Source organism: Oceanobacillus neutriphilus (assembly GCF_014645515.1).
Taxonomy (GTDB): Bacteria; Bacillota; Bacilli; order Bacillales; family Amphibacillaceae; genus Oceanobacillus; species Oceanobacillus neutriphilus.
The window spans coordinates 1-47421 of sequence record NZ_BMLW01000024.1 but is presented as its reverse complement, the minus strand read 5'-3'; the positions used below and the strand labels follow the sequence as shown (position 1 = coordinate 47421).

Annotated in this window: 37 protein-coding genes; 32 read left to right on the top strand and 5 right to left on the bottom strand. The window is 37.6% G+C overall.

From position 1 onward, the window contains the following. The first annotated feature begins 367 nt into the window (after positions 1–367). From IEX29_RS25595 to IEX29_RS25505, 19 genes are all read left to right on the top strand, one after another. A complete protein-coding gene (locus IEX29_RS25595; RefSeq protein WP_188738563.1) occupies positions 368–1363 on the top strand; it encodes a glutaminase in 996 nt (331 codons plus the stop codon). A 193-nt stretch (positions 1364–1556) separates the two neighbouring features. Continuing rightward, positions 1557–2024, top strand: a complete 468-nt coding sequence (locus IEX29_RS25590) for a low molecular weight protein-tyrosine-phosphatase (protein WP_308423675.1) — start codon at positions 1557–1559, stop codon at positions 2022–2024. Between the two features lie 13 nt (positions 2025–2037). Then, positions 2038–2334: a YtxH domain-containing protein gene (locus IEX29_RS25585; protein WP_188738559.1), complete on the top strand. Its 297-nt coding sequence runs from the start codon at positions 2038–2040 to the stop codon at positions 2332–2334. A gap of 164 nt (positions 2335–2498) precedes the next feature. Next, a complete protein-coding gene (locus tag IEX29_RS25580; protein ID WP_188738572.1) occupies positions 2499–3314 on the top strand; it encodes a YihY/virulence factor BrkB family protein in 816 nt (271 codons plus the stop codon). A 190-nt stretch (positions 3315–3504) separates the two neighbouring features. After that, on the top strand, positions 3505–4368 hold the full coding sequence (locus IEX29_RS25575) for a transporter substrate-binding domain-containing protein (protein WP_229720396.1): 864 nt from the start codon (positions 3505–3507) through the stop codon (positions 4366–4368). A gap of 9 nt (positions 4369–4377) precedes the next feature. Then, on the top strand, positions 4378–5064 hold the full coding sequence (locus IEX29_RS25570) for an amino acid ABC transporter permease (RefSeq protein ID WP_188738557.1): 687 nt from the start codon (positions 4378–4380) through the stop codon (positions 5062–5064). A 196-nt stretch (positions 5065–5260) separates the two neighbouring features. After that, complete coding sequence (locus IEX29_RS25565) at positions 5261–6001, top strand: YfkD famly protein (protein WP_229720397.1); 741 nt, start codon at positions 5261–5263, stop codon at positions 5999–6001. Positions 6002–6302: 301 nt separating this feature from the next. Then, entirely contained in the window at positions 6303–7610 is a 1308-nt protein-coding gene (locus IEX29_RS25560) for a Na+/H+ antiporter family protein (RefSeq protein WP_188738553.1), read from the top strand. A gap of 60 nt (positions 7611–7670) precedes the next feature. Further along, entirely contained in the window at positions 7671–8453 is a 783-nt protein-coding gene (gene pdaA / locus IEX29_RS25555; protein WP_188738551.1) for a delta-lactam-biosynthetic de-N-acetylase, read from the top strand. Between the two features lie 399 nt (positions 8454–8852). Continuing rightward, entirely contained in the window at positions 8853–10997 is a 2145-nt protein-coding gene (locus IEX29_RS25550; RefSeq protein WP_188738550.1) for an ATP-dependent Clp protease ATP-binding subunit, read from the top strand. Positions 10998–11741: 744 nt separating this feature from the next. Then, positions 11742–12740 carry a LytR/AlgR family response regulator transcription factor gene (locus tag IEX29_RS25545; protein ID WP_188738548.1) on the top strand — a complete coding sequence of 333 codons (999 nt, stop codon included), beginning with the start codon at positions 11742–11744 and terminating at the stop codon, positions 12738–12740. An 81-nt stretch (positions 12741–12821) separates the two neighbouring features. Beyond that, positions 12822–15854 (top strand): hybrid sensor histidine kinase/response regulator, encoded by a 3033-nt coding sequence (locus IEX29_RS25540; RefSeq protein WP_188738546.1) that lies wholly within the window; start codon positions 12822–12824, stop codon positions 15852–15854. 301 nt (positions 15855–16155) lie between these two features. Beyond that, positions 16156–16311, top strand: coding sequence for a hypothetical protein (locus IEX29_RS25535; protein ID WP_229720395.1), 156 nt, complete (start codon positions 16156–16158; stop codon positions 16309–16311). Positions 16312–16460: 149 nt separating this feature from the next. Beyond that, positions 16461–19568, top strand: a complete 3108-nt coding sequence (locus tag IEX29_RS25530) for a hybrid sensor histidine kinase/response regulator (RefSeq protein ID WP_188738542.1) — start codon at positions 16461–16463, stop codon at positions 19566–19568. A gap of 584 nt (positions 19569–20152) precedes the next feature. Further along, entirely contained in the window at positions 20153–27580 is a 7428-nt protein-coding gene (locus IEX29_RS25525; protein ID WP_188738540.1) for a Cna B-type domain-containing protein, read from the top strand. A 496-nt stretch (positions 27581–28076) separates the two neighbouring features. Further along, positions 28077–28277 (top strand): anti-repressor SinI family protein, encoded by a 201-nt coding sequence (locus tag IEX29_RS25520; protein ID WP_229720394.1) that lies wholly within the window; start codon positions 28077–28079, stop codon positions 28275–28277. Positions 28278–28504: 227 nt separating this feature from the next. Continuing rightward, positions 28505–29383 carry a ComEC/Rec2 family competence protein gene (locus IEX29_RS25515; RefSeq protein WP_229720393.1) on the top strand — a complete coding sequence of 293 codons (879 nt, stop codon included), beginning with the start codon at positions 28505–28507 and terminating at the stop codon, positions 29381–29383. 74 nt (positions 29384–29457) lie between these two features. Then, positions 29458–30303 carry an SPFH domain-containing protein gene (locus IEX29_RS25510; RefSeq protein ID WP_188738539.1) on the top strand — a complete coding sequence of 282 codons (846 nt, stop codon included), beginning with the start codon at positions 29458–29460 and terminating at the stop codon, positions 30301–30303. Between the two features lie 12 nt (positions 30304–30315). Beyond that, on the top strand, positions 30316–30495 hold the full coding sequence (locus IEX29_RS25505; RefSeq protein ID WP_188738537.1) for a type II toxin-antitoxin system antitoxin: 180 nt from the start codon (positions 30316–30318) through the stop codon (positions 30493–30495). 66 nt (positions 30496–30561) lie between these two features. Here the strand turns inward: IEX29_RS25505 and IEX29_RS25500 are convergent, their stop codons facing one another. Next, positions 30562–31125: a GNAT family N-acetyltransferase gene (locus tag IEX29_RS25500; protein WP_188738535.1), complete on the bottom strand. Its 564-nt coding sequence runs from the start codon at positions 31123–31125 to the stop codon at positions 30562–30564. A 656-nt stretch (positions 31126–31781) separates the two neighbouring features. Here IEX29_RS25500 and IEX29_RS25495 point away from each other — a divergent pair. Continuing rightward, positions 31782–32843 (top strand): Rpn family recombination-promoting nuclease/putative transposase, encoded by a 1062-nt coding sequence (locus IEX29_RS25495; RefSeq protein WP_229720392.1) that lies wholly within the window; start codon positions 31782–31784, stop codon positions 32841–32843. A gap of 84 nt (positions 32844–32927) precedes the next feature. On the opposite strand, the gene IEX29_RS25490 is transcribed toward IEX29_RS25495, so the two are convergent. Further along, positions 32928–33842 carry a TIGR01777 family oxidoreductase gene (locus IEX29_RS25490; RefSeq protein WP_188738531.1) on the bottom strand — a complete coding sequence of 305 codons (915 nt, stop codon included), beginning with the start codon at positions 33840–33842 and terminating at the stop codon, positions 32928–32930. Positions 33843–33924: 82 nt separating this feature from the next. Between IEX29_RS25490 and recX the strand changes: the two genes are divergently transcribed. Next, positions 33925–34746 carry a recombination regulator RecX gene (gene recX, locus IEX29_RS25485; protein WP_308423674.1) on the top strand — a complete coding sequence of 274 codons (822 nt, stop codon included), beginning with the start codon at positions 33925–33927 and terminating at the stop codon, positions 34744–34746. Positions 34747–34806: 60 nt separating this feature from the next. Next, positions 34807–35139, top strand: a complete 333-nt coding sequence (locus tag IEX29_RS25480) for a YfhH family protein (RefSeq protein ID WP_188738529.1) — start codon at positions 34807–34809, stop codon at positions 35137–35139. Between the two features lie 146 nt (positions 35140–35285). Here IEX29_RS25480 and IEX29_RS25475 read toward each other — a convergent pair whose 3' ends face one another. After that, entirely contained in the window at positions 35286–36275 is a 990-nt protein-coding gene (locus tag IEX29_RS25475) for a metal-dependent hydrolase (protein WP_188738527.1), read from the bottom strand. Between the two features lie 72 nt (positions 36276–36347). On the opposite strand from IEX29_RS25475, the gene mutY reads away from it, so the two are divergent. The 5 genes from mutY (at position 36348) to IEX29_RS25450 (ending at position 41177) form a co-directional block, all read left to right on the top strand. Continuing rightward, complete coding sequence (mutY, locus tag IEX29_RS25470) at positions 36348–37424, top strand: A/G-specific adenine glycosylase (protein WP_188738525.1); 1077 nt, start codon at positions 36348–36350, stop codon at positions 37422–37424. 176 nt (positions 37425–37600) lie between these two features. Further along, complete coding sequence (locus IEX29_RS25465; protein WP_147212383.1) at positions 37601–37777, top strand: gamma-type small acid-soluble spore protein; 177 nt, start codon at positions 37601–37603, stop codon at positions 37775–37777. A 370-nt stretch (positions 37778–38147) separates the two neighbouring features. Beyond that, positions 38148–38681, top strand: coding sequence for a nucleoside tri-diphosphate phosphatase (ntdP, locus tag IEX29_RS25460; RefSeq protein ID WP_188738524.1), 534 nt, complete (start codon positions 38148–38150; stop codon positions 38679–38681). Between the two features lie 177 nt (positions 38682–38858). Next, entirely contained in the window at positions 38859–40607 is a 1749-nt protein-coding gene (locus IEX29_RS25455; protein ID WP_188738521.1) for an ABC transporter ATP-binding protein, read from the top strand. A 54-nt stretch (positions 40608–40661) separates the two neighbouring features. Then, positions 40662–41177 carry a GNAT family N-acetyltransferase gene (locus tag IEX29_RS25450; protein WP_188738519.1) on the top strand — a complete coding sequence of 172 codons (516 nt, stop codon included), beginning with the start codon at positions 40662–40664 and terminating at the stop codon, positions 41175–41177. 77 nt (positions 41178–41254) lie between these two features. On the opposite strand, the gene IEX29_RS25445 is transcribed toward IEX29_RS25450, so the two are convergent. Then, on the bottom strand, positions 41255–42553 hold the full coding sequence (locus tag IEX29_RS25445) for a glutamate-1-semialdehyde 2,1-aminomutase (RefSeq protein ID WP_188738517.1): 1299 nt from the start codon (positions 42551–42553) through the stop codon (positions 41255–41257). A 352-nt stretch (positions 42554–42905) separates the two neighbouring features. Between IEX29_RS25445 and IEX29_RS25440 the strand changes: the two genes are divergently transcribed. The 4 genes from IEX29_RS25440 to perR all read left to right on the top strand — a co-directional run bounded on the left by IEX29_RS25440 (position 42906) and on the right by perR (position 45000). Beyond that, positions 42906–43340 (top strand): potassium channel family protein, encoded by a 435-nt coding sequence (locus tag IEX29_RS25440; RefSeq protein WP_188738515.1) that lies wholly within the window; start codon positions 42906–42908, stop codon positions 43338–43340. A gap of 62 nt (positions 43341–43402) precedes the next feature. Continuing rightward, positions 43403–43876 carry a thioredoxin-dependent thiol peroxidase gene (bcp, locus tag IEX29_RS25435; protein WP_188738513.1) on the top strand — a complete coding sequence of 158 codons (474 nt, stop codon included), beginning with the start codon at positions 43403–43405 and terminating at the stop codon, positions 43874–43876. 27 nt (positions 43877–43903) lie between these two features. Next, positions 43904–44461 (top strand): cob(I)yrinic acid a,c-diamide adenosyltransferase, encoded by a 558-nt coding sequence (locus tag IEX29_RS25430; protein WP_188738511.1) that lies wholly within the window; start codon positions 43904–43906, stop codon positions 44459–44461. A gap of 98 nt (positions 44462–44559) precedes the next feature. After that, on the top strand, positions 44560–45000 hold the full coding sequence (gene perR, locus IEX29_RS25425; protein WP_188738509.1) for a peroxide-responsive transcriptional repressor PerR: 441 nt from the start codon (positions 44560–44562) through the stop codon (positions 44998–45000). 245 nt (positions 45001–45245) lie between these two features. On the opposite strand, the gene IEX29_RS25420 is transcribed toward perR, so the two are convergent. Next, a complete protein-coding gene (locus IEX29_RS25420; RefSeq protein ID WP_188738506.1) occupies positions 45246–45617 on the bottom strand; it encodes a YgzB family protein in 372 nt (123 codons plus the stop codon). A gap of 246 nt (positions 45618–45863) precedes the next feature. On the opposite strand from IEX29_RS25420, the gene IEX29_RS25415 reads away from it, so the two are divergent. Continuing rightward, the gene (locus IEX29_RS25415; protein ID WP_188738504.1) at positions 45864–46745 is read left to right on the top strand and encodes a nucleotidyltransferase-like protein; all 882 of its coding nucleotides are present in this window, start codon (positions 45864–45866) and stop codon (positions 46743–46745) included. The last annotated feature ends 676 nt before the right edge of the window (positions 46746–47421 follow it).

Genomic DNA, 47421 nt, shown 5'->3' with positions numbered 1-47421 from the left:
GGGAACAGGGCGAGCTGAAGATCCACTTGAAAAGCGGGTTTCTTTTCAAGTTAGCTGAAGCCGTCCCCATGGAAAGCGGAGTGGTTGGCCGGAGCGGAAGCTATATACAATTTTCATTTCAATAGGAGGATGATTTAACAACATGCAGGCAGGATAATGAAGAACATGTTTATCTTGGAACAGGAAGGTATAGAAGCTTACTCTCACGTACGAAAGTTGGTTTTTAAATAGTATTATTTCTTTTTAAAACACAAATAATTAATATTAAGTATGTTAATGGGTAAATAATTGTTATACGGGGTATAGTTCATATAAGGATGTTCATGATTTTATCTGTACTATTATAATAGAAGCGGGGTGTCAATACATGGTACAAGGATATGTAAATTTAAATACAGAAAAAAATAAACAGTGGCTTCAGGAATATGTAGATAATTGGGTGGCTTTTTTTAAGAAACAGACAGACACGGGAAAAGTCGCTGATTACATACCGAAGTTAGAGGAAGCAGATCCAGATGCTTTAGGTATTACGATTATCGGTAAGGAAGGGATGCAAATCCGATCAGGAGACCTAGACTATTCCTTCTCCATTCAAAGTATATCCAAGGTTCTCAGCTTTATTGTTGCGTGTATTGACAGGGGGATAACCTATGTTTTGCAGCGTGTGGATGTAGAGCCGACTGGAGAAGCATTTAATTCTATTATGCATTTGCAGATTAATAATCCAAAACGCCCCTTTAATCCTTTGGTAAATTCTGGAGCGATTACAGTATCTTCTTTATTAAATGGGAATACATCAGATGAAAAGCTGGAGCCATTATTTAACTTAATGGAAAAAATAATTGGCTACAGACCAGAAATTGATGTAGATGTTTATGTGTCTGAGCGGGATACGTCGATGCGAAACCGGGCTATTGGTTACTACCTGCTGGAAGAAGGCTATTTGGAATCAGATTTGGGAGTAACGCTGGAAACTTATTTTAAACAATGCTCGATTAATATTACGACCGATGATTTGGCCCGCATCGGACTGGTACTTTCAAACGATGGGGTTCATCCTGATACTGAAGAAACGATTATCCCTAAGAATGTAGCTCGAATTGCCAAATCTTTGATGTTAACATGTGGTATGTACGACGCTTCCGGGAAATTTGCTTCCTATGTCGGTATTCCTGCAAAAAGTGGTGTTTCTGGAGGTATTTTAGCAGTCGTACCGCCAAGGGTTCGTGATAATGACTTGCCCTTTTTAGCTGGCTGCGGTATTGGTGTGTTTGGGCCGGCATTGGATAAGCAGGGAAATAGTGTTGCAGGAATTAAATTGCTTCGTCATATTGCGAACAGCTGGGATATGAGCGTGTTTTAAGGGCTGTATCTTTTCGACAAAAATGGAAGCAGGATAACAACTTTCTACAATTAACTCTTTGCTTATCGGGCTAAGTTGCTTATAATAGAGTTACAGCAAAACACCCTAAACTTATTATATACTGTTTAGGGTGTTAATTGGGAAGAGCTTATTTTTTAAGCCGACGCGAAACGAATGGGGTGAATAGCGATTGGTGCGTGTATTATTTGTTTGTTTAGGTAATATTTGCCGTTCCCCGATGGCAGAAGCGATATTTAGGGATCTTGTAAAGAAAGAGCAGCTGGAGGATAGTGTGCAGATTGATTCTTGCGGGACAGGAGATTGGCATCTCGGACAATCACCCCACCCGGGTACAAAGGAAATACTTGACCAGCAAGGCATTTCCTATGATGGAATGGAATCAAGACTGCTTACAGCAGATGATTTTAATCAGTTTGATTATCTGGTTGCAATGGATCAGAATAATTATAATACGCTTATCGGGTCTAACAATCGTGAAGGAACAGCGATTGTGAAATTAATGGAGTTTGTGGAAGACATAGAAGAAGACGATATTCCTGATCCATACTACACAGGAGATTTCGGACAGACGTACCGGTTAATTTCAGATGGCTGTCACGGATTACTTCAATTTTTAAAAGAAAAGCATCATTTAATTTAAAGGAGAGATACTAATGGGAAAACGTAAAATTATTTTAGGTGTCGTTGCAGGAGCAGTTATAGGAGGGGCAGCATCATTATTAGATAAAGAAGCACGCAGCTATGCCTGTGGAAAAGTAAAAGATATGAAAGCTGCATCATCTTATTATATCAGCAATCCCTCCGAAGCAGTTCAAGGCCTGCAAAAAACAGTGGATAAGGTGAATAATGTTTTTGAAAGCGGATCTTCTAATGCTATGAATGCTTTAGAGCAAGTGGAGCAAACATTAGATAAAGTTACGAATAAATATTCCGGTAAAGCAATAGATTAATACAGGATGTTCAAAACTAAGGGACACTGGAAGGATAAAAATGTAAAAAATAAAATGTTACCTTTATTCGTATGGAGGTAAGATTTTAGTTTCTCCCTTCTCCTTTTTTGAACAAGCTATTAAAAAAAGAAAGTTCAAAAAGTGAGAAGGGCAGGTGGATCAGCATTCGAAACCTTCAGATTATAGGCAAGGATTTTTGGAGACGTTATGGAGAAGTCGAGGTGTTTGGGTTAGCAGCTCAGCTTTCTTATTTCTTTATTTTGTCTTTGTTTCCATTTTTGATTTTCTTACTTAATTTAATTCCATACCTGCCGATTGATTTGGATTTAGTTTTGGAAACGATTGGAGATTTTGCACCTGAGCAGGTGACGAGTCTGATTACAACGAATCTGGAATTATTAACTGTTCAAAACAGCGGCCTGCTTTCCATCAGTATAATTGGAACATTATGGGCCGCTTCAAATGGTGTCAATGCAATCACAAGAGCATTTAACCATGCTTACGGGATAAAGACAGACCGCTCTTTTCTGATTTCACGGCTTGTAGCGATGATACTTACAATAGGTATGATTTTAATAATTATTTTAGCCTTACTGCTGCCGGTTTTTGGAAAAATGATTGGTACATACCTTTTTTCCTGGATTGGTTTCACGGACACTTTTTTAGCAGTATGGGGAACCTTGCGATGGGTAGCGTCATCACTTATCTTTTTTATCGTACTGCTCTTTTTGTATAAGCTTGCACCAAATCGGAGGCTCAAATTTTCACAGGTGGTCTGGGGTACAGCATTTGCAACACTTGCCTGGCAGCTGGTCTCCTGGGGATTTTCCTTTTATGTGCATAACTTAGGGAATTTTTCAGCCACTTATGGCAGCTTAGGTACAATCATTATTTTGTTAATCTGGTTCTATTTATTTGGAATTATTATTATTACCGGCGGCATCCTAAATGCAACGATTCTAAATCAGAAAAAAATTTAAAAATGAAACGGCAAAGCTATCTCGCCGTTTCATTTTTTATAGAAAGAAATAAATCATTAAGTAAACGTTTTTTTGATTGTATTAATATATAATTTAAATTTTATTATACAGATTAACAAAAAGTTTCCATATAAGCCTTTCTTTGTTATACTATTTCTGTATAAAAAGTATAATACAGGGAGGTTTTACGGTGAGAAAGAACTTATTTATTTTTAGTTTTATGCTTGTCGCAGTATTTTTATTGACTGCTTGCGGTGAAGGGGAAAATGACAACAAAGATAATGCCGAAGCAGAGGATAAGCATTGGAAAGAAATTCAGGGAAAAGGCGAAATTGTGGCCGGCACTTCTGGAACTCTGATTGGTGCATCCTATTACGATGAGAACGATGAGTTAACAGGCTATACTGTGGAAATCATGAGAGAAGTTGGAAAACGTTTAGATTTAGAGGTTAAATTTGAAATAATGGGAGCGGATGATTTAGCTACTGCGATTAATAGCGGCAGAATTGATGTTGGAGCTAATGATGCAACGATAACAGAAAAAAACCAGGAGAAATTTAGATTTTCTGAACCATATAAATACTCTTATATTGTGGCAGCAGTAAGAGAATCGGATAATTCAGGTATAGAAACACTTGATGATTTAGAAGGAAAAAAAGCAGGTGGAGCAGCTACGACTATTTATAGTCAAATTGCAGAGCATTTTGGAGCGGAGGTTGTAACGTATGGAAACGCTCCAAATGAAGCCTATCTGAGTGATATAAGTACAGGAAGAACAGATTTGGTATTAAATGATTATTATTTAACTAAATTTGGTGTTGCAGCATTTCCTGATTTTGATTTACATCTGCATCCTACATTGAAATTTAATCCGACCAAGCAGGCGATTATGATGCCGAAGGATGCAAGTAAGCTTCAGGAAGAAATTAACGGTGCTTTAAACAGTATGCGTGAAGACGGTACATTAAGCGAATTGGCAAAAGAATTTTATGAAGAAGATGCTTCCAAGGAACCGGATGTAGAAGTTGAAATTGTAGAAGGTCTGGATTTTTAGAGGCTTCCAATGAACATATCAGATGTGAATTTTGGAGGATTCTTTGATGTTCAATTAGCCTGTGAGAACTTGCCGTTTGTACTGGGAGGACTTCCCATCACCTTGCTTATTTCCATTGGAAGTATGCTTATTGGACTTATTTTAGGACTGCTGTTAGCTTTGGCAAGAAGCTCTAAATATGGATTATTGAGATGGCCGGCACGGCTGTATATATCGTTTATGCGGGGAACACCAATTATCGTATTTTTATATATTCTGTATCTGGGCTTGCCTTCAGCGGGTATTCAGCTTGTAGCTGTTCATGCAGCAATTATTGGGCTGGGTTTGAATAGTGCCGCCTATATTGCAGAAATTGACAGATCCGCATTAAATAGTGTGGAGAAGGGCCAATGGGAATCGTCACGGGCGCTGAATATGCCTTATTGGCTGACTTTGCGTAAAATTATTTTGCCTCAAGCTACCCGAATTGCAATTCCGCCTTTAACGAATGTCTTTATGGATATTGTGAAGGCGACTTCTTTAACAGCAGTGATAACAGTCCCGGAGCTGTTTCAAAAAGCACAAATTGTTGCTGGGAGAGAATTTGATGCAATGACCATGTATATATTAGTGGCACTTATCTATTGGCCGGTGTGTATATTGATTGGCATGCTGCAGGAAAGTTTGGAGAAAAGATATAGTGCATTTATAAAATAAATATAGTGAATGAAAAGAGATGTCTTTTAAAATTAAAAGGATGTCTCTTTTCAATTGCCAAAAAGTTTCAAGGCATCTGGTGCATAGTTTTCCTCCTTTCTGAAAAAAATAAACAAAAAGAAAGGAAGGTACGGAAATGAAAAAATGCAATCGTGTCTATTTTTTTATGCTGCTTTTATGTTTAACGTGGTTGTTGATGCCGATGAACAGCTTTGCTGAAGAAATAAAAGAGAAAAAGGAATCTGATATACCTAGTCATGTATTAGATGTATCCAAAGAAAACACATTCCCAAATTCAACGGAAGACCAGGAAATTATTGAGGCGAGTGATTTAACAAAAGAGTTAATTCAGGGTGTCAATATACCAATTGAAAATCCGGAGCTGATCAAGATTTTAAATGAAAGCAATATTAAACCTTCTCCAATTGCAATTGGCTACCGCGGTATGGTTTATCTGGGAAGATGGCCGATAAATTATCAATCCAGTGAATCGAATGTGAACTGGGAATATCAGCTGATTAATAAAAATGAAATGAATAATGTCGGTGGTGACCAGGCGCAGGAAATGAGTTATTACCAACAGGAGCAAAAAGAAGTAAAAGGGGCTCTCACAAGTAAGATAAGTGATCCGGAACAAGTAAAAACAATGATGTTATTAAAGGCAAGCGAAAAAACAAAGCTTCCTCTTTCTTATCAAACCGTCATTGGACATAATACAAAGCTGACAAATTCGTATAACATCCCGGTTCAGAAGCACGGAATACTGGATGCCTATGCTCCTGCAGTTAACGAAAAAGGACAGGTAACATTTGGGGAAGTATATATTGAATTAAAAGGCTCCAATAAAACCATCCAAATTAAAAATGTAACAAAACAAGGAATTGGTGCCTGGATACCTGTACAGGATTATTTGTCCTTCTCCTTTAAAGTTAAATAAAGATGAAAAGTATAAAGGCCTAATAAATGGATAAGAACAGGATTGTGGCCGGGACTACGATTTCTCGCCCCGCCAGAATCATTGAGATTATTTTTATCCAATTATAAGTTCTAAGATTTCTTATTCCAATAATAAAGGATTGTCTAAAGGCAGTCCTTTTTATTAATTTCTGACAAAAACTTGCTGCCTCTATGCGTCGGCATTTCATAAGATGTATAAAAATCCCTTGCAATTTTATCTTTCCTGCTTTATCATGATAAAGTATTAAAGAATTTGATGGTTATTTATTGGAGGAAGAAACATGGAATGGGTTGTTCTTTTAGCAGTCCTGTTAATGACTGTTTTATGTTTATTAAAGGTAAATGTTATTTTATCTATTTTGATTTCAACGATTGCTGCCGGATTAATGACCGGATTAGGGTTTACAGATTCTGTTAAGTTAATGGTTGCCGGAATGGGTGACTCTGCAAATACAGCACTCAGTTATATTTTATTAGGTGCTTTTGCAGTTGCCATCAGCTACACAGGCATTACAAAAATATTAGTGAATTTTATTATCCGTATATTAACAGGGAAGAAAACAATGATGCTATTTGCGTTAGCTGGTGTTGCGTGTTTATCACAAAATTTAGTACCGGTACATATCGCTTTTATTCCTATTTTAATACCTCCCTTATTAAAATTATTTGATCAAATGCGGATGGATCGCCGGGCAGTTGCGGTGGCATTGACATTTGGCTTGAAAGCACCCTATATTATGATTCCGGTAGGATTCGGCCTGGTTTTCCAGGACTTGATTTTAAAAGGGGTAAATTCAAACGGTGCGGAAATTACTTTGCATGAAGTAACATTATCGATGCTGTTACCCGGTGCCGGAATGATTGTTGGATTGTTAATTGGAATCTTATTTACTTATAGAAAAGATAAAAATCCTAAAGATACAGTAAAAGAAAATAAAATTAAACCAGAGGATTTAGTAGAAGAAGTAACTTTCAATAGACAGCATGTCATGACGATTATTGCAATTATATTAGCGCTTATTGTCCAAATTATTACACAGGATTTGATTTTGGGAGCATTAACTGGAATTATTGCTATGTTCCTTCTGGTAGCTTTACCATTTAAAGATTTGGACCGGGTGATGACAGAGGGTATCTCCATGATGGCTACCATCGCTTTTATTATCCTGGTTGCTGCAGGATTTGCAAATGTCCTGCAGAAAACCGGAGCAATAGGAGAATTAGTGGAAGTATCGATTTCTGCGCTGGGAGATAATAAACCGCTGACTGCGTTTGTATTATTATTACTGGGATTGGTTATTACGATTGGTATTGGAACTTCCTTTGGAACTATTCCAATTATTGCTGCCTTATTTGTTCCAATTTGCCTTGCCGCCGGATTCTCACCGCTTGCGACAGCATCTTTAATTGGAACAGCGGGAGCATTGGGAGATGCAGGCTCTCCAGCTTCAGACAGTACGCTCGGACCAACCTCGGGACTTAATGCAGACGGAAAGCATGATCATATCTGGGGCACCTGTGTACCGACATTTATACACTACAATATTCCTTTATTTATTTTCGGCTGGATTGCGGCGATGGTATTATAAAAAGCGTATAAAAGTAGAAGCAATAGGAAAAGGTAAGAGAAAAACTGGGGTGGGATTTAAATGAAACAAACAATCGCTTTCCTGTTATCACTTATCTTTTTCTTTTGTGCTTTCACAGGGAATACAGCCTTTGCGTATGGATGGGGCTATCAGAAAAATAATAACCACACTCCGCCGGAGATAGGAACATATCAGGAAGTATTAGATAAGTACAATGCGTTCTATCTGGATGACAGCGGGGAGAAAAATCTTTATCTTACCTTTGATAATGGCTATGAGCAGGGCTTTACCTCTGACATCTTAGATGTATTAAAGAAAGAAGAAGTTCCTGCAACTTTTTTTGTAACAGGGCATTATGTAGAAAGTGAGCCTGATTTAGTCAAAAGGATGGTGGAGGAAGGGCATATTATCGGTAATCATTCATACCACCACCCAGACTTTACAATTATGAATAAGGAAGCCATTAAAAAAGAACTGACCGACTTAGAGCAGGCAGTAGCCGAGGTAAGTGATCAGGACGAATTAATATTTGTCAGACCTCCTCGGGGGACATTCAGTTCAGATACATTAAAATGGTCAACAGAACTCGGTCTGGTGCATGTATTTTGGTCACTGGCCTTTAAGGATTGGGAAACAAACTCACAAAAAGGTGCAGATTATGCTTATGATGAGATTATGAAACAGATCCATCCCGGAGCAATTATTCTACTGCATGCTGTCTCCAGCGATAATGCAGCTGCCTTGGAAAAAGTAATTCAGGATTTAAAGGAAGAAGGATATCAATTTAAAAACCTAGATGATTTATGGATGCGCAAGCAATTGCCGAAGCAGTTTCCTTATTAAAAGAAACTGTCCTTTTATAGAAGAAAACGTAAATAGTCAGAAGAATATATGCTGATAAAACGTTATGCTTCTAAAAGGACAGTTTTTTTGATATACTGCAAAAACAAATCCTTCTTATAGAAAAGAAAAATCATTCCTTTCATAAGAAATTTGTGTTTCTAAACCTCTTTGACCAAAAATCTGATAAATGAATAATTTGCTGAATCTCTTATGTGACATGGGATTAGCCTATATTGAATCTATCATAAATACAAAAGGTCAAAAAAAATAAAAAAAATTTGACTAAAACACTTGAAAGTCAAAGAAGGTCAGAGTATAATGTAATTATAGTCAAAGATAGTCAAAGTCAAAACAACGGATAAATAAGCTATCTGACTAATTTAGAAGGAGGAATGAGAAATGAAATGTCAAAACTGTGGACACAATGAGGCAACGATTAACGCACAAATGCAAATGAATGGACAACGTATGGAAGTGCATCTTTGCCAAGAATGCTTACAAGAATTACAAGGAAATATGATGAACAGTGACTTTTTCTCTAATTCTCCATTTGGCAATATGGATCAATCATTTGCCAACAACTTTTTCCAAGGTAATCAGCAAAGTGGTGCGAGTGCACGCACTAGAACAAAACAAAAATCAAACAATGGAAATGGCTTAATTGATCAGTTAGCAAAAAATATTACTGATCAAGCACGAGCAGGGAAGATTGATCCTGTCATTGGTAGAGATAAAGAAATTAAACGAGTTATTGAAACATTAAATAGAAGAAATAAAAACAATCCGGTATTAATCGGTGAACCAGGTGTTGGTAAAACAGCAATTGCAGAAGGCTTAGCAGTAAATATTATTGAAGGTAATGTACCTGCAAAATTGATGAACAAGGAAATTTATTTACTGGATGTGGCTTCTCTGGTTGCTAATACTGGTATCCGCGGTCAATTTGAAGAGCGGATGAATAAACTGATTGCTGAATTGCAGGAACGTAGTGATGTGATCGTATTTATTGATGAAATTCATCTTCTTGTCGGCGCAGGTACAGCAGAAAGCTCCCAAATGGATGCTGGCAACATCTTGAAACCGGCTCTTGCACGGGGGGATTTGCAGGTAATCGGTGCAACAACATTAAAAGAATACCGTCAAATTGAAAAAGACGCAGCCTTAGAACGACGCTTGCAGCCGATTATTGTAAAAGAACCTTCCTTAGAGGATGCAGTGAAAATTCTCAAAGGAATTAAAGATCGTTATGAAAAATTCCATGAAGTCCATTACTCTGATGAAGTAGTTGAAGCTTTTGTCAGCTTATCCAACCGCTATATCCAGGACCGATTCTTACCGGATAAAGCAATCGACTTAATGGATGAAGTTGGTTCCAGATTGAACCTGGAAAACGCTCAGAAGGATTCTGAATCCTTACAACAGCATTTAGATGAAGTTGTCGCACAAAAACAGGAAGCAGCAGAAAAAGAAGATTATGAGCGTGCAGCAAATCTTCGTTATCAGGAAATCCAATTACAAAAACAATTGGAAAAAGCAGAAGACGGTGAGAAAGTACTGGATGTAGATATTTCTGATATTCAATTAATTGTAGAAGAAAAAACGGGCATACCAGTAACTAAAATGCAAAAAGACGAAAAAGAAAAAATGAAAAATTTGGCTGATGATCTTCGTGCCAAAGTAATTGGACAGGAAGAAGCAGTAGCAAAAGTTGCTAAATCAATCCGCCGCAGCCGAGCTGGGTTAAAAGCAAAAGAACGTCCAATCGGTTCCTTCTTATTTGTAGGTCCTACTGGTGTCGGAAAAACAGAATTGACAAAGGTACTGGCAGAAGAATTATTCGGTACAAGAGATGCACTGGTCCGTCTCGATATGAGTGAGTATATGGAAAAACACGCAGTGTCTAAAATCATCGGTTCGCCTCCAGGATATGTAGGTCATGAGGAAGCTGGACAGCTGACTGAGCGCATCCGCAGAAATCCATACTCTATTCTGTTACTGGATGAAATTGAAAAAGCTCATCCGGATGTGCAGAATACGTTCCTACAAATTATGGAGGACGGTCATTTAACAGATTCTCATGGCAGAAGAGTTAGCTTTAAGGATACAGTCATTATTATGACAAGTAATGCCGGAACTGGCGAAAAGCAAATAAATGTCGGCTTTAACAGCAAAACACATGAATCAGTTACCACATTAGAAAATCTAAGCAACTATTTCAAACCAGAGTTTCTAAACCGTTTCGATGCGATTGTAAACTTTAATGAATTAAAAGAAGAAGATCTATTAAAAATTGTTGATCTGATGCTGCATGATTTAGAAGCAACTATGAAGGAAAACCAAATCAGCATCAACATCTCTGACGAAGCGAAACAGCGTCTTGTCAAATTAGGGTATGACCCACGTTTTGGTGCACGTCCATTACGCCGTGTTATCCAGGATAAAGTAGAGGATCAATTAACTGATTTAATTCTTGAAGGCGAAGAAGTAAAAGCAGTTCAAGTGGATGTAGATGATGAAGAAATTGTTGTTTCAAATGCATCTTAATAAACAATTAAAATAATTGCATAAGGCATATCAAATAAAATAAAGGCATATACAAAGATCAGCTGACCAATTTAATGGTTTAGCTGATCTTTTTTTGAAGAATAAGAAAGTGTATAAAAATGTTGAAGTCAGCCGCTCCAGAAATACACTACGCTTTCCGTGGGCTTGAGCTCAGCCTCCTCAAAAAAAGAAGAGCACTTTTTTCTGCGGGGTCTTCCCACTGCGCATTCCCACAGGAGTCTCCGTGTATTTCTTCCGCTAGAATCATCTTCTTTTCTTTGGAAGAAAACAAGTGAAACATATTTCTTCAAAGATGGGAGCGGAGGGAAGTCGACTCCTGCGGGAAAAGCAACAGGTGAAGACCCCGCAGGAAGCGGTTTGCTTCCGAGGAGGCTAAGCCGTTGCCCGCGGAAAGCGACTTCCCGCAGCGGACATCTCCTTGGCAAGAACACCAGTATTTCAAAGACGAAGTGATTTTCTTGGTTTTTCTTACTTCCGTAAATTAACAATTTAAATAATTTCAAAAACGAAAGCTTTATGAGTCAATATATGGTATAAAAAAATAGAAATAGTTTTTTTGTACTGGAATTATAATAAACTGCTTTATAAAAAAACGACGCTTCTTTTTGTATAGAATTTGTATAGAAATTTATTGGCCAAAGCCCTATTTACTATCATGTATGATATGTTTATATACTTTGTTTACCGGTTAAAGACAAACCTACTTTCTTAGGAGGCTATAAATTGAATATTTGTATCATTGATGATGAACATCTGGCTTTAGAATATTTAGATTTTCTTTTTAATAAAATGGAAGAAGTACAGGTTACAGGAAAATATAGCGATCCTGGAGATTTGATAAATCATGTACAAAGAGAAAGTATAGATGCTGTATTTATGGATATACATATGCCTGATATAAAAGGGATTGATTTAGCGGAAAAACTACTAAACATACAACCTTCCTTACAGATTGTTTTTGTAACGGCTTATAATGAATATGCAGTCAAAGCATTTGAATTAAATGCTTTGGATTATATCTTAAAGCCGGTTCAAAAAGAAAGGTTAGAGGTAACCATTCAGCGGATAAAAGAAAATAGTTACATAAATACTAATACAGAACAAGAATCTGTTAAAACAAAATATAAAATTAAGAATCTGGGAGCATTCCGTTTTTATATGGATAATAATCAGGTTGAAGTAAAGTGGAGAACAACCAAAGCAAAGGAGCTATTTGCTTATTTTGTACAGAATCACGAAAATACAATTCGAAAAGGTGAATTAACAGACTTAATGTGGAGCAATCTGCCTTGGGAGAGAGCCCATTCACAATTGTATTCCACGGTTTATCAAATTAGAAAGATGACACAGCAAATCGGAATGCCGATTAAAATATCCAGTCAGGATGAATTCTACCATATAACGATAGATGGTGTAGAAATTCAGTCTGTTGAGTGGAAAAGTGCAGCATTGGATCTATTGAGAGAGGATAATGTGTCTGTGTCTGCTTATTTTAAGCTGTTAGAAGCATATCAAGGAGATTATTTGGAAGAGATTGAAGCAGCATGGGTTTTAAAAGAAAGGAACAGCCTGAGAAAAATATGGCTGGAACTAATAGATAATTTGATTAAGCATATCATTTATTATGAGAAACCTTCATCATATAATGCTTCAAAATTAAGTGCGCTTGTAAGCTCTGATGATGAAGCCGCTATATTATTGAATAAAAAACTGCAGCATTAAGAAAGCCTTGTATCTCCAATCATACCTCTATGTCAGCTGCGACATAGAGGTTGAAAATTGTGCGTGGAAGAGTTGATGGAAATGAAAAAGAATTATATGCAGCTTGGGGTTATTCTGCTCCTCTTTATTATCTGTTTATCTACTTTCCGCATGGTTTGGATGGGGTTTTTTCAAAATGAGATACAACCCGAAATTCAGAATGGTGTACTTGATATACAATCCTGGGACCTGGGAGATAAAGAAACGCTTATTCTGGATGGAGAGTGGCAGTTCTATCCTTCTCAATTTATTATGGAGGAAGTAAGCAGGGCAGGGAGCGAATCAGAACTTTTAGATGTTCCTGAAGGCTGGAATGATATTTTAAATTCTTCTTTTGGTTACGGTACTTATCGATTACAAATCAAGGTTAACCCTGATCTGGATCAGAATTATGGATTATACATACCAAGTATCCGCAGTTCATCAGAAGTCTATGTTAATGGGCGAAAGCTGTCATCATCCGGCAAGATAGCTAAAACTGAAGAACAATATACTGCTAAAAATTTACCGCAGAACATAGTTTTTACGGCAGATGAAGAAGGAATAATTGATATTGTGATTCAAGCTGCCAACTATAAAGATACCAGAAGCAGCGGTCTCATCCGTTCTATGAAATTTGGAACGGAGCAGGCAATCTCAAACGGAACACAGATATCCAGTTATTTTCAAATCAGTATCATTGTTATCTTTTTAATTCATGCAGTGTACACATTTATTTTATATCTGATAGGAAACCGGGATAAGTATCTATTCTATTTTTCCATTTTAATGTTTTCGATAATTATAACTTCACTTTTAAGTAATGGAGATAAATTAATTCATCAGTTTCTCAATATATCTTATGATCTGGATTTTCGACTGGCAAACATGTTGCTGCTGGTGGGTTGTTATGCTTTACTGCAATGTACGAATCATATAGAGCTGCCATATTGGAGAAGAATATTTCCTTTTTATAAATGGAGTATATTTGGGATGATAGGGATAACTGCATTTTTATCAATACCGCAGATTTTGTTCTTATTTCCTGTTTATTACTTATTTGCTTTTATAGTAATTGTTGTTACATTTTGCTCTATTGCACGAATGTATAGACAAAACCCTGCGACTAATCTGTTCCTTGTACTCAGTTTTTTTGCAGTCGTTCATCATTATATATGGGATATAGCATGGAGGGAACAGAGTATATATTTAACCTTTTATCCATTTGATCTGATTGTTGCAGTGGTGTGTTACATTACTGTCTGGTTTAAAGGATATTTCCAAATGCATGAAGAGACCAAAGAATTGGCTGACAGTTTACAACGGATGAATCAGGAGAAGGATCAATTTCTTGCTAATACATCACATGAGTTTCGTAATCCTTTGAATAGTATATTGTTACTTTCTAAGGCTGTAATGGATAGGGAAGAGACAGTATTATCAGAGCGAAGTGCTGGTGAACTGAATACGGTATTGAATGTCGGAAAAAGAATGAACCTTTTATTAACGGATTTGCTGGAAGCGAGGGATTTAAACCGCATCAAACCGAGGCTGAATAAACAGGTAATCGCACTCGAACCTATTGCAACCGGAGTCCTGGACTTATTACAGCTCTCATCAGACATGAAGCAGCTGAAGATGGTTAATAAGATAGCAAAAGATTTCCCGGCAGTCTATGCTGATGAAAATCGTGTCACGCAAATTTTATTTAATTTAGTCGGGAATGCTGTTAAATATACAAACCAGGGCGGAGTGACAATATCCGCTGTAAAGAAAGAAAACTATGCAGAAATTCATGTGACGGATACAGGTATTGGGGTTAGCGGAGAGATGAAAAAACGGTTATTTCTTCCTTATGAGCAGGACAACGCAACAAGTGGAATGCAGGAAGGCGGGTTCGGTCTGGGGCTAAGTATTACCAAACAGCTGGTTGAGCTTCATGGAGGAGAAATATGGGCTTCATCGGAAGAAGCAGAGAAGACAACCTTTACATTTACCTTGGAGCTGGCTTCTCCACAAGCTGCTGTGCAGCTGCCCGAACAGTCTATACAGGCTGCTGTAAAGAGAGCAGAAAAAGGAGAAGCTGAATTACCACGATTAAATGATGGTCAGACTCCGGCTGTTTTACTGGTTGATGATAACCCTGCCAGCTTATTAGCACTAAATTCAATTTTATCGGAAGATAGGTATGATACGGTGGCTGTTACTGGTGCGAATCAAGCATTGGAAGAAATGAAGAAACGGGAATGGGATTTAGTTATTTCAGATATTATGATGCCGGAAATATCAGGCTATAAACTCACTGGTATGATACGGGAACGTTATTCACTGACAGAGCTCCCCGTCTTACTGCTAACCGGTGGAAATGCAGATATTCAGGCAGCTTTTCTGGCCGGGGCAAATGACTATATTACCAAACCAGTCGAGCCGGTTGAACTGAAAGCCCGGATGGATTCTCTAATAACAATGAAACGGGTGGCAGAGCAGCAGTTACAGTTTGAAACAGCATGGCTGCAGGCCCAGATACAGCCTCATTTTCTGTTTAATACACTGAATTCTATTTTGGCACTAAGTGAATGGGATGTTGAAGAAATGAGAAAGCTGCTCAATGAGCTTAGTAATTTCTTGAGAAGTAAATTTCGGTTCCAGCAACTGAAAGACCTGATACCTTTGGATGAGGAGTTAAATATTGTCCGTTCCTATTTATATATTGAGCAAGTACGTTTTGGAGAAGCTCTTCAGGTGAAATGGGAGCTGGAGGATTATCAAGGGATACATGTTCCGTTTTTATCTATTCAGCCATTAGTGGAAAATGCAGTGCAGCATGGTATTCGGAATAGACAGGGAAAAGGTACAGTAATAATCAGATTAAAAATAGATTCTGCACACTCTAAAGCAATAATTACTGTAGAAGATGACGGAGCAGGAATAGAATCAGCAGATATTCCGAAAATTCTACAGGGGGAATCTGGCAGTGAATCAGGAGTCGGTATCCTAAATGTAGAAAAAAGATTGCATCAGCATTATGGGAGAGGATTATTGATTGATAGTACTCTGAACAAGGGAACAAGCGTATCTTTTGAAATTGATATATAAATAAAACAAGACTTCATTCGGCGGAGGTGAACAAGCCCCGATCAGAATGGAGTCTTATTTTTTTATAATCATTGTATATTACTTAGTTGTATAGAATTTGTATATATTTCTTTGGGAATATAGCTGCTTGGAACTGTTAAGATTTGTATAGTTTATTAAAAAATAAATATATCCTGGAGAGTATACGACCGGCATTGGGTTGATTAATCATGCTCAAGCAGAAATGCGGATGCTGTATTTAAAAATATGCATTTACCAGCAGATGAAGTTTGATTTATTGTCATGTATGCTTGAATTGTACATGACATATCGTGAAAATAATCAGGAAGGTGATTCTATGCTGTATATTACTATCACTGACGATGAACATTTTAACGATGATTCACTTAGTTGTGCATTAGATTATTTGCGTCAGCCGTTTCCATGGAAAGTATACCCGAGTGTTGCAAACCTATAAGACTGTAGATATTTTATACACAAAGTCAATTCAATTAGGCGAAATTAGGCGTAGTTTATTATAATATATAAGTATATTATTTTGAAAATTAAAAATTAAATTTTTTATCACGTTTTAATGATCAAGACGGCTGACGGATGGAGATGCTAATGACAACTTCGACGAAAAAAATAAAGCTTAGCTATATATTTTACATATTATTATTTATCTTATTTCTGGTTGCCATGCGTTGGATTTGGTATGATCAGTTTTCATTTCCAAACCCTCCAAGCGTGAAGGATGGTGTGCTGGATTTACGAGGTATCGACGTTGAACATGTAAATACCTTCCCCATGAATGGAGAGTGGATGTTTTTTCCGGATCAGTGGATAGGTGCACCCAATATGAACGAAGCTTCGCAAGGGCAATTGCTGCAGGTGCCAGGCAACTGGACTGCGGCTATGCAAACTGCAAATAATGAAACATATGGATATGGGACCTACCATTTGCGTATTTTGCTTGATCAACCATTGTCGGAGCCGCTTAGTATTTGGTTCCAATCTATCTATACTGCTTCTGAGGTGGAAATTAATGGGGAACCACTTGCGAAACTCGGTAAACTTGCTGAAGGGAGAGATGAGCATGTTTCTGAAACGAGGCCATTTTTAGTATCCTATGATCAGGATGGACAAACTACGCTGGATCTCTTCGTTCGGGTAGCAAATTATGAGTCACCGCTTCAAGGTGGTCTGATCAAGTCAGTGCAGCTTGGTACGCATGAAAAAGTCAACCAAATGTACTTGAGTTCTATTGGTTTTCAGCTCATCGTTTGTGTTATTTTTCTACTCCATGCATTATATGCAGTAATCATTTATCTGATGGATGTACGAAAAAAAGAGTTTATTACATTTTTATTCATGATGATTACTGCAGCCATGACAATTGCATTTAATTATAACGGTTTTTTATACATGTTGATTCCTATCGATTTTGAATGGTTAGTGAGGTTAAAAGCTTTTGGATCCATCTGGTTTGCCTTTTGTGCCTTGCTGATGGCAAGAGTATTTATTGGGATTCATCATAAAAGCAAAATATTTTATAGTTATTTCTTCTTGCTGATTGCTTTTACTCTTTTCATTTTAGCAGGACCAGAAGAAATCGTACTCTATTCGATTGAGAAAGGCTACTACAGGATTTTTTATTACACTTCATTGCTTTGGACAGGCTATTATTTTATGAAGATGGTGCTAAACAAAGCGGAGGGTGCATTGTTTTTGTTATTTGCGGTTATTTCTGTATTTAGTAATGTTCTTTGGGGTTATGTATACTACGCTGGATCAGCACAGTTTATGTTTTATCCTATCGATTTGATTGCTGCGATTACAAGCTTCTCTGCTTATTGGTTTAAAAGATATTTTCATAATTCAAATAAAGTTTCGTTGCTCAATACACAATTGACTGAAGCAAACAGGTTAAAGGACCGCTTTCTTGCTAATACATCACATGAACTGCGTACACCACTACATGGCATTATGAACATTGCCCAGAGTGTGCTGACCAGAAAGAAGCATGTGCTGGATGAACAAAGTCAACGAGACATGGATCTGCTTATTAAAGTTAGCCGCCAGATGTCTCACATGGTTAACGACTTGTTGGATGTCATCAGATTGCAGGATAAACAGATTGCCATTCGCAGGACAGAAGTGAGCGTTCAGTCCGTTGCTACAGGGATTCTGGATATGTTGCGGTTTTTGACGGACGATACGAAAGTGGATCTGCGGATGAATATAAAGGATAATTTGCCAAACGTTTATGCGGATGAAGAGCGGTTGGTGCAGATTCTCATTAATCTAGTACATAATGCATTAAAGCATACGAAAGAAGGAACGGTTGAGCTTTCAGCAAAACATGACAATGGACATGTGTGGATCCATGTAAAAGATACAGGCTCAGGTATGGATGAAGCGACGCAAAAGCGTGTATTTATAAGATATGAGCAAGAGACTTTTGGCGAAGGGGGTCTCGGACTTGGGCTTAATATTTGTAAAGAACTGATTGAATTGCATGGCAGCGAGTTAATTGTGCAGTCGCAATTAGGTAAAGGGAGTGTATTTAGCTTTAAATTGCCCATTTTTGATGAGAGTCTGCAATCATCCCTTCCTGTTAATACGAGGAAGATTGAGCTTCCATTTAAAGATGAACTAGCACAAATCACTGGAGAAATGGCATATGATATTAAAGAAATTCGTCAAATTCAAATGCCTCAAACAAGCACCGAGCGATTCCACATACTAGTGGTTGATGATGATTCAGTTAATTTAAAGGTAATCACTCATATTTTATCAAGTGAGGACTATCAGATAGTAACGGTGAATTCTGCAAGTGAAGCGATGGATAAGCTGCACGATGAGCAGTGGGATCTCGTTATTGCCGATGTTATGATGTCAGACACATCAGGATACGAACTGACGCGAATGATTCGTAAACGATTCTCGATGTTTGAAATGCCTATTATTCTACTCACCGCACGTGGTGAACCCGAAGATATTTATGCGGGTTTTCTTGCTGGAGCAAATGATTATGTCACAAAGCCTGCGGATGGCTTAGAATTAAAGTACCGCTCCTGGTCACTCTCATCATTGAAGAGGGCGGTCAATGATCGTTTAAGTATGGAGGCAGCTTATTTACAAGCGCAAATTCAACCGCATTTTCTTTTTAATACATTGAATTCAATTCTGGCGTTGAGTTATATCGATATGGAAAAGATGCGGACGCTTGCAGAGGTATTCGCATCGTATTTGCGAATTAGTTTTGAATTTTTGACTGCTAGCAAGCTAGTGCCGTTGTCAAGAGAGCTTGAACTGGTGGAAAACTACCTATATATCGAACAGCAGCGTTTTGGAGAACGACTGCAGGTAAAATGGGAAATGGATACAGATATAGATACTGAAATGCTCGTTCCTCCACTTATTGTACAACCATTAGTGGAGAACTCAGTTCGACATGGTATTTTAAATCAGATGGAAGGTGGAACGCTGCGCATTCGAATTGAGAAGCGGGCAGATGCAGTCCATTTTTTTGTCATAGATTCAGGGAGTGGAATGGATGATGAACAGATTAGAATGTTATTAAGCCCAGAAAATAAAGAACATCGAGGGATTGGGCTGTTTAATACACATAGCCGGTTGACCCGAGTGTATGGGCAAGGATTGCACATTCGAAGTAAGCTTGGTGAAGGAACAACGGTATCTTTTATTATTTCTGACAAGATGCGGTAGGAAAGAAGCGGAATTTGAACTATAAAGGGACAGGTACCTCGTCTGGTGATTGCTGAATCAGCCGGATGTTGATCGGAAATTAAAAAAATATATATGTCGAGAATTCAAAAAACTTCATTTTGTTAAGCGAAAAAAACGCTTTCGCTTAACAAAATGAAGTTTTTTTGATTTGGTATATCCAAATATTGTAATAGTTAAGATTAGTTGGATGTATAGAATTTGTATATATACATACTATTCTCTGGGACATATTCAGTAAGTTATTATGAAAATGACTACAAGGTCTCATTTTCAGTAACTTGATATTAATTGTAATTTTCTTCAAAAAAATTAGCAAAAAGATGCTGTATAGGGGATGAATATGTAGTCAAAAGAGACCTTAAAATATTTCTGTCAGTTGGATAAAGATTAATGTCAGGGCGTTTTCTTGAATAGTAAGAATCTATTCATCTATTAGATAACGTTCTTTTATGCTTTATCTTCGGGCCAGAAATTATTTTAAAGATATAAAAGCATTGGGAGGTGTTGGGTTTCACTATTCCAGCAGTTAATAAAAATAAAAAAGAAAAGGGGGACTGGACTAATTGAAGAGAAGAGCAAAAAGAGTCAGTATATTTATGATTTTTCTTCTAGTTATGCAGTCATTTGTAACAGGTTTTGCACCAATACAGACGGCATACGCAGAAGGAAACAAAAATGATACGTTCTTTGATTTTGAAAGCATTTCTGAAAACTCTTTTACCGAGGAAGAAAATGGTCGGTTTCTACATATAGACTGGTCGCTTGCAGGCTATGATTTAGAAGATGTAAGCCAAACTGTAGATTTCGATTCTTCTGTAGCATTAGCAGAGCAGGAGGGCACAATATCTCTGGAAGGAGAAGCTGTGGAAATTGCCTCCTTTAAAACAACAGAAGATGTGATTCAGGTCACATTTAATGAAGCAGCGCTGGAGTATCCGGAAGCTGAAGGTAGAGTAAAGCTGCAGGTGCCTGTAGAAGAGGAAGTTGTTGAAGAAGAAATCACGGAAGAATCTGTTGAGGGGTCAACTGAAGAAACGGGTGAGGAAGGAACCGAAGAAGCGGTAGAGGAAGAAGCAGCTGAAGAAGGAACCGAAGAAGCAATAGAGGAAGAAGCGGTTGAAGAAGGAACCGAAGAAGCGATAGAGGAAGAAGCAGTTGAAGAAGGAACCGAGGGAGCAGTAGAGGAAGAGGCGGCTGAAGAAGAAAACACTGCGGCTTCTGCTGCATTTAATGTTGGGCCACAAGCTGAACTGGGAAATATCTTTACCTTTGAAAGTTTGAAAATTGATGGTCAAGCGATTGAAGATGGTGACATTATTTCCATCACTGAGGGTACTATTGCAGATCTTAGATTCAGCTGGCATACACAAGGGAGAAATGCGAAGGCTGGTGACACAGCTGAGATTGGTCTTTCTGCTGCCTTTATGACAGTTACTACACCAGTTCAAGATCTCATAGTTGAAGGAACAAAGGTAGGAACCTACCATGTTGAAGACGGCGTTTTAAAATTTGTATTTGATGAGGGCATTGAGACTTCAGACGTCCAAAATGGATTTGTCAATCTTGGCTTAGAGTTCAACTTAGATAAATTCAGAGAAAATATTGAACAAGAGATTCCGTTCAATGACGGTCACGAAAATAACATAACTGTTATTGCCCGCCCCCATATAGAACATAACGGTATTGAAAAAGAAGGACATCCCGATACGGACCATGATGCAAGAGAAATTACATGGACGATTGACGTAATCAATACCAATGATGAAGAGATAACGGGGGCAACATTAGCGGATAACATTCCCGATGGATTAGGTGAAGCCAGAGATTTTGTTATCCATAAGCTAAACATTGGCTTTGATGGGGATATAAGTGAAGGTGATGATGTAACATCGACTTTTAATCCATCAGAATTCCCAATTGGTTTAGGTGAAATCGCACCTTTTAATGGCTATCGTGTCCAATATACGACAACTATTGAAAATTATGCAGCAGAATCATTTACTAATGATGCAACCTTTAAATACGGTGAAAAAAGTTTACCAGCTGATGCAACCGTTGGAGGATTGACAAGAAGTAATCCGATTGAAAAGGATGGTTGGCAAGATGGAGACAGCGATGTTATTCAATGGCAAATTGATGTTAATAAAAATGGAAGCTTGATTAGTAATGCGATTATAGAAGATAGCCTTCCTGCCGGTTTAACCGTAGACCCGGATAGTATCCAGGTGGTTAGAATTACACAAAGTGGCGGCAACTGGGTAGAAGGAGATGCTCATGGAGATTCGTTTACAGGATTTCCGATAAATTTAGGGGCATTAGGGCAGGATGATGCCTATAGAATTAAATTTAAAACAGATATTAATTGGGCGGATGTCAACAATAGCACTTATCAAAAAGATAATGGCTTCTTAAATGTAGCAACCCTAAAAGATGGTGAAAATGAATTAAATAGTGATGATGCAACAGTTAATATTGTTAGAGACCCTGTTCTTCGTAAAGAAGGGGTATCGAATGTCGATTATGAAAATAAAACGATTAGCTGGACGATTCACGTTAATGAAGCAGGACATCCAATTGGAAATGTAGTGCTGACAGATTTAATTCCGGAAGGGTTAGCAATTTCTGAAAGTGATATTGTAATCACTGATGAAGAAGGCAATTCTTATACTCCTGTTAACATCAGCCTTAATCCTGATGCTGATGGTGGAACAGCAGTTGTTATTAACTTGGGAGATGTAGGTACACACAAGCTGAAGGTAGAATATACAACTGCGATTACCGATTTCACTAAAAATAATTTTAATAATGGTGTAGGGATGATAGGAGACGGTGTTGGGGAAGCCGGAGAAAATAGTAACGCAGAAATCAAGCCGGCAGCTAACACCTATGGTAAGAGTTTCCGGGGAATAGACTATAATGCCAAAACGATTAATTGGCAATTAAATGTTAATCCGAGAAGAGAAGCAATCGATACGCTTGTAATAGAAGATACCTTCCCAAATAAAGGAATGATTTTATTACCAGGCTCAGTAGAAGTGAAGCATGCTGGAAATTCGCTTGTAAAAGGTACAGATTATATTCTTGCCCCTAGAACTGAAGATGGTGAAACAGGATATCACAAAGGATTTACTATCACGCTTCTAGACAATGCATTACCACTAAATGGCGGACAGCTGAGTGTTGATTATCAAACTTCTTATAATCCGCAAGAAGTGGTGGATGGTAATACACTCGATCCTCACATATCTCGTGTAGGCGGGGAAAATCAAGATGGAGCCAGACTTTATGTCAATCGTGCCCATTTTGAGGGAGAAACGGTAAATGGGAACCCGATTGACGAAACTCGCAACGCTGAAACAAGGGTGAGGGAAGATTCCTGGAACAGTGGTAAAAAAGAAGGTCAGTTAGTCCATTTTGATGATGAAGGTAATGCAGTAAATGGCTGGGCAAGCGGCAGTGAAAGAAAAATCGCCTGGCAGCTGTATACAAACTATCAAGAACAAAACCTTGGAACAGGTATTAGCATAACAGATGAGTTAGATTATGCTGGAAATATCGATGAGGGTAGTATTAAAGTATCTGTTTATGATGTAGCCGCTAATGGGGAAACGACTATAACGGGAAGTGTACTAGACCCTGATAGTTATTCAATAACTGTTCAAGGAGGCAAGTTTACCTTAACTTTTGCTGAAGGCTTCGAATTGACAGAAAGGTATGCTATTGAATTTACTACATCAGTACCAGATATCTCAAAGTCAATCTATACCAATAACGCAACTGTTACAGCTGGAGGGGTAGAATATCCTTACTCAGCAACCCTGAATTATAGTGAATATGATGATTTCTTAGCTAAAAGAGCAATAAATTCAGATGGTAATCGCGTATTCACAGGGGATGAAGTTGAATGGGAAGCAACGGTCAATAAAAGCCTATCTATTATTAAAAATGCTGTAATTACGGATACGCTAAGTCCTGGTCACGTATATTTATCAGACAGTCTTGAAGTCTATAAAACGCAGGATTTGGATAATGCTCTGATAGAAGGAACAGACTATACACTTGATGTCAGCACAACAGATGATGGTGAAAATGTTTTAACTATCAACATGACCGAAGATTTGCACGACAGCTTAGTTTTAAAATATACAACTGTTGTAACGGCAACAGATGGTGAAATTGGCAACAAAATTTCATTAGATGGAACTGCAATGGATCAGCAAGTTGTAAATTCTGATAAATTAAACGCTAGGCAATTCTCTGACGCAGGTGGTGAATGGGCGCCTAACAGAGGAGCTTTAAGTGTTACTAAAGTAGATTCAGAAACGGAAGAAACAATCACAAACGAAGCTACCTTTACACTGTGGTACGATTTAAATGGTGAAAGAGTCCAATATACACAAGAAGAAGCATTTACTACGGTAGATGGTGTCCTTGAGATAGGAAACTTACCGCTTAGAACGTATTATTTAGTAGAGAAGGAAGCACCGACGGGATATGTTATTTCTGAGGAAGAAATAGAAATTGTTGTTAATAAAGCGTTTGGTAACAACGAAGAGAATATTGTTTCAACTACTTTTGAAAACACCAAGGAAAAAATTGACGTAACAGGAACGAAAGAGTGGCAGGGTGGAGAAAATCAAAGACCAGAATCCATCGACCTGCAATTATTTAGAAATGGTGAAGCTCTTGGCGAACCTATAACTTTAGAAGCTGGAAAAACAGAATATACTTGGTCTGATTTAGATAAAACAGATATTGACGGTAACGCGTACGAATATACTGTCGATGAAGTAAATGTTCCTGATAATTACGAAAAGTCTATTTCAGAAGATGGATTAACGATCACAAATGAATTTGTATCTCCAAGTATAGATATTCCAGTAGAAAAAGTCTGGGATGACGCGAATAACCAAGACGGTAATCGTCCTGAATCTATTGAAGTTACTTTACTTGCAAATGGCGAGAAAACGGATGTAGAAAATGTCATTTTGAGTAATGAAAATGGATGGCAAGGCTCGTTTACGAATTTACCGGAGCTGGATAACAGTGGAGATAAGATTACTTACACCGTTGCAGAAGTGAATGTACCAGAGCAGTATGAAAGTAATATTGCCGGAGAAGCAGCTGATGGTTTTGTAATCACAAATAGCTATACACCAGGAATTGTAGAAATCCCGGTAGAAAAAGTATGGGAGGATACAAATAACCAGGATGGGGCACGTCCAGATGGAATTATCGTTAGACTGTTGGCAGACGGTGAAGCAACAGTGCGTTTTATCATCTTGAATGAAGCAAATAATTGGGAAGGCTCCTTTACCGATTTAGATGAATATCAAGATGGAGAAAGAATTAACTATACTGTTGTGGAATCAAATGTTCCTGCAAAATATGAAAGTGCTATTAGTGGGGATTCTGAAGACGGCTATACCATCACCAACAGCTATACACCAGAATTGACAGATATTCCAGTAGAAAAAGTCTGGGATGACGCTGATAATCAAGATGGAGCACGACCAGATAGTATTACAATTCATCTCTATGATGACCGTTCACAGGTAGTCGACACGCAAAAAATCACACCTGATGAAGATGGAAATTGGTCGCATGTTTTTGAGAATTTACCAAAATATCGTGACGGACATGAAATTGTGTACAGAGTAGCTGAGGATACAGTAGAAGATTATTCCACTGCTATTTCAGACAACGGTACTGGCACAATTACTGTAACGAATGAACATACTCCAGAGCAGACATCTGTTACTGTAAATAAACTCTGGAATGATGCGAATAATCAAGATGGTCAACGTCCGGATAATATTCGTATTCAATTACTTGCAGACGGGGAAGCCTTAGGAAGTGAGGTACTCGTTACAGCAGAAGATAATTGGTCTTATACGTGGTCCGGTTTAGATGCGAATCGTGAAGGTGGAGAAGCAATTACGTATACGGTGGAAGAAGTTGATGTTCCAGCAGGATATGAGTCAGAAATAAATGACGAAAATCATGGAGCTATTACGATTACGAACAGCCGTGAGCCGGAACTGATTAATATCCCCGTTTCAAAAGTATGGGATGATGCAGACAATCAGGATGGCGTCCGTCCAAACAGCGTGACTGTAAATGTCATCAATGATTTATCTGAGATTGTTGACACAATTGAATTGAATGAAGATAACGATTGGACGCATACGTTTAAGAATTTGCCAAAAAATCGTAATGGCGAAGAAATTAGTTATCGTGTAACAGAAAATAAGGTAGAAAATTATTCTACAGAACTGGGAACAAGTGTTGATGGTAATGTAACAATCACAAATGCCTACACACCGGAACAGACTTCTGTTACAGTTTTAAAAGGATGGAACGATAATGATAATCAGGATGGCATTCGTCCTGAACAGATTGAAGTTCAATTGTATGCAGGGGAAAATGAAGTTGGAGATAAGGTTATCCTATCTGCAGAAAATAACTGGATGCATACATGGTCAGAGCTGGACGCATACCAAAATGGCGGCGAAGAAATTGACTACACGGTCAAAGAAGTATCTGTACCAAAAGGCTATGAAGTTTCTATCAATGATGCAGACCATGGAAATATCATGTTAACCAACCATCATGAATCAGAACTAATTGATTTAGAAGGAACAAAAACATGGGAAGATGCCGATGACCAAGACGGCAAACGCCCAGAATCAATTACTGTTCGTTTATCAGCAAATGGTAACGAAGTAAATTCTGTGGAAGTTTCAGAGGAATCTGACTGGAGCTATGCCTTTACTAACCTGCCAAAATTCGAGAACGGGGAAGAAATTAATTATACTGTTCAAGAAGATAACGTAGAAGATTACTCTGCTGAAATTAATGGTATGGATATCACCAACAGCTATGAACCGGAACAAACAAGTATCAATGTTGTAAAAAGCTGGAATGATGCAAACAATAAAGCTGGCGCCCGTCCGGAGTCGATTACAGTAAAACTGCTGGCAAATGGTGAAGAAACAGGCAAAGAAGCTATTCTAAGCAATGATACTAACTGGCAGACAGACTTCAGAGGCTTGGACGTATATGCAAATGGAAGCTTAATTGAATATACTGTTGAGGAAGAAGACGTTCCAAATTATGAAAGTAATGTAACAGTTAATGAAGAGAACACTTATAACTTCACAGTAACAAACAATTATAATCCAGCAAAAGTAAGTGTAGGAGACTATGTATGGTTCGATGAAAATAAAGATGGTCTACAAGACGAAACCGACATTCCGCTTGAAGGAGTTGTCTTAACGATTGAAGATGAAGAAGGAAACCCGGTAACGGATGTCTATGGAAATCCAGTAGGACCAGTAACGACGGATGAAAATGGCTACTATATCTTTGAAAACCTGCCAATCGATAAAACGTACATTGTACGGATTGACAGAGAAGCATCTAAAGAAGCCTTGAAAGGATATGTACCAACCCTGGAAGAGGCAGGCGATGATAATTCCATTGATTCCTCTTTATGGTTTGCGGTATCCCGTCATTTAACAGAAGACGGAGACCATGATCCGACGTTAGATTTTGGTTTTGTAAAAGCAGATCCAGAAGAGCCCGGTAAGGAGCCAGAGGAGCCTGGTAAAGAACCAGAAGAACCTGGCAAGGAACCGGGAGAAGACCCAGGCAAAGAGCCGGGAGAAGATCCAGGTAAAGAGCCGGGAGAAGATCCAGGCAAGGATCTAGGAGAAGATCCAGGCAAGGATCCAGGAGAAGATCCAGGCAAGGATCCAGGAGAAGATCCAGGCAAGGATCCAGGAGAAGATCCAGGTAAAGGATCAGCTGAAGCTTCAGGTAAAACGGATTCAGGTGTTTCTGAAGGAACAGATAAAGGTGATGGTGAAACATTGCCAGGTACAGCAACATCTATGTTCAACTTATTGCTTATCAGCTTAGGTTTATTGGGAGCCGGTGCAATCTTAGTTATTGTCAACCGCTTCCGTAACCGTTCATCTGACAGGTAAAACAGGGCTTCATTTGGAAGAAGGAGTTATTACTAATTATCAGTAATAGCTCCTTTTTTGTAGCTTACAATATAAATGGAATAGAAAAATTAATTATTGTTTAAATAAATACCACATCAATGCTGGAGATGATCTCCTCTATCTTTTAAATCATCTCCACCCCCCAGCTCCATCTTTTATTTTTTAGGGTTGATTACAAATAATATGAATTCAAGTATAATTATTCGCAAGAAATCAAATTAAATAAAAAATAAAACATAAACTATTAACATTCCTCAATATGCAAATGTGTAAACTTAGTTTATTATTCACATTAGATATATACTGTCCTTCATATCCTCATTGTTTTTGAAATAAACAGGATGTTAATATTCGGAATACTCAGTCCGATTATTTATGAATGATTCAATCCTGTTTGACAAAGCAGTTTATTGTTTATGTAACGCAAGTGATAGGACATTGCTAAATTATCTGGATTAATGATGGGGGCGAAATTGTGAAAAAGATAATTGAAAATGCTGCTTATGATCAAGAATGGATTACATTAATGATAGAAGCAAAAAAACTGGGTATATCATTGCATGAAGTTCGTCAATTTCTGAATAGTGCAAATGAAAAGTCAAAGTTTGATTTAATTTTTACAGATTTTACAAACAATAAATCCCGCTCTTTCAGAAGATTCGTCGAATATGAGTGAAGTTTTTTTAAAAAATTAGAAACAGCAAACTGACAGATGTGTCATACTCTTTATTTTGATTAGAAAATGAATAATTATTCGTTTATAGATTTATTTGATTCAAAAATTTTTAACCTTCTTTATAAGAAGCTGATAAAACCTTCTTTCAACAATTTCCAATCATCTTTCCTCATAGCATTCTTTTGTTTTGTTTACACTAACAAAAAAGAAGGGGAGGTGTTTGAAGTTTGTGGAAAAGAGGTTTTATTTTTTTATTGCTGCTGACAGTTGTCTGTTTACATCACTCTTCGCCCGTTCATGCAGAACAGGAAATGCCTGCGTTGAAGGTGCATTTTATTAATGTGGGTCAAGGAGACAGTATTTTAATCGAGACCCCTTTAGATCGGACTATTTTAATTGACGGCGGACCTCCGGAAGCAGGAAATGCTGTCGTTAACTATATAAAAGAGCTGCGGATTAATGAGATTGATTTAATGATTGCAACACATCCGGATATCGATCATATTGGCGGCTTAGTGAATGTATTAGATGAATTGGAGGTAGGGAGTGTTATTGATACAGGAAAGCTTCATCCGACAAAGACATTTGCTTCTTATATGAATCGTATCCGTGATTTACAAATCCCGTTTACAATTGCTGAAAAGGATACACCGATTGAAATAGACCCGACAATATCTTTGGACATATGGAATGCTGCACAGCCATTAACCTCTCCTAATGCATCCTCTCTTGTATTAAAGCTGAATTACGGAGAAACAGATATGCTTCTTATGGGCGATGTCGGTAAAAAGGAAGAGAAGGAGATACAGAAAAAGCATAATGTGAATGCGGAAGTGATTAAAATAGGACATCATGGTTCAAATACAAGCTCCTCCTTGGCTTTTCTGAAAGCAGTAGACCCTGAAATTGCTGTTTTAACCTACAGTAAAGATAATAACTATGGACATCCTGTTTCCCGTGTTATTAACCATTTAAATGAAATAGACGCACTGATTTATTCTACGGCAGCGCTGGACAGTATTACAGTTGAAACAGATGGCGATACAATAATGGTAAATCCTAAAATGAATCCGATCCAGAAGTTTATAGAAGAACAAGTAAGCTGATGATATATCATTTTACATTTTAATACAAAAGTGATATCATTATAGTATGATAAAGATATAAAGGAGAGGATCTCATGCAGGAGCGTAAAGCTTGGAGTATTAATGGCATTCTTGGAATAGGGTTAATCATCGTATTGCTTGCTTTGGGAGTATTCGGGATTTATCAAACGTATATTGTTTTAGGTGTGGTGCTGATTCTGATCGCAGCTATTCTTATTAGCGGGGTAACAATTGTACAGCCTAACCAATCCATTGTTGTTATTTTCTTAGGAAAGTATATGGGAACAGTACGTCGTGAAGGAATTTTGATAACTGTACCATTTTCTGTGCGCAGAACAATTTCTTTAAGAGTCCGTAACTTTAACAGTAACCGGTTAAAAGTAAATGATGTGAATGGAAATCCAATTGAAATTGCAGCGGTTGTTGTTTTTAAAGTGGTGGATGCAGCGAAAGCAGTTTTTGATGTGGATCAGTATGAGGATTTTGTTGAAATCCAAAGTGAAACAGCTATCCGTGCAGTGGCGACAACCTATCCCTATGATTCATTTACTAATGAAGAATTAACCTTGCGTGGAAATGCAGATGAAGTATCTAACCAGTTAACAGCAGAGCTTCAAGACCGCTTGCAGGTTGCTGGTGTGGAAGTAATTGAAGCCCGGTTAACACACTTGGCTTATTCCACAGAGATTGCCCAGGCAATGCTGCAGCGTCAGCAGGCAAGTGCAATTATCTCTGCCCGGGAGCAAATTGTTCAGGGGGCAGTTGGTATGGCACAGGATGCAATAGCCCGCTTGGAAGACGATAATGTGGTGGAATTAGATGATGAGCGCAGAGTGGCATTAATTAATAACCTGCTGGTTGCCATTGTCTCTGATCAGGGAACACAGCCGGTAATCAATACAGGATCGCTTTACCAATAAGCAGGGCTTACTATGGCTAAGAAGAAAAACTTTCCATTACGTATAGATCCCGAGCTCTATGATATTTTACAGCGCTGGGCAAAGGATGAATTCCGGAGTGTCAACAGTCACGTTGAATTCTTGCTTAGAGAATCTGCCAAAAAGGCAGGAAGACTTCCAAAAAAGCAGGATAAGAAAATAGGGGAAGATTAGATATTTTTGATGAATACTCAAAATATAAGCCTTAAGAAATCGTGGATTTCTTAAGGCTTATTTATGTTAAGATACTTCCTCATCAGTATTGACAGCAGCTTCCGAATGGAATTGATGATAAGACAGATAATGTTCCTTCGTTATTACAAACAGATCGTACATCACTTCATTGGAATTTATGTTAATGCGTTCATACATAGATTTATACAGTTCATTAGCAGCAGTGACATAGGGAAGCTTCATAACGGCTTTTAATGAGCGCTTGTTGCTTTTTTGCACTTTCATAAAGATGCCGTCAATTCCTTTGGTTGTAAAAAGCTCATGAAAGAAGGCATCTTTAGCTTGACGGTTATATCCTTTACCAAAGTACGGTTTTCCGAGCCAAGTAGCTAAAAAACCATAATTATCTTCAATATCAAAAAGGTTAATGGTGCCAATCGGCTGTTGGTATTCATCTAAAATCGTCCGTGAAATTAATTCTCCCCGGTCTTCCGCTTCGATCGTTTGTTTTGTCAGGAAATAGAATTCATCAACGGTTGTTGCTTTTTTCCTGACATATGGAAACACCTCAGGGTCAATCATAAATTCAAATAACATAGGCACTTCTAGTAAATCACGCATTTTCAGCATAAAAATACCCTCCTTTTTCCAGGCGGGTATACTTACACGCAAAATAAACGCAGTAAGTGAGTCGCCCACCCTCGAATTTTTATTTTAAAAGTAGCATTGAAACAAAAATTCGGGGCGGGAATCGAACCCGCTAGAACCAGGAAACCCCGGTGGCGCACCATTTGCCTTCCCTATTTAATTAATCTTATCTCTGCACAACCGAAAGAGGTTGCTGATCAGCTCTTTTCAAATTTATTTTTAATAATTTTATTGTATGATTTTTTCGGTAAAATGCAAGTGTTTTTTTGTAAAAAAAGCTTAAAATTTATATGATTTTTTTAACCCTTAGAAGTAGTCGTTGACCAGCGTAAGATACGATTGAAGCATGCGAAAAGTAGAAGATAGTAATTACTACGAAGTAATAATGGAGAAAAAATTACTTGATAAGGGAACGTTTGTTCTTTATAATGTAATTAGAATCTCACCTCAGAAAATTTCCTCATAATAATCAAATAAAAGGATGTGTTTTTATGCCTCAAATTTACCTTCGCAAAGTATACTCCTCACGAGAAATATCATCTTTATGTGTTCTGGAAGACTCAAAGTCATACAATAAGTACCAAAAGAGAAAAGGGAGAACAAAGAAAGCATTAGAACAAATACAAGATATTCAACTAATGGATTTAAAAGTGGACTATGCCTTCAAGCAATTGTTTGGAAGCGAGAAGAATAAGGAAATTACAGTTGTTTTTCTCAATGCGATTTTAACAAAGTCAGGAAGAAGTCCGGTCAAACAGCTTTTCTTTCAAAATATTGAAATCGGCGGCGAGTATGAAGAGGATAAAAAATCAAGGTTGGATCTTCTTATCGAGACAGAAAATAAAGAAATTGTAAACATAGAAATTCAAATCAACAATGAGTATAATATGGTTAACAGAGCTTTATATTACTGGTCGCGGATTTTCTCAGAACAGCTGAAAGAAGGACAAAATTATAAGGCATTGTATCCGGTTATCAGTATTAACATCATGCATTTTAATTTGTTGAAGGAAACGGACGCCTATCATCATATCTTCCGTTTATATGAAATGGAGAAGAAATATCCCTTAACGGATAAAATTGAATTTCATTTTGTGGAAATTCCTAAATTAATCACTGCCTGGAAGAATAACCAGCTCAATCCATGGGAGGATGTTTTAACTCGCTGGCTCCTGCTGCTCGGAACAGTAGACCGGCGTAAGAATCATTTTTACGATGATATTTACCAAGAATTGGAGGAGATTGCGGTGGAGGATAAGTCTTTAAATATTGCTATGCGGGTTTGGGAAGATTTGAGCCGGACGAAAGAAGAGCGTCTGGAATATGAAGCGCGCCTAAAGCAAATTTTAGATGAACAATCCAAGCGCGTGGACAGAGAACAGTTAGAACAGGAAATGGAAGAAATAAGAGCTCAGAAAAAAATGGTGGAAATGCAGAAAGAAGAAGTCGAGAAGCAGAATCAAGAAATGGAGACACGAAATCAGGAAATATTGACGCGTAATCAAGAAATTAGAGCAAAAATGGAAGAAGAAGAAACCAAAAGAAAAGCGGCGGAATCTGCTTTGGAGCAATCCGCTAAACAGATGGCCTTGCGCTTGTTGGAGCAGGGGGTGGAGCATGCTGCTATTATGCACGCAACTGGATTCACAGCAACACAATTAGATGTAATCCAACAAGAATTAAAAAAAGATCAAAAGTAAACCGCTAAAAGATGTAATAAGAGCGAAATTGACAAAGGAGCATGCTGATAAGTAGAACGGTAACATGCCCCTTGTTTTAGAAATCTATACTTCCGTACTCTTTGTTTTATTATTTTTTAAGTCCAATAAGGCTCGATCAAGAGATGTAAAATCATACTCGAATCCATTATGAAGTGCCTTCTGTGGATAAGCATACTGCCCTTTTACTATAAGCTGGGCCATTTCCCCTAAAGTAAGATAAAAGAATACAGCTGGTACATGCAGCCAATTTGGCCGGTTATAAAAATGTGCTGTTTTTTTCATAAAATCTTTATTCCGTTTCGGGTTTGGAGCAGTCACATTAACAGGGCCTTGTAAAGTTTGATGTTCCAGGCAAAAAGTGATTAATTTGACAGCATCCTTTACGTGAATCCAGGATAGCCATTGTTCACCATCGCTGATATGTCCGCCAGTATATAATTTAATAGGTAATGACATAAGCGGAAAGGCGCCACCGTCATTTCCAAGCAGTACACCAAATCGCGCGTAAACCGTGCGGATACCCATTTTTTCTGCCGCGCTTGCTTCCTGCTCCCATTGTCTGGTCACAGAGGCAAGAAAGTCATTCCCGGGCTGTGCAGTTGCCTCAGTATAGATAAAATCCTCTGACATCCCATAATAACCCACCGCTGATCCACTGATAAATACCTCTGGTTTCTCCTTCATATCTTTCATCAGCTGAATGAGATATTTGGTGACGCGGAGACGGCTTGTGAGAATAGCTTCTTTCTTTTTCTTTGTCCAATATCCAAATAATGATTCGCCAGCCAAATTAATGACAGCATCTATGTGAGGAAGTTCGTTTGCAGTCATATTATAATCAATAAAAGTTATATGTGACGTATTCGACCTTTTCTCTGGGGAACGGGTCAGGATATATAGGTTATGGTTGAGCTCTGTGAGATATGCAGCTAATTTACTGCCTAAAAATCCCGTAGCTCCGGAAATTAATATGTTCATAATGAAGAAACCTCCTTTAATTATATTTTTTATTGTTATCTGTTTGCCAAAAATTTTGCTATGATGTTAAGAGAGGTGAAAGATGTTGAAAAAAATTACCCGGATAACAACTCAAAAAAAACAGAAGCATCGATATAATATATTTTTAAGTACACCAACTGGTGATGAATATGGGTTTAGTGTTGATGAAGATATTCTAATTAAATTCCGGCTGGAAAAGGGAATGGAATTAGATAATCAGCTCATCGAAACACTAAAAGAACAGGACAATCTCCATAAAATATATACCCTTACTATACACTTTTTAAGCTATCGAATACGCTCAGAAAAAGAAATTGTCATGTATTTGCAGAAAAAAGAGGTAGAGGATGAACAAATTCCTGTTATTATGCAGCGCTTAAAAAAGGAAAAGCTCCTTGATGATCAGCAATTTGCAGATATGTTTGTACGCTCACGTATGAATACAAGCTCAAAGGGCCCAAAAATCATAGAGCAGGAATTATTTGAAAAAGGAATTACCGGGGAGATAGCCGCAAACGCTTTAGAACAATATACACCTGCACTGCAGAAAGAGAAAATTCAAAAGCTGCTCGGAAAGAAAATAAAACAAACCTCGAAGGATTCTTTTCAAAAGCAAATAAACCAGGCAAAAAATATGATTTTGCAAAAAGGATTTAACCAGCAGCTTGTCTTTGCGGCTATTCAGACAATGGACCAGGAAGAGAATACAGATCAGGAATGGGAAGCATTGAAATTTCAAGGAGAAAAGCTATACCAAAAGCATGTGAAAAAATATGAAGGCTTCCAGCTGAAGCAAAAAGTAATGGAAGGATTATACAGGAAAGGCTTCCATTTTGATAAAATTCAGCAGTTTGTGAATGAATATATAGAAAATCAAGAATAAATTCAGGTTAACTCTACATTATTTTGGTACAATAGGAATCGAAAGCCAGGGGGGAGAAGCATGAAATTTCGTTACAGCGATTATTCTATCGAACAATTACATCAGGAAATTGGTAAGTTAAAAGAACAGGCCCAAAAAGCAGAACAGCTTGGCAATGTTTCGGAGGTACAAATTTGTGAACGGAAAATGCAAGTAGCTCTTGCATATACAATGAGCCCGGATGATTTTAAAAAAGAAGAAATTTATCAGCTTAAAATGGAAACAGGCTATAAATTCAAAATATCTTATGTCAATGGGGTATTTGCCTGGGGTCACCGGATTGATTTATTAGATGAAGAAAGTGAAAATATAGAAGCTTTGCCAATTTCTTTATTAGGGAAAAAGGTAATCTGAATAAAAACAACTCAGGTGAAACTTTACATCACCTGAGTTGTTGCTTTTTCATATAGAGGATGGAAACTTCTGCTAAAAACGTCCTGATCGAATGACGAGTCTCTGTAGAATTTAAGAGAATATAGAAGTTATTCATCTTTTTCTTGTTAAGGGGTTGAGTCACTTGGGACCAGTTTGTTTTGAAGCTTCTGTTCTGAGAAGATCCAACCTGTATAGGAAGTGATTACTTCCAGATTTTTATCCAGCTTCACAACGGCAACAAATGGATAATATCCTTTACTGCGATAACGCAGGTCGATAAAACGGACTTCTGTAACATCATCTTCATCTGTTTTTATTTCCCAGCGGTATACTGGAGAAAAATTAAGAAAGGAAGAGATGTTTTTATCATTTTTAGCAGCTTTTATAACATCTGTATCAGGTAATGGAACACGATAAAATTCATCAACAATCTCAATATGCCGATTTTCAACACTGCCTACATAATAACGGTCGCTGGTTGTTATTGCAACGCGCCAGTAATTTTGCTTGAGTGTTGGGGAAGTAGCGACAATCTCTGTATCCGGTAAATATTCTTTGATTTTCTGAACAATTTCCCTTTTGTCCATGTAACGTTTAATGTAATATAGTACAATGACCGTATAAATAATGAGCCATGTATAACCTGGATTTGCACCTAACGCCCAGGCTATAATACCGGCAACATTCAAGAAAAAAATGTACGGGTCAAATGTATTAATAAACCCTTTTGCAATCCATTTTTTGGTGAATGGACGGAAGGCCTGTGTACCATAGGCATTAAATAAATCGACAAATACATGAATAGACACAGCTAACAGTGTCCATAACCAAAGAGTCAGATAGCTTACTTCTGGAACAAATAAATAAATTGCTCCAGATACCAGCAGACTCCACATAAGAATAGCAGGCAGAGAATGCGATGCTCCCCGGTGCTGTCTTATATAAGTTGCATTATTTTTTAATTTAAATATTGTATCAAAATCAGGAGCGTGTGATCCCACGACTGTTCCAACTAATACAGCATGAAATAGTGCAGGATTACTTTGCACAGTAGGGTCTAATGTTGCCAAACCGCCCAGTGCAACACCCATAACTATATGCGTACCAGTATCCATAGCTATATATCCTCCTTAAGTTGCTTCCATCAAAGCAATCCAATACTATTTTAACACATAGGAAGTGAAAACATGAATGATAAAAGGCTAGAACATATAAATATTTCAGCTTTTCAACAAGACCTGCTCAGATGGTATGAAGAAAATAAACGAAATCTGCCCTGGCGTGAAAATAATAACGCTTATCGCGTCTGGGTATCAGAAATTATGCTGCAGCAAACGAAAGTAGATACGGTCATTCCTTATTTTAATCGGTTTATGGAGAAATATCCAACGGTATATGAATTAGCTGAAGCAGAGCAGCAGGATGTTTTAAAACAATGGGAAGGGTTAGGTTATTATTCCCGCGCAAGAAATTTACAAACAGCAGTACGTGAAGTTGTAGAAACGTATGACGGGAAAATTCCCGATGATCCGAAGCAGCTCGGCAGCTTGAAGGGAATAGGACCGTATACAAAAGGAGCGATTCTTTCGATTGCTTATAACCAGCCGATTCCCGCAGTAGATGGCAATGTGATGCGTGTTTTTTCCCGGGTTTTACATATTGAAGAAGATATTACGCAAAGCTCCACAAAAAAATTATTCGAATACTATGTGGGAGAAATGATTTCAAAGGAAGACCCATCCTCCTTTAATCAGGCCATTATGGATTTAGGAGCAACCATTTGCACCCCAAAACAGCCTTTGTGCATGTTTTGCCCCGTGATGGAATATTGTCAGGCATATGTGGAAGGAATCCAGGAAAGTCTTCCAGTAAAAAAGAAAGCAAAAAAACAGCAGAAGAAGAAATATATTGCGTTACTTATCCAAAATAAGGAAGGTAAATATGTTATTGAAAAAAGGCCAGATTCTGGACTGCTGGCCGGATTATGGCAATTTCCAATGATACCTGCAGATGAAATTGTAGAAAGTGATTGGCACCGTTGGCTTCTGGAAAATTATAAGATAGATGCCGAGATCAAAGGCTCATGCACGGCTATTAAGCATGTTTTTTCTCATATTATTTGGAATGTAGATGTGCGAAAAGCAACAACAAATCAAGAAACGGTATCGGACAGCCGGTTAAAATTTGTTTCTATAGAGGAGTTGAAGGAATATCCTTTTCCCGTTCCACATCAAAAAATGATCCCATTTTTAGAAGAAAAATGAAATATGAATGCTGGCAGTACGTTAATTATGAAATCTGTTAAAAATTCACACCATCAAAAAAAGCGGCTGTAATGCTTTGTTTTCCGGGATTAAATAGTTTTTAAAAATATTTCTTGAAAAAGTTTGGATAAAGAAAGACGCTTCGGGAAACATTAATTATTGCGGAGGTGATATTGATGGCTAAAAAACAAAATCAACAAAACCAACAAAATCCTGCAAAAACTAACGCAGCTGAAGTAAGAAAGCAAAACCAACAAGCAGCTCAAGGACAATATGGTACTGAGTTTGCTTCAGAAACAGATGCACAACAAGTGAAAAAGCAAAATCAACAATCACAACAAAACAAGCAATAACATCTGTTTTATCCAAAAAAAGGGTTTCCAAATACGGAAACCCTTTTAATCATTTAATAAATGCCTGTTTATAAAAGTTATCTCCGAAATTTGGGTATCCATTTGAACATATGAATATTTTATGCAAATTCATTAATAATGGATATAGACAAGAACGATTTCCTGTATCAAACATTTCATGGACGGCGGTTATCAACTGCTGTAACATCAAAAAAACAGCATCTTTATAATTATACATCCTTAAAGAATGATTGTAATAAACAGCAGCATTTCAATTAAAAAGGACTTATCCTTTAACTTTTGAAGCTGAAGGCTTATAATAAAATATAATACATAAATCACTGTATGAAAATGGAGAGGGAGATTTTGGATGGTTTCTCCAAACGCTGGTTCGAAAATGATGATACAAAGTTATAAGCATAGTGGACAACTTCATAGAGTCTGGAAAAATAGTGTGGTATTAAAAGGTACGGAAAGCATTATAATTGGAGCAAACGATCGGACAAAGGTTATTGAAAGTGATGGTCATTCATGGATGACAAGAGAGCCTGCAATTTGTTATTTCGATGCGAAACACTGGTTTAATATTATCGGAATGCTCCGGGATGATGGAATACACTATTACTGTAATCTCAGTTCCCCGTTTGTCTATGATGAAAAAGATGAGGCTTTGAAGTATATTGACTATGATCTGGACGTGAAGGTATTTCCAGATATGACTTTTCATTTACTTGATGAAGATGAATATGAAGAAAATAAAGCTTTAATGCATTATCCGGAAGAAATTGACAGCATTCTTTACCAGCAGTTAGATATCTTAATTCATTGGATTCGTCAGGGGAAAGGTCCGTTCTCGCCTGGATTCGTTGATGATTGGTATGAAATGTATTTAACATATCACTAAGCTGAAGAAGATAGAGCTGCGTAAAAACTTCAGAGCGATTTGATTGCAATTAGAATGAATAAAAGGGTATCCTTGTTACGAGATGGAGTGGCAAGGATTTTTATATTGCATTTTAGAGAATGGATGTGAAATGACGAACATATTCCGTAATACCTTTCAAGCAGAGGAAGATGATAAATGAGCAGTATTAAGCAGTATATGCAATTCGTAAAACCATATAAATGGAAAATAATATGGACATTACTTATCGGGGTTATTAAATTTGGTATCCCATTAATGATGCCGTTAATTTTGAAATTTGTTATTGATGATATTATTACGGTAGAGGACTTCACCCAGTCTGAAAAGATAACACGCTTATTCTGGCTAATGGGTATTTCTTTTGTCGTATTTTTAATTGTCCGGCCGCCGGTTGAGTATATTCGGCAATATTTGGCTCAATGGGTCGGAAATAAAATTTTATTTGATATTAGAGGAAAATTATTTGATCACCTTCAAAAATTAAGTCTGAAATTTTATTCTCAGACAAAAACAGGCGAAATCATTTCCAGAGTGATAAATGATGTGGAGCAAACGAAAAACTTTGTTATGACAGGACTGATGAATATCTGGCTGGACGTAACAACCATTTTAATAGCAATTATTATTATGTTTACAATGGATGTACCGCTTACCTTTGTATCGATTATTTTATTCCCGTTATTCGGGATTTCAGTGAAGTACTTTTTTGGACGTTTGCGGCGGTTAACAAGAGAAAGATCACAAGCCTTAGCGGAAGTGCAGGGGCATTTACACGAGCGTATCCAAGGCGTGCCAGTTACAAGAAGCTTTGCGCTGGAGGATTATGAGGATGAGCAGTTTGAAAAAAGAAACAGCCATTTTCTGGATCGGGCTTTGAAGCATACAGATTGGAATGCCAGAACTTTTGCGGTGACAAATACAATTACTGACTTAGCACCGTTATTGGTTATTGCTTTTGCAGGTTATCAGGTCGTTATGGGCAATACATCTCTTGGTACGATGGTTGCCTTTGTCGGATATATGGAGCGGGTGTACAGTCCGTTGCGCCGGCTTATTAACTCTTCTACAACTTTAGTACAATCGATAGCGTCTATTGACCGGGTGTTTGAATTAATGAATGAGCCTTATGACATTACCGATAAAAAAGATGCAGTTGATCCTGGACGATTGCAGGGAAAAGTAACCTTTAATCAAGTCTCTTTTCAATACGATGAAGAAACGGAGTCTGTGCTCAAGGATATTGATCTCCATGTTCAAAAAGGAGAAACTATTGCCTTTGTCGGGATGAGCGGAGGAGGAAAATCAACATTAATCAGTCTGATCCCCCGTTTCTATGATGTGACCGGTGGATCCATTGAAATTGATGGAATGGATTTAAGGGATATGAAAGCACGTTCACTGCGGGACAATATTGGAATGGTGCTTCAGGATAATATTCTGTTCTCCGAATCGATTGCCACAAATATTCGCATGGGTAATCCGGATGCAACGGATGAGGAAGTTATCAGTGCAGCAAAAGCAGCAAATGCCCATGATTTTATTAGTGAAATGCCGGAGGGTTACGAAACGATGGTTGGAGAACGCGGTGTGAAATTATCAGGTGGACAGAAGCAGCGAATTGCAATTGCACGCGTATTCTTAAAAAATCCGCCAATCTTGATTTTTGATGAAGCAACATCCGCCCTGGATTTAGAAAGTGAGCACCTTATTCAGGAAACTTTGGAAAAGCTTGCTTCTGATCGGACAACCTTTATTGTTGCTCACCGTCTGGCAACAATTACCCATGCCAATCGTATTGTTGTCGTTGAAAACGGAGAAATTGTAGAAATAGGATCGCATGAAGAATTAATGCGGCTCCGTGGACATTATTATGATTTGTATCAGATTCAGAATTTGGAGGAATAGGGAGAGGCTCTCTCTTTTCCTCTTTTTTATATAAAACGAAAAGGGAGGATTTTGATGCAAATTTTTCGAGAGTTGAAATCAGAAGATGAAGCAGCTTTTTTCCGTTATATCAATCAATGGTATTTACAAGAAGAAGCTGTAATTCCAACAGCCACGGAAATAAAGCGCTATAAAAATTATCAGCAATTTATTAAATATCTTTCCTCAAGTAAACAAGCTGATTTCAATCCTGGTTTTGTCCCTAACTCTACTTTTTTTCTCTTTATAGGAGACGAGATTGTTGGTGCTTCTAATATTAGACATGAGTTAAATGAAGGATTAAAAGAAGTTGGCGGACATATAGGCTACGGGGTAGCGCCAAATGAACGAAATAAAGGATATGCGACAACCATATTGGAGCATTCTTTAGCTTATTTAAAAAAGATGCAAGTTCATGAAGCTCTTATAACCTGTAATCAAAAAAATCATTTCTCTGCAAAAGTTATTATAAAATGCGGGGGAGGGGAGATAGCTCTCTATAAAAATGAGGAAGGAGGTATAACAAGAAGGTTTTGGATTTCCTTAATTTAATCGGATAATAAAAAAGGCTTTTCCTGGAGACATTTTAATATGCACCGGGAAAAGCTTTTTTATATTGAGCTTCTAAATTATTGATTTTCAGCCATTTTCGCAAATACACGGCCAACCGCATCAATCGTATTTTCAATATCAGAATCTGTATGTTCTGTTGTTAAGAACCAGGCTTCGTATTTAGAAGGTGCCAGGTTAATGCCTTCTCTCAGCATAAGCTGGAAGAATGTTGCGAAGGCCTCTCCATCTGAAGCTTCGGCCTCTCTGTAGTTTGTGACTTTATCGACTCCAAAGTATACAGTGAGAGCTCCGCGAAGGCGATTAACTGTAATATGAATATCATTTTCTTCTGCTTTTTCCAGAATACCTTCTTCCAGACGTTTTCCAAGACGTTCTAATTCTTCATAAACACCATCTTCTTTTAATACCTCTAAGCAGGCAATACCTGCAGCCATAGAAGCGGGATTTCCCGACATGGTTCCTGCCTGGTAAGCTGGTCCGAGCGGTGCAACCTGTTCCATGATATCCTTTCGACCGCCGTAAGCGCCGATTGGCAGACCGCCGCCAATAATTTTACCCATTGCTGTTAAGTCAGGCTCAATATTATAGAGCTGCTGGGCACTGCCATAAGTGAAACGGAATGCGGTAATAACTTCATCATAAATGACGAGTGCGCCAGCGCGGTGAGTAAGCTCATTGACTTCTTCTAAATATCCTTCAAAAGGCTCTACAATTCCGAAGTTGCCTACAATCGGTTCAACAATTACAGCTGCTATTTCACCTTCCCAGGCCTTTAATGCTTCTTTAAAGGCATCTAAATTATTAAAAGGAACAGTGATCACCTCTGCAGCACTGGAAGCAGGAACACCTGCTGAATCTGGTGTTCCCAGTGTAGATGGTCCAGATCCCGCCTCAACCAATACAGCATCAAAGTGTCCATGATAGCATCCGGCAAATTTGATGATTTTCGTCCGGTTTGTATAAGCGCGAGCTACACGGATAGTAGTCATCACTGCTTCTGTACCTGAATTATTAAAACGGACTTTTTCCAAGGAAGGCATTGCTTCTTTTAACATTTTTGCGAATGTGTTTTCGAGTTCAGTTGGTGTTCCATAAAGGACCCCGGTTGTTGCTGCCTCAGCAATAGCCTTTGCAATATGTGGATGTGCATGACCAGTTATGATTGGTCCGTATGCAGCTAAATAGTCAATATATTTATTATCATCGACATCCCAGAAATAGGCTCCCTGACCTCTTTTCATATATACAGGAGATCCTCCGCCTACAGCTTTATAGGAGCGGGAAGGAGAATTAACTCCGCCGACAATATGTTGTAAAGCTTCCTCATGCAGCTTTTCAGAATTTGTAAATTTCATTTTGTTTTCCTCCTCATTCTACCCAACCTGTAAGGTATTTGTACGTTACCTAACAAGTTCATCTAAAAAAGGTAAAACCAATTTTTTTCTGTTTGTTTTTACCCTAATTACTAATATAACAAAAAATTGGATGGAAAACTTGTACAAACTGTTTCCTTTTGTGCATATACATATAGAAAGCGAAGAGCGGCCGTTTAAAAAAGTAGAGATCCGGGCACGTTTTCGAATGGTTCGGCCTTAGCTCTGTCTGCACCCGTCAGCTTGGCAATCTCAAAGTCAGCTTCGCCGCAGAGTGACTCATGTTAACTCCTGTGTTTGGGACAGAAAAGATATCTTGGAAGGAGTAAAAGAAATGGCTATCCCTTGGATATTCTTTATCCTGGTTATGGTTTTAATCGGCAAAAGCATCTATGATTTTATTCAATATAAATCAATTCATTCACGTATACAAATGAAGGAAGGACATTTTTCTTTAGAAATTTTTATAGCAATGCTTGTTGTATATTGCATTACAATGGTTGGTTATGGTCTGGTCTATTTTATTTTATCATTTCAAGGGATTGTAATCGTTGAGCATGGAGAACTCAGAGAGGTAACTATATGGGGATCCGTTGTCCATTCCATTTATTTTAGCGGCGTAACTATACTGACACTTGGCTATGGTGATCTGGCGCCGGTTGGTATCGGCAGAATTATTGCAATTTCTGAAGCCTTGATTGGATATATTCTGCCGGCTGCTTTTGTATTGAAAGTGGTACAAATCAGCAGCAGAGACAATGATAAATGAATCTGATCCAGTGATATGCTATATTTAAGAGAGAAGCAGGATTCATTAAATGGAGGGATTAGATGTCAATTGAATTAGGAACAAAAGTAAATGATTTTACATTACCAAATCAGGATGGAGAAAAAGTCAGCTTATCTGATTTTAAAGGAAAGTACGTTGTTTTATATTTTTATCCAAAGGATATGACCCCCGGGTGCACGACAGAAGCATGTGACTTCAGAGATCATCATGAAAGCTTTGCTGAATTGGATGCGGTGATAATAGGCATTAGTCCAGATCCGGAAGCCCGTCATCAAAAATTTATAGACAAGCATGATTTGCCATTTACTTTACTTTCAGATGAGGATCACCAGGTAGCCGATCAATTTGATGTATGGAAGCTGAAGAAAAACTTTGGAAAAGAATACTATGGTATTGAACGTTCCACATTTATTCTTGATAAAGAAGGAAATCTTGTCAAAGAGTATCGAAAAGTCCAAGTGAAAGATCATGTGCTGGATGCTTTAAATTATATAAAGGAAAATAGTGAGGACTAAGTATTTCAGGATTGGGGATGAAATAGCGTGCGAATCTATACAAGGTCTGGAGATAAAGGACAGACATCGCTGGTTTATGGTCAGCGTGTACCAAAAAATCATTTAAGAGTAGAAGCGTATGGGACCTGTGATGAAGTGAATTCAAGTATTGGACTGGCAGCAAGTTATATAGAAGAAACAAATTGGGACGGTAAGCTTGCGTTTCTTGATCAGTTACAACGTGTACAGACAATCCTTTTTCATGTTGGTGCTGAATTATCCACACCAAAAGATAAAGAAGTTTATTGGAAGCTTGAGCAGAAGCATATTGATGAGATGGAAAAACAAATTGATGAATGGGATAAATCACTTGAACCGTTGAAGAATTTTATTCTTCCGTCAGGCCATCGGGCAGCCAGTGCTTTGCATCATGCTCGTACAGTGGCCAGACGGGCAGAGCGTTTAACAGTTGGGTTGGAAGATGAAGTAGAGAATAAGCTCGTTCTCGGTTATTTGAACCGGTTATCAGATTATTTATTTGTTGCTGCCAGGTATGTAAACCAGCAATTAGAGGGAGAAGAAAAGCATCTCCACGCTGATGTTTGATTTACGTGAATTAATTGACATTATGCACACAGGGCGATAAACTAATTATAAGAATTATAATCTAATAATTTTATTAATTGGGAAGAGAGGTGTTTAGGGTGTCTGAAGATAAATTACGGCAGGCAATTGATACATTAAAGCAGTCAGGCGTCCGCATTACACCACAACGACACGCCGTACTGGAATATTTGCTTAATTCAATGGTTCACCCGACTGCGGATGATATATATAAAGCACTTGAAGGAAAATTTCCAAATATGAGTGTCGCAACAGTATATAATAATTTGCGTGTGTTAAAAGATATCGGATTGGTCAGAGAGCTCACTTATGGAGATTCCTCAAGCAGATTTGATTGTAATACATCAGATCATTATCATATCATTTGTAATCAGTGTGGAAAGATTGTTGATTTTCATTATCCTTCATTAGATGAAGTAGAATCGCTTGCAGAGCAGGTAACAGGTTTTGATGTCAGTCATCATCGTCTGGAAGTTTATGGTATATGCAATGCCTGCAAGGAACAGCATGCAGCAAAATAAGAAACTTATAAATATGCAAAAATGACTGGAGATAGTATTTACTAAGGCTTGTATACTATTTTCAGTCATTTTTTATTGCAGAAGTTTAAGATCTTAGGTTCTTCTATGAACTATATATCGAGTGTAAATATAGCATTAAAAACTTCGAACTTATGAAAGAACAAGTGAGCACAAGCCTTCCAATTATTAAAAAAAGCATCATACCTGAAGTGAGCATCTGTTTCACGCAGGCATGGTGCTTTTAATTATTTATTATCTTCACGGAATTTGCGATTATTATACCGTTCATCGAATTCCTTGCCTTCTAAATTCTTATCTAATGTCAGCGGTTCTTTGCAGTGCATGCAGGCATCTACCCGGCCCAGCATTTTTGTAGGTTTTTCACAGTTTGGACATATAACAGGAACTGCTCTTAAAGATAAGGTGCCAATCCATATGTATACAACACAGCTAAGTACAATCATCAGTACACCTATTATAAACAGGATAAGCATTAACCATTCAATTCGGCGAACCATAATTCCGCCATACATTACTAAGATACCAGCGAACACAAGGATTAAGGCAAAGGTACGGATTTTATTTATTTTACTTGAGTAAGTTATTTGTTGTGCCATTTAAATCCCCCTTAAGATTCAAATTTAGTATATCATAGAATATTAGAAGAATGAATATTAAAGAAAACTTTGCAATCCAAGCCTAAAAAAAGGCATGGGATTGGACACTTATCTTGGACAGATATGGGATTACGATGACTATCCCACAGTGAAATTTTATACTTTCCTATAGCTCAAAAAAGGTTTTTTAAAAGTATATATAGAATTATGTTTAATTAGAGGAAAAACAGGGAGGCAACTGTTAACATGGAAAATTTTCAAAGAATGATTTATCAAGAGCATGCGAGTAATCCAAATACGTTAGGAATACTTATAGTGGAGAAAACGCAATTTGACCATCCAATTACGGATTCATTTGATAGTATTTTACTGATAATTGTCGAAAAACAAGAAGTGGATTGGTTTGTGAAGCATTATGAGGTAAATGACCAGACAGTAGCGATGCATATTGTAACGAAATCGATTCTGATGGATTGGATTGACACTAGCGGTTACAGGCGTGCAGCGGAATGGGTTATCTATGGAAGAAAAGCCTATGACAGAAATGAGTTTATAAAGGGATTAAAAGATGAGCTTCAATCGTTCCCGGAGGATAAACGTACACTTAGAAAGATAATTGATTTCGGAAAGCTGTTGAAAAATTTTAGTGAAGGAAAAGCATTATATGAAGCAAAAGAGGTAATGGATTCCTACAGTAAGATTTTAAATGCCTTACACTATTTAGCAAGGTTATCTGTTGTTGATCAAGGCTATTATCCGGAGGTAACTGTGTGGAATCAGGTGAAGAGCATTGATTTGGAAGTATACAAGCTATATGAAAAATTAATGGACAGCACAGAGAATTTAGAAAAGAGAATTGAATTAATGCTGATTGCAATGGATTTTGTCATGCTGAATAAAGCAGAGTCTGCCTCGGCGCATCTGCTAAATTTATTAAGTAAAGAAGATGATTATTGGTCATATGCTTCTATTAAAGCTTTACCCGAGATAGAACACTATACCTTAGATTTACATGCAATTGTATCTTATCTAGAAGAAAAGGATATTATTGATATGAAACTGGTTCCTACTAAAAATCCGGATGTATTTCAAAGAATGTACAAGGTGAAGGAAATAGAAGAAGTATGATAATCGTATCCGAAACGGAAGCTATGGTGAAAAAACCAATTACTTATCCTGCAATTTTTGATGAATTGTAGAATAAGTAATTTTTGGTTTCTGCTTTGTAATAATATTATTATAGCTTCAGCAGGTTTCAGCTGTTACTTATAGAAGATGCTTAGGGAGGCAAATATATTATAGTAGAGAATTGTATTTCACTTTCTGGAGAAAGGAATAGTTGAAACTCCATTAGGAGGAAGTTTTGTTTTATGATGTGCATAGAGAATTTGTTTTTAAAATGGTATACCTCATACTTGCTATAAAGTACATAAGCTTAAGAAAAGTTGATATACCAATGTTTTACATTGTTAAGTTTCTTTTGCCTAAGGCGCTGTTTCAAGGTGAACTCTAATGGGCCTGAAATTTGGTTTTAATAAATTTTAAAATAATCGTTGACTTTCTAATTTTAGCATGGTAAAGTTAATCTCGTTGCTGATTCGAGCAAGCGCTCAGTTAATAAAACATAAAAAAATACGTTGACAACAAACTTGGATTTATGTTATATTAATAAAGTCGCTGATTGAAGCGAAGCAATAAGAAATTGCTCTTTGAAAACTGAACAAAACAACCAGTACGAAAGAAGAAAAACACCTCGTTTTTCTTAAATATTTAAGTCAGAAGTTGACTTCTGAAAGCTAAAGAA

Coding starts and splice junctions, on each gene's coding strand:
- IEX29_RS25595 (WP_188738563.1), top strand. CDS start 368: ATGGTACAAGGATATGTAAATTTAAATACAGAAAAAAATAAACAGTGG.
- IEX29_RS25585 (WP_188738559.1), top strand. CDS start 2,038: ATGGGAAAACGTAAAATTATTTTAGGTGTCGTTGCAGGAGCAGTTATA.
- IEX29_RS25570 (WP_188738557.1), top strand. CDS start 4,378: ATGAACATATCAGATGTGAATTTTGGAGGATTCTTTGATGTTCAATTA.
- IEX29_RS25565 (WP_229720397.1), top strand. CDS start 5,261: ATGCCGATGAACAGCTTTGCTGAAGAAATAAAAGAGAAAAAGGAATCT.
- IEX29_RS25560 (WP_188738553.1), top strand. CDS start 6,303: ATGGAATGGGTTGTTCTTTTAGCAGTCCTGTTAATGACTGTTTTATGT.
- pdaA (WP_188738551.1), top strand. CDS start 7,671: ATGAAACAAACAATCGCTTTCCTGTTATCACTTATCTTTTTCTTTTGT.
- IEX29_RS25550 (WP_188738550.1), top strand. CDS start 8,853: ATGAAATGTCAAAACTGTGGACACAATGAGGCAACGATTAACGCACAA.
- IEX29_RS25540 (WP_188738546.1), top strand. CDS start 12,822: ATGAAAAAGAATTATATGCAGCTTGGGGTTATTCTGCTCCTCTTTATT.
- IEX29_RS25535 (WP_229720395.1), top strand. CDS start 16,156: ATGACATATCGTGAAAATAATCAGGAAGGTGATTCTATGCTGTATATT.
- IEX29_RS25530 (WP_188738542.1), top strand. CDS start 16,461: ATGACAACTTCGACGAAAAAAATAAAGCTTAGCTATATATTTTACATA.
- IEX29_RS25510 (WP_188738539.1), top strand. CDS start 29,458: ATGCAGGAGCGTAAAGCTTGGAGTATTAATGGCATTCTTGGAATAGGG.
- IEX29_RS25505 (WP_188738537.1), top strand. CDS start 30,316: ATGGCTAAGAAGAAAAACTTTCCATTACGTATAGATCCCGAGCTCTAT.
- IEX29_RS25500 (WP_188738535.1), bottom strand. CDS start 31,125: ATGCTGAAAATGCGTGATTTACTAGAAGTGCCTATGTTATTTGAATTT.
- IEX29_RS25495 (WP_229720392.1), top strand. CDS start 31,782: ATGGATTTAAAAGTGGACTATGCCTTCAAGCAATTGTTTGGAAGCGAG.
- IEX29_RS25490 (WP_188738531.1), bottom strand. CDS start 33,842: ATGAACATATTAATTTCCGGAGCTACGGGATTTTTAGGCAGTAAATTA.
- recX (WP_308423674.1), top strand. CDS start 33,925: ATGTTGAAAAAAATTACCCGGATAACAACTCAAAAAAAACAGAAGCAT.
- IEX29_RS25480 (WP_188738529.1), top strand. CDS start 34,807: ATGAAATTTCGTTACAGCGATTATTCTATCGAACAATTACATCAGGAA.
- IEX29_RS25475 (WP_188738527.1), bottom strand. CDS start 36,275: ATGGATACTGGTACGCATATAGTTATGGGTGTTGCACTGGGCGGTTTG.
- mutY (WP_188738525.1), top strand. CDS start 36,348: ATGAATGATAAAAGGCTAGAACATATAAATATTTCAGCTTTTCAACAA.
- IEX29_RS25465 (WP_147212383.1), top strand. CDS start 37,601: ATGGCTAAAAAACAAAATCAACAAAACCAACAAAATCCTGCAAAAACT.
- ntdP (WP_188738524.1), top strand. CDS start 38,148: ATGGTTTCTCCAAACGCTGGTTCGAAAATGATGATACAAAGTTATAAG.
- IEX29_RS25455 (WP_188738521.1), top strand. CDS start 38,859: ATGAGCAGTATTAAGCAGTATATGCAATTCGTAAAACCATATAAATGG.
- IEX29_RS25450 (WP_188738519.1), top strand. CDS start 40,662: ATGCAAATTTTTCGAGAGTTGAAATCAGAAGATGAAGCAGCTTTTTTC.
- IEX29_RS25445 (WP_188738517.1), bottom strand. CDS start 42,553: ATGAAATTTACAAATTCTGAAAAGCTGCATGAGGAAGCTTTACAACAT.
- IEX29_RS25440 (WP_188738515.1), top strand. CDS start 42,906: ATGGCTATCCCTTGGATATTCTTTATCCTGGTTATGGTTTTAATCGGC.
- bcp (WP_188738513.1), top strand. CDS start 43,403: ATGTCAATTGAATTAGGAACAAAAGTAAATGATTTTACATTACCAAAT.
- IEX29_RS25420 (WP_188738506.1), bottom strand. CDS start 45,617: ATGGCACAACAAATAACTTACTCAAGTAAAATAAATAAAATCCGTACC.
- IEX29_RS25415 (WP_188738504.1), top strand. CDS start 45,864: ATGGAAAATTTTCAAAGAATGATTTATCAAGAGCATGCGAGTAATCCA.